The 51,801-nt window shown below is 71.0% G+C and carries 57 protein-coding genes; 29 read left to right on the forward strand and 28 right to left on the reverse strand.

Annotated elements, in window-relative coordinates:
- The first annotated feature begins 45 nt into the window (after window positions 1–45).
- Together ACFW16_RS27700 and ACFW16_RS27705 are read left to right on the forward strand one after the other, a co-directional pair.
- Entirely contained in the window at window positions 46–1,566 is a 1,521-nt protein-coding gene (locus tag ACFW16_RS27700) for a glycine cleavage T C-terminal barrel domain-containing protein (protein WP_380311215.1), read from the forward strand.
- The gene (locus tag ACFW16_RS27705) at window positions 1,559–2,170 is read left to right on the forward strand and encodes a sarcosine oxidase subunit gamma family protein (protein ID WP_380311217.1); all 612 of its coding nucleotides are present in this window, start codon (window positions 1,559–1,561) and stop codon (window positions 2,168–2,170) included. Before ACFW16_RS27700 ends, ACFW16_RS27705 begins: the two co-directional genes overlap by 8 nt.
- Window positions 2,171–2,280: 110 nt before the next feature.
- On the opposite strand, the gene ACFW16_RS27710 is transcribed toward ACFW16_RS27705, so the two are convergent.
- Together ACFW16_RS27710 and ACFW16_RS27715 are read right to left on the reverse strand one after the other, a co-directional pair.
- A complete protein-coding gene (locus tag ACFW16_RS27710) occupies window positions 2,281–2,616 on the reverse strand; it encodes an STAS domain-containing protein (protein WP_380311219.1) in 336 nt (111 codons plus the stop codon).
- 18 nt (window positions 2,617–2,634) lie between these two features.
- Window positions 2,635–3,129: an ATP-binding protein gene (locus ACFW16_RS27715; RefSeq protein WP_380311221.1), complete on the reverse strand. Its 495-nt coding sequence runs from the start codon at window positions 3,127–3,129 to the stop codon at window positions 2,635–2,637.
- Window positions 3,130–3,416: 287 nt separating this feature from the next.
- Between ACFW16_RS27715 and ACFW16_RS27720 the strand changes: the two genes are divergently transcribed.
- The 3 genes from ACFW16_RS27720 to ACFW16_RS27730 all read left to right on the forward strand — a co-directional run bounded on the left by ACFW16_RS27720 (window position 3,417) and on the right by ACFW16_RS27730 (window position 5,628).
- On the forward strand, window positions 3,417–3,908 hold the full coding sequence (locus tag ACFW16_RS27720; RefSeq protein ID WP_380311223.1) for a hypothetical protein: 492 nt from the start codon (window positions 3,417–3,419) through the stop codon (window positions 3,906–3,908).
- A gap of 73 nt (window positions 3,909–3,981) precedes the next feature.
- The gene (locus tag ACFW16_RS27725; protein ID WP_380311224.1) at window positions 3,982–4,371 is read left to right on the forward strand and encodes a YybH family protein; all 390 of its coding nucleotides are present in this window, start codon (window positions 3,982–3,984) and stop codon (window positions 4,369–4,371) included.
- 180 nt (window positions 4,372–4,551) lie between these two features.
- Window positions 4,552–5,628, forward strand: a complete 1,077-nt coding sequence (locus ACFW16_RS27730; RefSeq protein WP_380311226.1) for an alpha/beta fold hydrolase — start codon at window positions 4,552–4,554, stop codon at window positions 5,626–5,628.
- Here the strand turns inward: ACFW16_RS27730 and ACFW16_RS27735 are convergent.
- Together ACFW16_RS27735 and ACFW16_RS27740 are read right to left on the reverse strand one after the other, a co-directional pair.
- Window positions 5,622–6,260, reverse strand: a complete 639-nt coding sequence (locus ACFW16_RS27735) for a glutathione S-transferase family protein (protein WP_380311228.1) — start codon at window positions 6,258–6,260, stop codon at window positions 5,622–5,624. The two genes, ACFW16_RS27730 and ACFW16_RS27735, sit on opposite strands and share 7 nt — an antisense overlap.
- Window positions 6,254–6,874 carry a TetR/AcrR family transcriptional regulator gene (locus ACFW16_RS27740; RefSeq protein ID WP_380311230.1) on the reverse strand — a complete coding sequence of 207 codons (621 nt, stop codon included), beginning with the start codon at window positions 6,872–6,874 and terminating at the stop codon, window positions 6,254–6,256. Before ACFW16_RS27740 ends, ACFW16_RS27735 begins: the two co-directional genes overlap by 7 nt.
- A 126-nt stretch (window positions 6,875–7,000) precedes the next feature.
- On the opposite strand from ACFW16_RS27740, the gene ACFW16_RS27745 reads away from it, so the two are divergent.
- The 3 genes from ACFW16_RS27745 to ACFW16_RS27755 all read left to right on the forward strand — a co-directional run bounded on the left by ACFW16_RS27745 (window position 7,001) and on the right by ACFW16_RS27755 (window position 10,226).
- Window positions 7,001–8,608 carry an FAD-dependent oxidoreductase gene (locus ACFW16_RS27745; RefSeq protein WP_380311232.1) on the forward strand — a complete coding sequence of 536 codons (1,608 nt, stop codon included), beginning with the start codon at window positions 7,001–7,003 and terminating at the stop codon, window positions 8,606–8,608.
- A gap of 15 nt (window positions 8,609–8,623) precedes the next feature.
- Window positions 8,624–9,778, forward strand: coding sequence for an NAD(P)/FAD-dependent oxidoreductase (locus ACFW16_RS27750; protein ID WP_380311234.1), 1,155 nt, complete (start codon window positions 8,624–8,626; stop codon window positions 9,776–9,778).
- Window positions 9,779–9,845: 67 nt separating this feature from the next.
- Complete coding sequence (locus ACFW16_RS27755) at window positions 9,846–10,226, forward strand: DUF427 domain-containing protein (RefSeq protein WP_380311236.1); 381 nt, start codon at window positions 9,846–9,848, stop codon at window positions 10,224–10,226.
- A 155-nt stretch (window positions 10,227–10,381) separates the two neighbouring features.
- On the opposite strand, the gene ACFW16_RS27760 is transcribed toward ACFW16_RS27755, so the two are convergent.
- Window positions 10,382–10,792 carry a VOC family protein gene (locus tag ACFW16_RS27760; RefSeq protein ID WP_380311238.1) on the reverse strand — a complete coding sequence of 137 codons (411 nt, stop codon included), beginning with the start codon at window positions 10,790–10,792 and terminating at the stop codon, window positions 10,382–10,384.
- A gap of 243 nt (window positions 10,793–11,035) precedes the next feature.
- Between ACFW16_RS27760 and ACFW16_RS27765 the strand changes: the two genes are divergently transcribed.
- Window positions 11,036–11,320, forward strand: a complete 285-nt coding sequence (locus ACFW16_RS27765) for a hypothetical protein (protein ID WP_380311240.1) — start codon at window positions 11,036–11,038, stop codon at window positions 11,318–11,320.
- A 10-nt stretch (window positions 11,321–11,330) separates the two neighbouring features.
- Here ACFW16_RS27765 and ACFW16_RS27770 read toward each other — a convergent pair whose 3' ends face one another.
- From ACFW16_RS27770 to ACFW16_RS27780, 3 genes are read right to left on the reverse strand one after another with little or no spacing between them, the layout of a single operon-like run.
- Entirely contained in the window at window positions 11,331–12,116 is a 786-nt protein-coding gene (locus ACFW16_RS27770) for an ABC transporter ATP-binding protein (protein WP_380311242.1), read from the reverse strand.
- Window positions 12,113–12,916 carry an ABC transporter permease gene (locus ACFW16_RS27775; RefSeq protein WP_380311244.1) on the reverse strand — a complete coding sequence of 268 codons (804 nt, stop codon included), beginning with the start codon at window positions 12,914–12,916 and terminating at the stop codon, window positions 12,113–12,115. The genes ACFW16_RS27770 and ACFW16_RS27775 overlap by 4 nt, the downstream gene beginning before the upstream one ends.
- 4 nt (window positions 12,917–12,920) lie before the next feature.
- Window positions 12,921–13,880: an ABC transporter substrate-binding protein gene (locus tag ACFW16_RS27780; protein ID WP_380311246.1), complete on the reverse strand. Its 960-nt coding sequence runs from the start codon at window positions 13,878–13,880 to the stop codon at window positions 12,921–12,923.
- A gap of 191 nt (window positions 13,881–14,071) precedes the next feature.
- On the opposite strand from ACFW16_RS27780, the gene hisD reads away from it, so the two are divergent.
- Both hisD and ACFW16_RS27790 read left to right on the forward strand, forming a co-directional pair.
- Window positions 14,072–15,400: a histidinol dehydrogenase gene (gene hisD / locus ACFW16_RS27785; RefSeq protein ID WP_380311247.1), complete on the forward strand. Its 1,329-nt coding sequence runs from the start codon at window positions 14,072–14,074 to the stop codon at window positions 15,398–15,400.
- A 2-nt stretch (window positions 15,401–15,402) separates the two neighbouring features.
- Window positions 15,403–15,747 (forward strand): hypothetical protein, encoded by a 345-nt coding sequence (locus ACFW16_RS27790; protein WP_380311249.1) that lies wholly within the window; start codon window positions 15,403–15,405, stop codon window positions 15,745–15,747.
- Here the strand turns inward: ACFW16_RS27790 and ACFW16_RS27795 are convergent.
- From ACFW16_RS27795 to ACFW16_RS27805, 3 genes are read right to left on the reverse strand one after another with little or no spacing between them, the layout of a single operon-like run.
- Window positions 15,740–16,306 carry a DUF6368 family protein gene (locus ACFW16_RS27795; RefSeq protein WP_380311251.1) on the reverse strand — a complete coding sequence of 189 codons (567 nt, stop codon included), beginning with the start codon at window positions 16,304–16,306 and terminating at the stop codon, window positions 15,740–15,742. The two genes, ACFW16_RS27790 and ACFW16_RS27795, sit on opposite strands and share 8 nt — an antisense overlap.
- Window positions 16,307–16,354: 48 nt before the next feature.
- Window positions 16,355–16,720: a type II toxin-antitoxin system VapB family antitoxin gene (gene vapB / locus ACFW16_RS27800; RefSeq protein WP_380311253.1), complete on the reverse strand. Its 366-nt coding sequence runs from the start codon at window positions 16,718–16,720 to the stop codon at window positions 16,355–16,357.
- A gap of 27 nt (window positions 16,721–16,747) precedes the next feature.
- On the reverse strand, window positions 16,748–17,518 hold the full coding sequence (locus tag ACFW16_RS27805; RefSeq protein ID WP_380311255.1) for an SDR family NAD(P)-dependent oxidoreductase: 771 nt from the start codon (window positions 17,516–17,518) through the stop codon (window positions 16,748–16,750).
- 210 nt (window positions 17,519–17,728) lie between these two features.
- Here ACFW16_RS27805 and ACFW16_RS27810 point away from each other — a divergent pair, with 210 nt between their 5' ends.
- From ACFW16_RS27810 to ACFW16_RS27820, 3 genes are all read left to right on the forward strand, one after another.
- Window positions 17,729–18,004: a hypothetical protein gene (locus ACFW16_RS27810; protein ID WP_380311257.1), complete on the forward strand. Its 276-nt coding sequence runs from the start codon at window positions 17,729–17,731 to the stop codon at window positions 18,002–18,004.
- A gap of 103 nt (window positions 18,005–18,107) precedes the next feature.
- On the forward strand, window positions 18,108–19,511 hold the full coding sequence (locus ACFW16_RS27815) for an MFS transporter (protein ID WP_380311259.1): 1,404 nt from the start codon (window positions 18,108–18,110) through the stop codon (window positions 19,509–19,511).
- A 106-nt stretch (window positions 19,512–19,617) separates the two neighbouring features.
- Window positions 19,618–20,370, forward strand: a complete 753-nt coding sequence (locus tag ACFW16_RS27820) for an SDR family oxidoreductase (protein WP_380311261.1) — start codon at window positions 19,618–19,620, stop codon at window positions 20,368–20,370.
- Between the two features lie 17 nt (window positions 20,371–20,387).
- Here the strand turns inward: ACFW16_RS27820 and ACFW16_RS27825 are convergent, their stop codons facing one another.
- Entirely contained in the window at window positions 20,388–21,170 is a 783-nt protein-coding gene (locus tag ACFW16_RS27825) for a GNAT family N-acetyltransferase (RefSeq protein WP_380311263.1), read from the reverse strand.
- On the reverse strand, window positions 21,149–21,907 hold the full coding sequence (locus tag ACFW16_RS27830; RefSeq protein ID WP_380311265.1) for a DedA family protein: 759 nt from the start codon (window positions 21,905–21,907) through the stop codon (window positions 21,149–21,151). Before ACFW16_RS27830 ends, ACFW16_RS27825 begins: the two co-directional genes overlap by 22 nt.
- A gap of 118 nt (window positions 21,908–22,025) precedes the next feature.
- Between ACFW16_RS27830 and ACFW16_RS27835 the strand changes: the two genes are divergently transcribed.
- A complete protein-coding gene (locus ACFW16_RS27835) occupies window positions 22,026–22,664 on the forward strand; it encodes a LysE family translocator (protein WP_380311267.1) in 639 nt (212 codons plus the stop codon).
- 1 nt (window position 22,665) lies between these two features.
- Window positions 22,666–23,385 (forward strand): HAD family hydrolase, encoded by a 720-nt coding sequence (locus ACFW16_RS27840; RefSeq protein WP_380311269.1) that lies wholly within the window; start codon window positions 22,666–22,668, stop codon window positions 23,383–23,385.
- Window positions 23,386–23,491: 106 nt separating this feature from the next.
- Here ACFW16_RS27840 and ACFW16_RS27845 read toward each other — a convergent pair whose 3' ends face one another.
- Window positions 23,492–24,016, reverse strand: a complete 525-nt coding sequence (locus ACFW16_RS27845; protein ID WP_380311270.1) for a MaoC family dehydratase — start codon at window positions 24,014–24,016, stop codon at window positions 23,492–23,494.
- Between the two features lie 38 nt (window positions 24,017–24,054).
- On the opposite strand from ACFW16_RS27845, the gene ACFW16_RS27850 reads away from it, so the two are divergent.
- The 9 genes from ACFW16_RS27850 to purH all read left to right on the forward strand — a co-directional run bounded on the left by ACFW16_RS27850 (window position 24,055) and on the right by purH (window position 33,750).
- Window positions 24,055–25,392, forward strand: a complete 1,338-nt coding sequence (locus tag ACFW16_RS27850; protein WP_380311272.1) for an RsmB/NOP family class I SAM-dependent RNA methyltransferase — start codon at window positions 24,055–24,057, stop codon at window positions 25,390–25,392.
- Window positions 25,393–25,509: 117 nt separating this feature from the next.
- On the forward strand, window positions 25,510–26,250 hold the full coding sequence (locus ACFW16_RS27855; RefSeq protein WP_380311274.1) for an ATP-binding cassette domain-containing protein: 741 nt from the start codon (window positions 25,510–25,512) through the stop codon (window positions 26,248–26,250).
- Window positions 26,250–27,278, forward strand: coding sequence for an ABC transporter permease (locus ACFW16_RS27860; RefSeq protein WP_380311276.1), 1,029 nt, complete (start codon window positions 26,250–26,252; stop codon window positions 27,276–27,278). Before ACFW16_RS27855 ends, ACFW16_RS27860 begins: the two co-directional genes overlap by 1 nt.
- Window positions 27,279–27,312: 34 nt before the next feature.
- Entirely contained in the window at window positions 27,313–28,260 is a 948-nt protein-coding gene (locus ACFW16_RS27865) for a sugar-binding protein (RefSeq protein ID WP_380311278.1), read from the forward strand.
- A gap of 109 nt (window positions 28,261–28,369) precedes the next feature.
- On the forward strand, window positions 28,370–29,035 hold the full coding sequence (gene rpe, locus ACFW16_RS27870; protein ID WP_380311279.1) for a ribulose-phosphate 3-epimerase: 666 nt from the start codon (window positions 28,370–28,372) through the stop codon (window positions 29,033–29,035).
- A 3-nt stretch (window positions 29,036–29,038) separates the two neighbouring features.
- On the forward strand, window positions 29,039–30,703 hold the full coding sequence (locus tag ACFW16_RS27875; RefSeq protein ID WP_380311281.1) for a heparinase II/III family protein: 1,665 nt from the start codon (window positions 29,039–29,041) through the stop codon (window positions 30,701–30,703).
- A complete protein-coding gene (aac(3), locus tag ACFW16_RS27880; RefSeq protein ID WP_380311282.1) occupies window positions 30,703–31,530 on the forward strand; it encodes an aminoglycoside 3-N-acetyltransferase in 828 nt (275 codons plus the stop codon). Before ACFW16_RS27875 ends, aac(3) begins: the two co-directional genes overlap by 1 nt.
- Before the next feature lie 139 nt (window positions 31,531–31,669).
- The gene (locus ACFW16_RS27885; RefSeq protein ID WP_380311284.1) at window positions 31,670–32,041 is read left to right on the forward strand and encodes a hypothetical protein; all 372 of its coding nucleotides are present in this window, start codon (window positions 31,670–31,672) and stop codon (window positions 32,039–32,041) included.
- A 128-nt stretch (window positions 32,042–32,169) separates the two neighbouring features.
- Window positions 32,170–33,750, forward strand: a complete 1,581-nt coding sequence (gene purH / locus ACFW16_RS27890) for a bifunctional phosphoribosylaminoimidazolecarboxamide formyltransferase/IMP cyclohydrolase (protein WP_380311317.1) — start codon at window positions 32,170–32,172, stop codon at window positions 33,748–33,750.
- Between the two features lie 138 nt (window positions 33,751–33,888).
- On the opposite strand, the gene ACFW16_RS27895 is transcribed toward purH, so the two are convergent.
- The 4 genes from ACFW16_RS27895 to htpX form a co-directional block, all read right to left on the reverse strand.
- On the reverse strand, window positions 33,889–34,947 hold the full coding sequence (locus ACFW16_RS27895; protein WP_380311285.1) for a M48 family metallopeptidase: 1,059 nt from the start codon (window positions 34,945–34,947) through the stop codon (window positions 33,889–33,891).
- Window positions 34,944–35,993 carry a DUF898 family protein gene (locus ACFW16_RS27900; RefSeq protein WP_380311287.1) on the reverse strand — a complete coding sequence of 350 codons (1,050 nt, stop codon included), beginning with the start codon at window positions 35,991–35,993 and terminating at the stop codon, window positions 34,944–34,946. Before ACFW16_RS27900 ends, ACFW16_RS27895 begins: the two co-directional genes overlap by 4 nt.
- Before the next feature lie 105 nt (window positions 35,994–36,098).
- A complete protein-coding gene (locus ACFW16_RS27905) occupies window positions 36,099–37,388 on the reverse strand; it encodes an MFS transporter (protein WP_380311289.1) in 1,290 nt (429 codons plus the stop codon).
- A gap of 135 nt (window positions 37,389–37,523) precedes the next feature.
- Window positions 37,524–38,396: a zinc metalloprotease HtpX gene (gene htpX / locus ACFW16_RS27910; protein ID WP_380311291.1), complete on the reverse strand. Its 873-nt coding sequence runs from the start codon at window positions 38,394–38,396 to the stop codon at window positions 37,524–37,526.
- A gap of 93 nt (window positions 38,397–38,489) precedes the next feature.
- On the opposite strand from htpX, the gene ACFW16_RS27915 reads away from it, so the two are divergent.
- Window positions 38,490–38,678, forward strand: coding sequence for a DUF1674 domain-containing protein (locus ACFW16_RS27915; RefSeq protein WP_380311293.1), 189 nt, complete (start codon window positions 38,490–38,492; stop codon window positions 38,676–38,678).
- 149 nt (window positions 38,679–38,827) lie between these two features.
- Here ACFW16_RS27915 and ACFW16_RS27920 read toward each other — a convergent pair whose 3' ends face one another.
- Window positions 38,828–39,811, reverse strand: a complete 984-nt coding sequence (locus tag ACFW16_RS27920) for an isopenicillin N synthase family dioxygenase (protein WP_380311295.1) — start codon at window positions 39,809–39,811, stop codon at window positions 38,828–38,830.
- Window positions 39,812–39,956: 145 nt separating this feature from the next.
- Between ACFW16_RS27920 and ACFW16_RS27925 the strand changes: the two genes are divergently transcribed.
- Entirely contained in the window at window positions 39,957–41,558 is a 1,602-nt protein-coding gene (locus ACFW16_RS27925) for a glucan biosynthesis protein (RefSeq protein ID WP_380311296.1), read from the forward strand.
- A 16-nt stretch (window positions 41,559–41,574) separates the two neighbouring features.
- Here the strand turns inward: ACFW16_RS27925 and ACFW16_RS27930 are convergent, their stop codons facing one another.
- Complete coding sequence (locus tag ACFW16_RS27930) at window positions 41,575–42,492, reverse strand: LysR family transcriptional regulator (RefSeq protein WP_380311297.1); 918 nt, start codon at window positions 42,490–42,492, stop codon at window positions 41,575–41,577.
- Between the two features lie 96 nt (window positions 42,493–42,588).
- On the opposite strand from ACFW16_RS27930, the gene ACFW16_RS27935 reads away from it, so the two are divergent.
- Window positions 42,589–43,467: an NmrA family NAD(P)-binding protein gene (locus ACFW16_RS27935; RefSeq protein ID WP_380311299.1), complete on the forward strand. Its 879-nt coding sequence runs from the start codon at window positions 42,589–42,591 to the stop codon at window positions 43,465–43,467.
- A 37-nt stretch (window positions 43,468–43,504) separates the two neighbouring features.
- Here the strand turns inward: ACFW16_RS27935 and ACFW16_RS27940 are convergent, their stop codons facing one another.
- Window positions 43,505–43,648: a hypothetical protein gene (locus tag ACFW16_RS27940; protein WP_380311301.1), complete on the reverse strand. Its 144-nt coding sequence runs from the start codon at window positions 43,646–43,648 to the stop codon at window positions 43,505–43,507.
- A gap of 237 nt (window positions 43,649–43,885) precedes the next feature.
- Between ACFW16_RS27940 and ACFW16_RS27945 the strand changes: the two genes are divergently transcribed.
- Window positions 43,886–45,730, forward strand: coding sequence for an ABC transporter ATP-binding protein (locus ACFW16_RS27945; RefSeq protein ID WP_380311303.1), 1,845 nt, complete (start codon window positions 43,886–43,888; stop codon window positions 45,728–45,730).
- 12 nt (window positions 45,731–45,742) lie between these two features.
- Here ACFW16_RS27945 and ACFW16_RS27950 read toward each other — a convergent pair whose 3' ends face one another.
- The 7 genes from ACFW16_RS27950 to ACFW16_RS27980 all read right to left on the reverse strand — a co-directional run bounded on the left by ACFW16_RS27950 (window position 45,743) and on the right by ACFW16_RS27980 (window position 51,650).
- On the reverse strand, window positions 45,743–46,024 hold the full coding sequence (locus ACFW16_RS27950) for a helix-turn-helix domain-containing protein (RefSeq protein ID WP_088152402.1): 282 nt from the start codon (window positions 46,022–46,024) through the stop codon (window positions 45,743–45,745).
- 148 nt (window positions 46,025–46,172) lie between these two features.
- The gene (locus ACFW16_RS27955; protein ID WP_380311305.1) at window positions 46,173–47,063 is read right to left on the reverse strand and encodes an efflux RND transporter periplasmic adaptor subunit; all 891 of its coding nucleotides are present in this window, start codon (window positions 47,061–47,063) and stop codon (window positions 46,173–46,175) included.
- A gap of 13 nt (window positions 47,064–47,076) precedes the next feature.
- Window positions 47,077–47,274, reverse strand: coding sequence for a DUF1656 domain-containing protein (locus tag ACFW16_RS27960; RefSeq protein WP_380311307.1), 198 nt, complete (start codon window positions 47,272–47,274; stop codon window positions 47,077–47,079).
- Window positions 47,271–49,340, reverse strand: a complete 2,070-nt coding sequence (locus ACFW16_RS27965; RefSeq protein ID WP_380311309.1) for an FUSC family protein — start codon at window positions 49,338–49,340, stop codon at window positions 47,271–47,273. The genes ACFW16_RS27960 and ACFW16_RS27965 overlap by 4 nt, the downstream gene beginning before the upstream one ends.
- A 16-nt stretch (window positions 49,341–49,356) precedes the next feature.
- Entirely contained in the window at window positions 49,357–49,824 is a 468-nt protein-coding gene (locus tag ACFW16_RS27970; RefSeq protein WP_380311311.1) for a MarR family winged helix-turn-helix transcriptional regulator, read from the reverse strand.
- Window positions 49,825–49,898: 74 nt separating this feature from the next.
- A complete protein-coding gene (locus tag ACFW16_RS27975; protein ID WP_380311313.1) occupies window positions 49,899–51,263 on the reverse strand; it encodes an NAD(P)H-dependent oxidoreductase in 1,365 nt (454 codons plus the stop codon).
- A 27-nt stretch (window positions 51,264–51,290) separates the two neighbouring features.
- A complete protein-coding gene (locus ACFW16_RS27980) occupies window positions 51,291–51,650 on the reverse strand; it encodes a GFA family protein (protein ID WP_380311315.1) in 360 nt (119 codons plus the stop codon).
- Between the last annotated feature and the right edge of the window lie 151 nt (window positions 51,651–51,801).

Below are 51,801 nucleotides of genomic sequence, written 5' to 3' on the forward strand. Positions count from 1 at the left end.
ATCCCCTCCCCCTACCCCCCTCCCGCAAGGGGAGGGGGGACTCCTGTGGAGAACCCGCAACGCCCCGCCCCTGCCCCGGGCACTGCGCCCCAGGTCGCCGACCCGCGGGTCGGCGGCAAGGCCTTCGTCGATTTCCAGAACGACGTCACCGCCGCCGACATCCGGCTGGCCGCGCGCGAGGGCTACACCTCGCCCGAGCACATGAAGCGCTACACCACCCAGGGCATGGCGACGGACCAGGGCAAGACGTCGAACGGCCCGGCGATGGACATCCTGGCCGATGCCCGCGGGCTGCGGCGGGGCGATGTGGCGGCGCCGACCTTCCGCCCGCCCTACACCCCGGTCGCGTTCGGCGCCATCGCCGGCCGGTCGGTCGGCTGGCACGCCTATCCGACCCGGCGGCCGCCCTTCCACGAGATCCAACGGGCCGACGGCGCGGTCTTCATCCGCTCCGGCGGCTGGCTGCGGCCGCATTACTACCCCCGGCCGGGCGAGAGCCTGGGCGATGCGTCTCTGCGCGAGGCCCGATACGTCCGCTCGCATGTCGGGGTGTTCGACGTCTCGACCCTGGGCAAGGTCGACGTCAGCGGCCCCGACGCCGCAGCCTTTCTGGAGCGGCTCTACGTCAACCGGATCGAGACCCTGCCGGTCGGCCGCTCGCGCTACGGCATCATGCTGCGCGACGACGGCATCGTGCTGGACGACGGCACCGTCACCCGGCTGGCCGAGGACCGCTTCTACGTCACCACCACCAGCGCCAAGGCGCATGACGTGGTGCGGATGATGGAGCGGCTGACCGAGGTCGATTGGCCGGAGCTGCGGGTGGCGGTGACCGAGCTGACCGAGGCCCGCGCCGCCCTGGCGCTGACCGGGTCGGACGCCCGCGCGGTGCTGGCCCGGCTGGTCGGCGATGCCGCCGACGTCTCGAACGAGGCCCTGCCCTTCATGGCGGTCCGTGACGTCGTGGTGAACAGGCTGCCGGTCCGCATCCTGCGCGTCAGCTTCACCGGCGAGCTGGGCTACGAGCTGCATGTCGAGGCGCAGCACGCCCATGCCCTGTGGCACCGGCTGATCGCGGCCGGAGAGCCGGTCGGGCTGCAGCGCTTCGGGCTGGAGGCGCTGGAGCTGCTGCGGATCGAGAAAGGCTTCCTGACCGGCGCCGAGATCAACGGCCAGGTCACCCTGGCCGACCTGGCGCATGAGCGCTTCGCCAAGCGCGAGGGCAACTACATCGGCAAGCCGCTGGCGCAGCGGGAAGGCTTGGCTGACCCGGACCGGCCGCGGCTGGTCGGGCTGGTGTCGGAGGATGGCGAGCCGCTGGTCGCCGGGGCCCATCTGGTCGAGGGCGGCATGTATCGCCCGAACGAGCCGACCCAGGGGCATGTCACCTCCAGCTGCATCGGCCCGGTCAGCGGGCTGCCGATCGGCCTGGGCTTCCTGGCCCGCAGCCGGGAGCGGATGGGCGGCACCATCTTCGCCACCGATCCGCTGCGCGGCAGCCACGTCAAGGTGCGGGTGGTCGAGCCCTGCATGTATGACCCGAAGGGGGAGCGCGTCCGTGGCTGAGACCCTGCTGAATCCCATCGAGGCGCTGTCGACCCTGGACGCCGACGGCCTGAGCTTCCGCCCCTGGCGCCCCGCCGCGATCCTGCAGCTCGCCGCCTGGAGCGAGGACTCCGCCGCCGCTTTGGCGGCCTGGGAGCGCGGCGTGTTCGGCGCCGCCGTCGCCGGGGCGGGCGCGACGCTGACGGCGGGCGGGCTGCGGCTGTGGCCGGTCGCGCCCTGGCGCCGGCTGCTGATCGCCGAGACCGATGCCCTGCCCGACCTGCCGGCGGAGGTCGCCGCCATGTCCTGCACCGGCGGCTTCACCGGGCTGCGGCTGGACGGGCCGCGCTCGCGCGACCTCTTGGCCAAGCTGGCGGCGGTCGACCTGCATCCGGACATGCTGGCCGAGGGCGACTTCGCCACCGCCCGGGTGGAGCATGTGCGGGTGCATCTGCAGCGCGCCGGCGCCGACGCCTTCGACCTGCTGCTGCCGGTCTCCACTGCCGAGTTCACCCTCGGTGCCCTGGCCGACGCCGCGCTGGAGTTCGGCGCCCGGATCGACCCGGCGCTTCTGCACCGCCCGACCCCGCCGCAGGAGTCACCGCGGGCGTTCAGTTTGAAGTAGGCGTGCCTTCCCGCCGCCGTAGGTTGGGTTCGCTGCAGGCGAACCCAAAGGCATGGCCCCGGCGGCGGAATGTTGGGTTCGCGATCGCGAACCCAACCTACGCGACGGCCTCAGGCGAACGATTTGATCGCTTCGTCCTCGGTATCGTAGGTGTAGAACACGTGGAGGAGCCTGCTGATCACCAGGATGTCATAGGCCTTGGAGGAAATCGCGGCCAGCTTGAGCCTTCCGCCAAGCTTCTCCGTATTTTCGAGGGCGCCGACCAGCGCGCCCAGCCCCGGCGAATCGAGGCGGGTGACCCCGCTGAGGTTCAGCACGATCTTCCTCGCACCGGATTCCAGAATTAGTTCCATCTTGCTGCGCATTTGAAAGGTGATGTCGACGTTGGAATCGCCTTTGAGCTCCAGGATGGTGACCCCGTCCTTTTCCCGTTTGGTGATGTCCATCTGATCTCTCCTCTGGTTTCAGGGTTCCCGTTCCGGGTGGGTCATGTCCCCGCCCGGGCGCCATCGCAGGATGGCGACGGTGCCTCCATTCGGGCCGGGCGCGTGGCCGGCCTCGTCCGCCATCGCCCGCATCAGCAGCAGGCCGCGCCCGCCCGGAAGCAGCCGGTTCTCCGGCCGCAGCGGGTCGGCGACGGCCGCGGGATCGAAGCCCGCGCCCAGGTCGGCGACGTGGACCACGAGGTCGGCGCCGTCGCGCAGCACGCGCAGCCCGACCGGCAGGCCGGGGTCGCGGCCGTTGCCGTGGACCATGGCGTTGATCACCGCCTCATGCGTCGCCAGGGCGATCCGGTACCGCGCCGCCTCGCCGAGACCGAGCGGCCCGAGCACCGCGTCCAGCCGGTCGCGGACGTCCTCCAGCGCTTCCGGCCGGTTGGGGATGGCGAAGTCGAGCAGCAGATCCTGAGGGCTTTGCTCGGCCCGCGCCGGCAGCAATGGTAGCGAATTCGGCCGCATCGACGCCTTCACCAACATCTTATCAGAAATGCCTAATACTAATAGCACGACAATTAGGAGCGAGGGATTCAATTTTCAGATTAATGATTCACAGCACAATAAATTTTACAAATCTTCTTTCAATTCCATTTATTTCTTAAGATAGAACAAATATTTCCAACAGCGATACTTCCCGAAGTTGTTGCAGCGGCTTGGCAAGGGCAGGTCCGGAACCGCAATTTTCTCCAAGCCGCGACCGCCCGGCACGGCCTAATCCAGGACTCCCCGATACCGCCGGAGTCCTCGCCATGCCCACCTACCCCTCCCTGCAGACCGCCCTGTTCGCCGACGGCCCGGCGCCGGACCGGGCCGGGAAGATGGCCCTCTACGGCTGGCTGATCGGCGACTGGGAGATGGACACCCGCCTGTTCGCCGAGGACGGCACCGCCACGCCCGGCCACGGCGAGATCCATTTCGGCTGGGCGCTGCAGGGCCGCGCCATCCAGGATGTCTGGATCCTGCCCGGCGCCTTCTTCGGCACCACGCTCAGAATCTACGATCCCGGCTTCGACGCCTGGCACATCCTGTGGCACGACCCGCTGAAGCAGTACTACACGCGGCAGATCGGCCGAGCCGAGGGGCGCGACATCGTCCAGCTTGGCCAGGACGAGAGCGGCGCCACCATCCGCTGGAGCTTCCGCGAGATCACCCCGGACAGCTTCGTCTGGCGGGCCGATCGCTCGGCCGACGGCGAGCGCGACTGGCGCCTGCTGGCCGAGTTCCGGGCCCGGCGGGTCTGAGAGGTCTCCGAGGGCTGGCCGCAGGGCCGGTTCCGGCTAGATTGCTTCCGTCCCCGCAACCGAGAGGCCTGCGATGACGGATGACGAGCGCGCGATCCGCGACCTGGTCGAGACCTGGATGGAGGCCAGCAAGGCCGGCGACACGGCGACCGTCCTCAGCCTGATGTCGGACGACGTCGTCTTCATGGTCCCCGGCCACGAGCCCTTCGGCAAGGAGACCTTCGCCGCCGCCGCCGCCGGGCAGTCGGAGTTCCGCATCGACGGCCGCGGCGAGATCCGCGAGCTGCAGGTGCTGGGCGACTGGGCCTGGCTGCGCAGCCATCTCGACGTCACCATGATCCCGCCGGTCGGCCAGCCGGTGCGGCGCACGGGCTGGACCTTGACGATCCTGCACAAGCAGCCGGACGGACGCTGGCTGCTGACCCGCGACGCCAACCTGCTGACCGTGCAGCCGGCTTCGTAGGTTGGGTTCGCATGGCGAACCCAACATTTCGCCACCGATCCCGGCCGATGTTGGGTTCGCGTCCCGCGAACCCAACCTACGCCTGATATCCACAGGGTATCAAAGCGAGCAGAAGCGATATTTGATTGATCAGCCGCGGAGCCCGAAATACGTCCGGAGCCCACCAGCCCGGAGGAAACCGTGTCCGTCCTGCGCGCTTCCAAAGCCGCCGTCCTGGCCGCCGCCCTCGCCGCCGGTCCCGCCGATGCGGCCTCCGAACTCGTCCGCGAGGAGCTGCGGGCCACGACCGCGGACGGGGTCGGCATCCGTGTCCGCGAGGTCCAGCCCCGCGCCGGTGCCGCCGGGGAGCCGATCATCCTGGTCCATGGCGCCCGCGTGCCGGGGATCGCGTCCTTCGACCTCGACGTGCCCGGCGGCTCGCTGGCCGCGGACCTGGCGGAGCGGCTGGGCCGCGCCGTCTTCGTCCTGGATGCGCGCGGCTATGGCGGCTCCGACCGGCCGGCGGCGATGGATCGCCCGGCAACGGAGAGCCGGCCGCTGGCCCGCGGCCATGAGGTGGTGCGCGACATCGACGCCGTGGCCCGCATCGCGGCGGAGCGCACCGGTTCGGACACGGTCGCCCTGGTCGGCTGGGCTACCGGCGGGATGTGGTCGGCCTGGTATGCCGCGCTGTGGCCCGAGCGGGTCGGCCGTCTGGTGGTGCTGAACGCGCTCTATGGCGGCGCCGACCGGCACCCGACGCTGGGCCCCGGCTCGCCCGTGGCTGATCCCGACCATCCGGACCGGCTGAGCCCCAAGGTCGGCGGCTACACGCTGAACACCGAAGCGGCGCTGTTCCCGTCCTGGGACCGCACCATCCCGGCCGAGGACAAGGCCAGCTGGCGCGACCCGGCCGTCGCCGAGGCCTATGCCCGGACGGCGCTGGCCAGCGATGCGGCCTCGGAGACGCGCGAGCCCCCGGCCTTCCGCGCCCCGGCCGGGGCCACCGAGGACAGCTTTCTGCAGGCCGGCGGCCGCCGGTTGTTCGACGCCGGCTCGATCACCGCACCGGTGCTGCTGGTCCGGTCCGAGCACGATTTCTGGAGCCGGCCGGAGGACATGGCCGCCTTCGTCCATGACGCGGTGCGGTCCCAAGGCGTGCGCAGCGTCACCCTGCCCGGCGCCACCCATTACGCGCATCTCGACCGCCCGGAGCGCGGCCGGGACGCGCTGATCGCGGAGATCGTCGCCTTCCTGGGGCCGGAGACCGATCAGTAGGCCAGCCGGCCGTACATGTCGTCGAAGGGCATCATCACATGCTCGCGATAGGCCGGGCGTTCGGCCAGGCGGGCGTACCAGGCGCGGACATGCGGCACCGCAGGCGTCTCCAGCCCCATGCCGAAATAGCGGTACAGCACGGTGCCGGCCGGGATGTCGCCGAGGCCGAAGTCGTCGCCCGCCAGGAAGGGCCGGCCGGACAGATGCTCGTCGAGCAGCCGGACATGGCCGGCGCAGGCCTCCTGCTTGCGGGCGATCAGATCCCGGTTGCGCTCGGCCTCCGGCGTCCGCCAATGGCCCCAGAACAGGTCCATGAAGTCGCGCTGCAGCGTCGCCAGCGACCAGTCCATCCAGCGGTCGGACAGCGACCGCTCGGCCGGGTCTGCGGCCCAGAACCGGCCGTGGCGGGCGGCGAGATAGCGCAGGATGCTGTGCGATTCCCACACCACCGTGCCGCCATCGTCGATCACCGGCACACGGCCATGCGGGTTCCTGGCGCGGAAGGCCGGGTCGTCCAGCCCGCCGAAATCGCCGCCGGCCGGGATGTGCTGATGCGGCAGGCCCAGCTCGCCCACCAGCCACAGCACCTTCTGCACGTTGAAGGCATTGCGCCGGCCCCAGATCGTCAGCATGGCTCCGATTCCCTGAATGGTCGTCCGGTCAATACGTCGTCATAGATCGTCAGGTAGCGCAGCCGCTCCGGCCGCGGCTCGCGGAAGGCCATGGCGTAATAGCCGATCTGGTGGAAATAGCTGACCCGGGTGCGGATCAGCGCCTCGTCGCCGGCATAGCCCATCTGGTCGAAGGCGCGGCGCAGCAGGCCCATGCGGTGGTCGTCGGCGGCCTGCACCGCCCGCGCCACCTCCTTCGAGGCGCGGCCCCAGTCGCGCACCGCCATGTCCAGCGCCGGGCTGAACGGGTCCTCGTCGACCCAGACGTTGCGGAACGCCCGGAACAAGGCCGTCCCCACGAGGTCGGTACGACCCTCAAGGGCTTCGAAAGGCGCGCAGTTGCGGCGGCGCCATTCCACCAGGAGGGCCGCCAGCAGGTCCTTCAGGCCCTTGAAGTGGAAGTAGAAGCTGCCGCGCGTCACCTTCAGCGACCGGGCCAGCCGGTCGACCTTGACGCTGGCGACGCCGCCCTTCTCCAGCACCTTCAGCGCGGCGCGGATCCAGTCCTCGCGGCGCAGCGTCCGGCGCCCGTTTCCCGTGTCCGCCGTCGCTTTGCTGTTCTTCGCTGTCGCCAATGCGTCCGTCCTCGATCGGTGCCGGCGGTAGCCTTGCGTCACCAGCCAGATGCCGACCCCACCCTGTATGCCCGAACCGGGCAAGGCAAGAGGGGAGCCGGACGCCGCGTCGGAGACCAGCCCACCATGTCCCATCCCCCCATCGACCCGAAATCGGTCGCCGGGAAGACCCCGGAGGTCGAACGCCATGTCCAGCTTCTCGTCATCGGCGCCGGCCCGGCCGGCATCGCCGCGGCGGCCGAGGCGGCGGAGCGCGGGCTGGAGGTGCTGCTGGTCGACGAGAACCCGGTCGACGGCGCGCTGATCGGCATGGACGTGCCGCTGCATTTCGGCGGCCGCGCCACCGCCGCGGTGAACACGCCCGGCCGCCTGCTGGAAACGTTCCTCGAAGCCCAGCCGGAGCTGGTCGAACTGTTCGACAAGGGCGTCGAGGTGCTGCTGCAGACCACGGTCTGGGGCCTGTTCGCCAACGCCCCCGGCGTGCAGTGGATGCCGGGGCCCATCGCCGGCCTGGCCGACACCGACCGGTCTTGGCTGGTCGGCTTCGACCGGGTGGTGGTGGCCGCCGGGCGGCGCGACCTGGGCATGTCCTTCCCGGGCTGGGACCTGCCCGGGGTGATGGGCGTGACCGCGGCGCACCGGCTGATCGCCGGCTATGACGCCTTCGCCGGCCGGCGCATCCTGATCCTGGGCACCGGCGCCGAGGCGCTGGACCTGGCCCTGACCGCGCTGGGCCGCGGGCTGGAAGTGGCCGGGCTGGTCGAGGTGGCGGACCAGCCGGTCGGCCCCGCGGCGCTGGTCGAGGCGGTGCAGGCGCATGGCGTGCCGGTGCTGACCGGCCATGTGATCAAGGCGGCCTCCGGCAATGTCGAGGGCGTCACCATTGCGACGCTGGTGCGGGTCGATGGCGGGCTGTCACCGGTGCCGGGGACCGAGCGCGACATCGCCTGCGACACGGTCGCGCTGGGCATCGGCACGGTGCCGAACATCGAGCTGCTGGCGGCGCTGGACGCCAGGCTGGTGCACGATCCGAACCGCGGCGGCCATGTGCCGGTGATCGAGGCGGACGGCCGCACCGCCCTGCCCTTCGCCTATGCCGTCGGCGACTGCGCCGGCATCCATGCCGCCAAGTCGGTCGACGCCGCGGTGGCGCGGCAGGAGGGCCGGGTGGCGGCGGTCGCCGCGGCCGCGTCGCTGGGCCGGGCGGCCGAGGGCGACGTCGTGGCCGCCCGCGCCGGGCTGGCGCAGCCGGTCACGGGCCAGGGCGACCACCGCATGACCTGGCTGAAGGCGCTGCTGAACACCGGCGGGCTCGACGTCCTGGTCTGCCAGTGCGAGGAGGTCAGCCGCGGCGAGCTCTTGGACATCAGCCCGCCGCGCTATCTCGAGCGCCGGTCGAACAAGATGGGCACGCGGTCGCTGACCACGCTGCTGGAGGACGGCCCGGTCAACCAGGACCAGGTCAAGCGCCTGACCCGCGCCGGCATGGGGCTGTGCCAGGGCCGCCGCTGCCGCGAGCAGGTGGCGATGCTGCTGGCCCTGTCCTCCCGCATCGATGTCGGCCAGGTGCCGCTGGCCAGCTACCGCCCGCCGGTGCGGCCGCTGCCGCTGAAGGTGCTGTGGCCGCAGGACGAGGCCGAGGTGGTGCGGCAGGAATGGGATTCCTGGTTCGGCATCGAGAGCCAGTGGGTGCCGTGGTGGGACATCCCCGCCGGCACGACGAAGCAGGGCTGAGGCGGAGGGCGGATTATGGCAGAGACGAAGAACGGCGCCTCGGTCGTCATCATCGGCGGCGGCGTCACGGGCTTGAGCACCGCATGGTGGCTGGCGCGCGGCGGGGTCGACGTGCTGGTGCTGGAGAAGGGCATCGTCGGCTGGGAGGCCTCGGGCCGCAACGGCGGCGGCTGCACCCATCCGCAGAGCCCGCTGTTCCCGGAGGAGCAGCGGCTGTGGCCGCAGATGGACGAGCTGTTGGGCTATCCGACCGAGCACCAGCCGCGCCGGCTGAAGGTGGTCCTGCATGAGTCGGACGTCGAGTTCATGCTGGGCTGGGTGCGGATGGGCGAGCGGCAGGGCTTCCATTACGACACGCTGGACGGCCCGCAGATCCGCGAGCTGGCGCCGCTGGTGGGCGACACCGTCGAGCGCGGCTATCTGCTGAACTATGGCGGCCACGCCAACCCGCAGCGCACCAGCCAAGCCTATGCCTGGGCGCTGCAGGACCAGGGCGGCCGCATCCTGCAGCACTGCACGGTGACCGGCTTCGACACCGGGGGCGGCAAGGTGACGGCGGTCCGCACCGACCGCGGCGATTTCGGCTGCGACCATGTGGTGATCGCCGCAGGCCCCCAGACCGGCCTCTTGGCCGAGATGCTGGGCGTCGACCTGCCCGTGGCGTCCGGCCGGGCCGAGATGATCGTCACCGAGCCGCTGCCGCCGATGCCGATGAGCGGGGTCGACGGCAACGGCCTGTACGGGCGGCAGACGCTGCGCGGCAACCTGGTCTATGGCGGCGGCCCTCATGAATGGCTGCCCCCGGTCGGGCTGGCGACGCCGCCGAAGCCGTCCAGCCCGCTCCTGCGCAACATCGGCCGGCGGCTGATGGAGCTGTTCCCGAAGGCCGCCCATGTGCGGATGATCCGCAGCTGGTCGGGCGTGATCGAGAACACGCCGGACGGGCGCGCCGTGATCGACCGGATGCCGGGCTTCGACAACGCCATCGTCGCCACCATGTCGAGCGTCGGCTTCGGCCTGTCGCCGGCCAGCGGCCACGCCATCCGCGACCTGATCGTCGACGGCGCCTGCAGCTTCGCCGACCTGTCGACGATGCGCCTGGACCGCTTCGCCGGCCTGCCGAAGGACTGGCGCGAGGCCCAGGGCTGGCTGCCGCCGGTCGCGGCGTGACCGCCCCTTTCCCTGCCGCGGCCCGGACCCCACATCGAAGATCCAGCACACAGCAGGGGCGAACGCCATGAGCGAGAAGCCGAGGAAGATCCCCGGGCCCGACCATCCGATCACGGTCGCGCCGAATCCGGCCCGGGTGGTGGTCAAGGTCGCCGGAAAGGTGGTCGCAGACAGCCGCGACGCGCTGACGCTGCGCGAGGCTAGCTACCCGCCGGTGCAGTACATCCCGCGCAAGGATGTGGACATGGCGGCGCTGCAGCGCACCAACCACGCCACTTACTGCCCCTACAAGGGCGACGCCGCCTATTACAGCATCCCGGCCGGCGGCGGGCGGGCGGCGAACGCGGTCTGGACCTACGAGGCGCCCTACGACGCCGTCGCCGGAATCAAGGACCATGTCGCCTTCTATCCGGACCGCGTCGATTCGATCACCGAGCAGCCGGGCTGATTGAACGCCGGCTTTGAGGCCGTTTGAGAATGCGCTGGCATGAGTCGGCTGGCGGTGGTTTCGAGAACCGGAGCGCAGCGCACGTTTGGTGCGTGAGCACCGGAAGCTTCGAGCCCGCCGTCAGACGGCCATGCCAGTAGCATTATCGAACGGCCTCACGGGAACAGCCCCGGCGCATCCGATCGGTGGCAGACGCAGCACAGCTTGTTGCCGTCCGGATCGCGGACATAGGCGCCGTAATAGTTCGGATGGTAGTGCGGCCGGGTGCCGGGCGCCCCCTCGTCGGCGCCGCCCGCGGCCAGCGCCGCCTTGTGGAAGGCGTCCACCTGCCCGCGCTCGCGCACGTTGAAGCCGATGGTAACGCCGTTGCCGAAGGTCGCCTTGCCGCCGTCGATCGGGCGGCAGATCAGGAACTCCGGGCCGCTGTCGCCCTCCGGCACATAGCACAACCAGCCGGCGACGCGGTCGTCGAGCTGGCAGCGCAGGCCGATCGCCGCCAGCACCTGGTCGTAGAACTGCTTGGCCCGGTCGATGTCGTTGGTGCCCACCGTGATGTGGCTGAACATGGCCCTCCCCGCGGCGCATGGCCTTCTGTGTTCCGCGCATCGGGCTCGCCGGCCGATACTGCGGAGATGGCCCAGCATAGCGTCCGCCCCGGCCTGAAACAAAGCGGCAACATTCCAGAATTCTTCTGCGGAACCCGGCCCGGATGCCGCAGCCCGGACCGGAACCGCCATCGCCCGGTCGCTATTGATGCCATAGTCGACACCGGCCGGCCCCTGCCCCGGAACGCCGCCGAGGAGGAAGAGATGGACACGATCGGCCCCCTGACCCAGCAGATCCACAACGATCTTCTCGCGCTGATCGGCGCGCGGTCCGAGGACTATGCCGCCGAGGCCGGCGGCGATCCGCAGGCGGTCAGCGGCGCGCTGATCGGCGCCCTGGCCTTCCTGACCGGACAGATGATCGCCGCATCGGTCGAGGCCGAGGGCGTCACGCCGCTGCTCGAACGGGCCAGCGCCAACATGCGCGTCGGCGCCGAGGTCGGCGTCGCCCCGGTGCAGACCATCGACACCGGCGTCACGGTACATTGACCCGCGGTCGCTACCCGTCCGCCTCCGCCATCCGCCGCACCTCCTCGCGGATCGAGCCGAGGATGCGGTGCCGCAGGCGGATGAACGCGTCGGTCTCCGCGATCTCCGGCGCCCGCGGGCGCGGCAGCGGCACCGGCACGATCTCCTTGATCCGGCCCGGCCGGCTGGACATCACCGCCACCCGGTCGGACAGGTAGACCGCCTCGTCGACGTCGTGGGTGACGAACAGCACGGCCAGGCGGTGCGCCTCCCAGATGTCGGTCAGCAGCTCCTGCATCTGCTGCCGGGTCAGGGCGTCGAGCGCGCCGAAGGGCTCGTCCATCAGCAGAATCTTCGGCCGGTAGCACAGCGCCCGGGCGATGGCGACGCGCTGCTTCATGCCGCCGGACAGCTGGCTGGGCCAGGCATCGGCGAAACGCGCCAGCCCGACCAGCGCCAGATGCTCGCGCGCCGTCTGCTTCACCTGCATCGCCGGCAGGCCGAGGCCGCGCAGCGCGAATTCGACATTCCCCAGTGCGGTCAGCCACGGCATCAGCGTGTAGCTCTGGAACACCACGCCGCGGTCGCGCCCCGGCCCGGCGATCGGCCGGCCGTCGACCAGCACCGCGCCTTCGTCGAACGCCTGCAGCCCGGCGACGATCGACAGCAGGGTCGACTTGCCGCAGCCCGAGGCGCCGACCAGCGACACGAACTCGTTCTCGCCCAGCGTCAGGTCGATGCCCTGCAGCACCTGCAGCCGGTCCTGCTTCTGCACGAAGGTCTTCGAGACGGACCGCACTTCGAGCCGCGCCGTCATCGCCGCGCCCGCTCATAGGGGAACAGGCGCTGCGCCAGCGCCTTCATGCCCTGGTCGGTGACCAGGCCGAGCACGCCCAGCACCAGGATGTAGCCGATGATCGTGTCGGTCTGGAAGAACCGCTGCGCCGTGGTGATGCGATAGCCGAGGCCGGAGGTGGCGGCCACCAGCTCGGCCAGCACCAGCCAGGTCCAGGCCCAGCCGAGGCTGATCCGCATCGAATCCCAGATCCCGGGCAGCGCCGCCGGGACCACGATCGACATCAGGATCCGGCGCGGCTTCATCTCCAGCGTGCGGCCGACATCGATGAAGTCCCAGGGCACGCGCTTGACGTTGTCCATGATCAGCAGCACCTGCTGGAAGAAGGTGCCGATCCAGATGATCAGGAACTTCTGCAGGTCGCCGGTGCCGGTCCACAGGATGGTCAGCGGCACGAAGGCGACCACCGGCATGTAGCGGACGAAATCCACCACCGGCTCGATCAGCGCCTCCCACACATGATAGCGGCCGATCAGCACGCCGACCGGCACCGCGACCACCGTCGCCAGCAGGAAGCCGACCAGGATGCGGTAGATGCTGATCGCCGCATCGTCCCACAGCTGGCCGGACTGCGCCAACGACCACAGCCGGACCGCCACCTGCACCGGCGAGGGCAGGAACAGCGGCCGCACCAGCCCGGTCAGCGTCACCGCCGCCCACAGCAGCAGGAGGCCGAGGAAGACCAGGGCGGCGATGCCGGCGAAGCGCGCCGGCGTCAGCCTGGTGTCGAGGTGGAAGAGGCGCGGCCGGCCGGCGGTCATGCCGTCACGGGGCGACGGCGGCGACGAAGCGCGGGTCGATCAGCCCGCCGGCGTCGACCTCGCCCTGCAGCAGCCCCGCGGCCTCGGCCGCCTTCTTGACGTCGAGGATGACGTGCTGGGCGAAGGCGCCGGTCAGCTGGGTCTTGTTGTCCGCCAGGGTGTAGAAGGTGACGCCGTCGAAGGCGGTCGACAGCTCTTCCGGCGACGCGCCCACCGCCTTGGCGATGATGGCGCGGCCGCCGGCCGTGTCCTTGGCGTAGTCGTCATGGGCGGCCTGCCAGGCCCGCAGCAGCGCCGCGATCTGGCCCGGCTTCTCCTTCAGCACCTCCTCGCGCACCACGAAGACGTCGGAGACCAGCCCCGGATCCTCCGCCGCCGTGTACAGCAGCCTGACCGCCGGGTCCTGCGCCCGCGCCAGGGTCAGGTAGGGCTCGTAGGTCACCGCCACCGGCACCCGCTTGGCGATCAGCGCCGCGCCGGCGTCGGAGGCCGGCATCGGCACCGACTTGACGTCGGCCAGCGTCAGGCCGTTGGCCGCCAGGGCGTAGTTCAGCAGGATGTGGCTGGTGGTGCCCTCCTCGTAGGCGACTTCCTTGCCCTTGAGGTCGGCGATGCCCTTGACGTCCGCCCCGGCCAGGATGGCGTCGGCGGTCATGCTGACGTCGAGCACGGCGACGATCCTGATCGGCAGCCCGGCCGCCGCCATCACCAGCGCGGTGTGGGTGGCGATGTTGGCGCCGTCCAGCTGGCCGCTGGCCAGGGCGGCGTTGACGTCCTTGTCCTGGGTGAAGTTGACGATCTCGACATCCGGCAGGCCCTGGGCCTGGAACAGCTTCTTCTCGGCCGCGACATGCCACAGGCCGTAGCCGAGCCAGGGCTCGATGCCCATCTTGAAGCCGCCGGCCTCCGGCTTCGCCGGCACCGATTGCGCCGCCGCCGGGCCGGCCCAGGCCAGACCGATCATAATCGAGGTCGCCAGAACGGCACCCCGCGCGCCACCATGATGTCCCATAGCCATTCCCCTGCTGAAGGCACGGCCGTTGCAGCCGGCCGCGCTGTTTTTGCGGAGCGACAATTCATAAAGTGGCGGCTCGCAGAGTCAATCGACGCTCCGTATAAAGTCAGACGTATTTTCGCCATCGCGGGACCAAGGCCATGAGCGACGCCATCCGAATCCACGACCTGTCGACGTTGTCCGCGGCTGAGCGCCATGCCCTGCTGGCCCGGACCGAGGCCGATCTCGGCCCGTTCCTCGATGCCGTCCGGCCGATCGTGGCAGCGGTCAAGGCCGAGGGCGACGAGGCCGTGGCCCGCTTCACCCGCGACTTCGACAAGGCCACGGTTTCGGCCGATAGCCTGCGGGTGAGCCAGGACGCGCTGGACGCCGCGCCGGGCCTGCTGGAGCCCGAGGTGATGGCAGCGATCGACTTCGCCGCCGACAGCATCCGCCGCTTCCACGAGGCGCAGCTGCCGGAGGAGATGTGGTGGAAGGAGGTGCGCCCCGGCGTCTTCGCCGGCGACCGCATCCGGCCGATCCCGTCGGTCGCCTGCTATGTGCCGCGCGGCAAGGGCGCCTTCCCCTCGGTGGCGATGATGACCACGATCCCGGCGCTGGCCGCGAAGGTGCCGAACGTCGTGATCATCACCCCGCCCGGCCCGAGCGGGCAGGTCGACACCGCGACGCTGGCGGTGGCCAGACGGGTCGGGGTCACCCAGGTCTTCGCCGCCGGCGGCGCCCAGGGCGTCGCGGCGGTCGCTTACGGCACCGCGACGATCCCGAGATGCGACAAGATCGTCGGCCCCGGCAGCCCCTATGTCGTCGCCGCCAAGCGCCTGCTGGCCGACGTCATCGACACCGGCACCCCGGCCGGCCCGAGCGAATCCATCATCCTGGCCGATGACAGCGTCGACGGCGCTCTGGCGGCACTGGACCTGATCATCGAATCCGAGCACGGGCCGGACAGCTCGGCCTGGCTGGTCACCGACAGCCGCCGGGTGACGGAGCAGGCCGCGGCCGCCCTGCCGGGGCATTGGGCCGAGATGAGCGCCGGCCGCGCCGGATTCTCCCGCACCGTGCTGACCGGGCCGCGCGGCGGCATCGTGCTGGCACCGGACTGGGATTCGGCGATCGGCTTCGTCAACGACTATGCGCCGGAGCATCTGCAGATCCTGTCGCGCGACCCCTTCGCCGACGCGGCCCGGATCGACCATGCCGGCGAGATCCTGCTGGGGCCCTACACCCCGGTGACGATCGGCAATTTCGTGCTGGGCCCGAACGCGGTGCTGCCGACCGGCGGCCATGCCCGTACCGCCTCGCCGCTCTCGGTGTTCGACTTCCTGAAGCGGACCTCGATCGGCTATGTCAGCGCCGCCGGCTATCCCGCCCTGGCCGAACAGGCTCGCAGGCTGGCGACCTACGAAGGCTTCGACGGCCACGCCCGTGCGGTGTCGGAGGCGCGCGACCGGCTGCTGAAGCGCGGGTGAGCATGACCGAGACCGTCACGCTGTGGCGCCCGGTCGGGCCGGAGGAGCTGCGCCTGATCCGGGAGACCGGGATGCGCGCCTTCCCGCCCCGCCTGCCAGAGCAGCCGATCTTCTACCCGGTGCTGTCGGAGGACTATGCGATCAAGATCGCTCGCGACTGGAACGTGCCGGCCAGCGGCTCGGGCTATGTCACCCGCTTTCGGGTGCAGCGCGATTTCCTCGACCGCTACCAGGTTCAGGAAGCCGGCGGCCGCAGCCACCTCGAATACTGGATCCCGGCGGAGGATCTGCCGGCCTTCAACAACGCCATCGTCGGCGAGATCGAGGTGACGGCGGAGTTCACTTGATCAGGTGGAAATCGGGGTGGCCGAGCCAAGCCCGCAGGAAGATCACATCCCCGACATGCACGCCCCAGATCTCCCCGCCCGCCATTTCATAGGGGATCACGGCCACAGTGCCAGGCAGTCCGGCGAGGTATTCGGCGGCGGCCACCTGGATTTCGTCCCATGTTCGGGAATCATACAGCCCTTGGAACGGAAGCAGCAGTCCGCAGAAGGCGATGATTCCGTCCAGCCGCTCGGCGATCGCAAGCCCGAGCTCGGCAAGAATTCGATGGCTGCTGCTCCCACCAACCTCGGCGGACAGGAAGACGGAGTCGCGAGGGATACGGCCAAAGGCCGCCTCGACACCGGCTGGATCGGTGGATTCGTTGTCGAGGCTATTGGGGTCGATGAGGAAAGGAAGCGAAGGCCCCTCATACGAGCCGCCGAGCGGCCGGGTGGTGAAGACTTGCAGGGGATCTGCATCGGCAGAAAGGGCCACCGACGCGATGAGATCCCGGAGCACGCGGGCGCGGTCTCCCGAAACGGGTTCCCACAACAGGATCTCCAAGGTCGGTCCGGCCATAGGCTGCTCTTTTCCCCAACGCTGGCTTCCCGAGGATCGGATGGGTGTTCAATCGACATCGTCAGAAGGGCCGCGCTCCTCCGCCTTCGGCTGCACTCGCACCTCGAAGAAGTCCTCCGAGGCGCGCGGCCCTTGCAGGAAGAAGCAGTCCCAGCGCCGACCGACCGGCGTAATCAGGCGACTGTCGCCGATCTTGAGGATCTCGACCTGATCCGTGCCCTCCGGGAAGGCGACGGCCTTTGGCAAGCACACCACTTGGCCGCGCCTGCTTGTGAAGAGCCTCGTGCGGATCACGCCAAGCCCCCAGAGAAAGTCTCGACCTTCGCTTCCAACAGTACCGTCATCGCGAGCCGAAGGCGAAATGATCCAGCGGCGCCGCCCACTGGACGGCCACGCCTCGTCGGGGCTCGCCATGACGCCAATAGCGGAAGGCGGCCCCACTCAAATCGACGCCAGATATCCCCCATCGACATACAGCACCTGCCCGGTGACATAGGCGGCGGCGTCGGAGCAGAGGAAGATGGCGGGGCCGACCAGGTCCTCCATCCGGCCGAAGCGGCCGGCCGGGATGGCGGCGAGCATGCGCTGCTGCCAGGCCTCGTCGCGGTAGAACACCTCGGTCAGGGTGGTGCGGAAATAGCCGGGGCCGATGCCGTTGACCCGGATGCCGTCCTTCGCCCATTCCGTCGCCAGCGCCCTTGTCATGCCGACCAGGCCGGTCTTCGAGGCGCCGTAGGGCACGGCGCCGGGCACCCCGACCTCCGAGGTCAGCGAACACAGGTTGAGGATGGCGCCGCCGCCGCGCGGCTTCATCAGCAGCGCCGCGGCGCGGGCGCAGAAGAAGGCGCCCTTCAGGTTGGTGTCGACGATCCGGTCCCACAGCGCCTCGTCGACCGCCAGCGACGGCCGCACCTCCTCCACCCCGGCGTTGTTGACCAGGATGTCGAGCCCGCCCAGCGCCGTGGCCGCGGCGGCGAAGGCGCGGTCGATGCCACCGGTGTCGGCGACGTCGAGCACGACCGGCACGGCCTGCCGCCCCCGCTCGCGCACCGCCTCGGCCACCCGGTCCAGCGCCGCGCGATCGCGGCCGGCCACGGCGATGTCGGCGCCGGCCGTCGCCAAGCCGAGGGCCAGGGCCTCGCCGATGCCGCGGCTGGCCCCCGTCACCAGCGCCCGCCGCCCCGCGAGCGGCCCCGAAGCCGGATCGACCATCCCCTGCCCTCCTGCCGAATGCAGCGCAGGCTTGCGCGGCGCCCGCAGCAGGTCAAGATCCCGGCGGTTGCCAATCCGGCCCCGAGCGGTTAACCATGGGGCATGGTCAACACGCGCTCCCTGCGAATTAGCCACTAGGCCCCGGGCCGGCCGCGCCGGCTCCCCCGGGGTCTTCGTCCGTGTGCTGTTCGCGTTTCCCGGGAGAAGACGATGACCATGACCCGCGACGATGCGCAGGTCGTCTTTCACGTGGTCGGCCTGGCCGACACCAACCTGCTGCCCCGCCTGCTCGAGCCGTTCTGCCTGCGCGATATCGTGCCCGAGCATGTCTCGGCCGAGCGCCAGGGCGACGAGATGCGGGTGACCATCGCCGTCCGCCGCGACGCCTGCCCAGAATGGGAGGCCGTGGCCCGCAAGCTGGGCCAGCTTTTCGTGGTCAAGAGCGTACTGGCCTCGGTCGCCGACGAGCTGCAGGCCACGGGCTGAGCCCTTCCATGACGTCTGCGCATGCGTGCGCATGACGGGGCCATGCTATCCGGGAACGAGGCCGCCCCATCGCGCGGCCCTTCCCTCACGACCCGGCCGGCCCATGACTTCGTCCCCGCGCCAACCCGTGCTGATCGCGCTGCTGGTCGCCGGCGCCTTCTTCATGGAGAACCTGGACGCCACCGTGATCGTCACGGCGCTGCCGGACATGGCGGCGTCCTTCGGCGTCCGGGCGGTGGACCTGAATGTCGGCCTGTCGGCCTATCTGCTGACGCTGGCCGTGTTCATCCCGGCCAGCGGCTGGGTCGCCGACCGGTTCGGCGCCCGCTCGGTCTTCGCCGCCGCGATCGTCGTCTTCACCCTGGCCTCGGCCCTGTGCGCCGCCAGCGACAGCCTGTGGAGCTTCACCGCCGCGCGCATCCTGCAGGGCGTCGGCGGCGCCATGATGGTGCCGGTCGGCCGGCTGGTGGTGTTGCGCAACACCGCCAAGCAGGACCTGATGCGGGCGATCGCGTATATCACCTGGCCGGCCCTGGCGGCGCCGGTGCTGGGCCCGCCGGTGGGCGGGCTGATCACCAGCATCGCGTCCTGGCGCTGGATCTTCCTGCTCAACCTGCCGCTCGGCGCCATCGCCCTGGTGCTGGCGCTGCGGCTGATCCCGAACGACCGCAGCGAGGATCGCCGGCCCTTCGACGGGCTAGGCTTCATCCTGTCCGGCATCGCCTGCCTGGCGCTGATGCTGGGGCTGGACCTGATCGGGCACCAGCAGATCCCCTGGGCCACCGTCGGCCTGCTGCTGGCCGCCGCCCTGCTGCTGGGCGCCTGGGCGGTGCGCCACGCCCGGCGCCACCCGCACCCGCTGGTCGGGCTGGCGGCGCTGGCGATCCACACTTTTCGCGTCACCGTCCGCGGCGGGTCGCTGTTCCGGGCCGTGGTCAGCGCCGTGCCCTTCCTGCTGCCGCTGATGTTCCAGCTCGGCTTCGGGCTGGACCCGGTCAGCTCCGGCCTCCTGGTGCTGGCGCTGTTCGCCGGCAATCTCGGCATGAAGCCGATGACCAGCTGGGTGCTGCGCAGCTTCGGCTTCCGCACCGCGCTCCTGGCCAACGGCGCGGTGCTGGCGGCGACGCTGTTCGCCTGCGCCCTGCTGACGCCGTCGACGCCCGTCGCCCTGACCGCGGCGCTGCTGGTGGTCAGCGGCGCCGCCCGGTCGATGCAGTTCACCAGCCTGAACACCCTGGCCTTCGTCGACGTGCCGAAGCCGGAGATGAGCGCCGCCAACACCCTGTTCAGCGTGATCCAGCAGATCTCGGTCGGGCTGGGCGTAGCGCTGGGGGCGATCGCGCTGCGGGCGGCGGAGGCATCGGGGCTGGCCGGCGGCTCGACCGTCGCCGAATATCAGATCGCCTTCGCCCTGCTCGGCGTGGTGGCGCTGCTGTCGCTGCTGGACTACCTGCCGCTGCGCCGCGACGCCGGGATCGAGGTCAGCGGCCACCGCCGCCAAGCGTAAGCGATGATTTGGCAGCATTCCGGCTGACTACGTCGGACATAACCGCTAGGGTCCGTCCGGAGACGGGGCGGAGCCGACCCCGAGGACCGATACGGGAGAGACGCAGATGACGAGCAAGGTGGCGCTGGTGACGGGGGCCGGGTCGGGCGTCGGCCGGGCGGTGACCCTGGCCTTCCTGAAGGATGGCTACAAGGTGGTGCTGGCCGGCCGCCGGCAGGATGCGCTGGAGGAGACCATCCAGCTGTCGGGCGTCCCCGCCGACCAGGCCCTGGTGGTGCCGACCGACGTCACCGATCCCAAGAGCGTCCGCGCCCTGTTCGACGCCGCCAAGGCCCACTTCGGCCGCCTGGACGTGCTGTTCAACAATGCCGGCGTCAACGCCCCCGGCGTGCCGCTGGAGGAGCTGACCTTCGAGCATTGGAAGGCGGTGGTCGACACCAACCTGACCGGCCCGTTCCTGTGCACGCAAGAGGCCTTCCGGATCATGAAGGACCAGGCCCCGCAGGGCGGCCGGATCATCAACAACGGCTCGATCTCGGCCCATGTGCCGCGGCCGAACTCCGCCCCCTACACCGCCACCAAGCACGCCATCACCGGCCTGACCCGGTCGACCTCGCTGGACGGGCGGAAGTACGGCATCGCCTGCGGCCAGGTCGACATCGGCAATGCCGCCACCGACATGGCCTCGAAGATGGCCAAGGGCGTGCCCCAGGCCGACGGGTCGATCAAGCCGGAGCCGCTGATGGACGCGGCCCATGTCGCCAGCACCGTGCTGATGATGGCGGCCCTGCCGCTCGACGCCAACATCCAGTTCGTCACCGTGATGGCGACCAACATGCCCTTCATCGGCCGCGGCTGAGGCCTTAGGCGTCCGGCCTACGCCTCCCGGATGTACGGCGTGGTCGTCGTCAGGACCCGGAAGCCGAGCCGCTGCAGGATCGGCCGGCTTTCGGAGGAGGCGTCGACGGTGAGGAAGCGGAAGCCCCGCGCCTTCGCCTCGGCGGCGCGCTTCGCCACCAAAGCGCGGTAGATGCCGCGGCCGCGCCAGTGCGGCCGGGTGGCGCCGCCCCACAGATCGGCGAAGCCGGTGCCGGGGTGGAACCGGATCCAGCCGGCCGAGACGCAATGGCCGTCGGCCATGGCGAGATAGACCGACAGCCGGTCCGGCGCCGCCGCAATCTCGGCCCCCAGCACCTCCGACCGCCAGTCGTCGTCCGAACCGTAGACCGCGGCCATCAGGTCGTCGATGGCGCCGAACCGCACCGGGTCGACCACCCGCTCGACGGTCACGCCCTCCGGATCGACCGGCGGCGGCAGCGGGCCGTCGAGGTCGAGCGCCACCAGCGTCTCCAGCTCCTCCGGCACGAAGCCGGCGGCCTCCAGGCGTCGGTCGAGATCGGCCGGCGCATCGTGGCCGTACAGCTTCCACTCGACCGACCGGCCCTGGCCGGTGAAGAACGCGGCCTCGCGCGCGATCGCCGCATCGGCCGAGGCGGCGTCGAGCCGGCTCCACTGCACGAAATTGTCATGCGCCCCCGGCCCGGGGCCGACGATGCGGGTGACGTCGGGCAGCGTCTCGACCCGGTAGGCCGGATCGGCCTGCACCGGGGCCCGCCGCAGCTCGGCGTCGAAGCGCCTCAGGATCTCGGTGGGGTCCATTCGGCCCTCCCCTGTTCCGCGGCCGGCCGCCGCCGGCGGATCCAGGCGTAGGCCACCGCAGCCGCAAGGGCAAGGCCGAGCACCGCCAGCCCGATGACCATCGGCGACGGCCTGTACTCCATCGCCAGCCGGCCGGCGAAGGCGACCGGTGCGATATGGGCCGGCGCCCAGATGAAGGCGGACACCACATTGGCGGCGTAGAACCGGCCGCGCGGCATGTGCAGCATCCCGGCCACGACCGGGACGAAGGCCCGGATGCCCGGCGTGAAGCGGGCGATCACGATGGCCCAGATGCCCCAGCGCTCGAAGAAGATCTCGCTCCGCCGCAGCAGGGGCGCGGACGACGCGAGCAGCCGGTGGCCGCGGATATAGGGGCCGAAGCGGCGGCCGATCCAATAGGAGACGCCGTCGCCGAACACGGCGCCGAGGCTCGTCCACAGCGCGAGCGACCAGAAGTCGACGGCGCCGGCGGCGACCAGCCCCCCCATGGCGAGCAGGATGGCGATCCCCGGGACGAAGGCGCCGACGATGACGATCGACTCGCCGGCGGCGACCAGGAAGCCGAGGGCCAGCGCCCAGGCCGGATGCGCGGCCGCGAGGTCGATGATCGGCTGCACCAGCCCGGGAAGCGCCTCGCCGATGGTGGTCGAGGTGGTCTCGATCGCGTCGATCGCGCCTTCCGTCAGATCCGCGGTCGACGTCTCGATCCGATCCAAAGCTGCCGGAGCATCCGCCATCGTCCCGTCCGCTCCCGCTATCGTCTTCGAGGAATGCTTGCTCTATCGATCTGTTGTGACGAATTCTGGGCCGCGCTGCCAGTGCGGCGAATTCCCGCCCCACCGCCCCGGAGGACTCGTGAACGGCACCCTGCTTCTGGCCTGCGGTCTCGCCGGCTTCGCCTACGGCATCTCGCCGGGGCCGGCGGTGCTGGCCCTGTTCGGCATCGCCGCCGGCCAGGGGCGGCGGGCCGGCGCCACCTTCCTGTGCGGCCACCTGGTCGGCGACGCGCTGTGGTCGGCGCTGGCGCTGACCGCGATCATCGGCGCCCAGGTGATCGGCCCGGCGGTGTTCGACACGCTCGGGCTGATCTGCGGCGCCTATCTGCTGTGGCTCGGCTGGTCGGCGCTGACCGTGCGCCGCGGCTCCGACGGCACGATCGACACGTCGGTGCGGCGGCCGCTGCTGCGCGGCCTGCTGTTCGGCGTGACCAACCCGAAGGGCTATCCGGTGGCGGTCGCGACCTTCACCGCCCTTCTCACCAGCTATGCCGCCAGCCTGACCTGGTCGGAACTGCCGGCGCTGGTCGCCGCCGCCTGCCTCGGCGCCGTCGGCGCCTATGTCATCCTGGTCGGCGTCGCCGGCGCCGCTACGGTGCGCGGCTTCTACCGCCGGCACGAGATCTGGTTCGTCCGCGCCTCCGGCCTCCTGTTCCTCGGCTTCGCCCTGCACGCGCTGGCCGAATCGATCACCGGCCTCGCCGCCCGCCGGAGCTGAGATGCCCGTTCCCCTGACCGTCGCTTTCGACGCCGACGACACCCTGTGGCACAGCGAATCCGTGTTCGAGGAGACGCATGGCCGGCTGGTCGCCCTGCTGTCCCCCTGGGTCGACGCCGGGACGCTGGAGCGCACCCTGCTCGACACCGAGGCGCGCAACCTGAAGATCTTCGGCTACGGCGTGAAGGGCTTCACCCTGTCGATGATCGAGACCGCGATCGAGATCACCGGTGGCCGCATCGGCGCCGCCGAGATCCGCACGATCCTCGAGCTCGGCAAGGCGATGATGGACCACCCGGTCGAGCTGATCGACGGTGTGGTCGAGACGCTGGACGCGCTGGCGCCGGACGCCGGGGCGGGGCGGATCCGGTTGATCGTGATCACCAAGGGCGACCTGTTCCACCAGGAGAGCAAGGTCGCCCGCTCCGGCCTCGCCGAACGCTTCGACGGCGTCGAGATCGTGGCCGAGAAGGACGAGGCGACCTATCGCCGGATCCTGCAGCGCACCGGCGCGACGCCGGACCGGTTCCTGATGATCGGCAACTCGATGCGGTCCGACATCCTGCCGGTGCTCGACCTCGGCGGCCAGGCGGTGCACATCCCCTACCGCATCACCTGGGCGCTCGAGGCGGTGAGCCGGCCGGAGGTGGCGCCGCCCGGCTTCCACACACTCGATTCGATCCGCGAAGTGCCGGCGCTGGTGGCGCGGCTGCTGGGATAGGCGCCCGCTCGAGACCGCGCTGGTGTGAGTCGGCTGGCGGTGGCTTCGAGAACCGGCGCGCAGCGGACGTTCAAGTCCGTGAGCACCGGAAGCGCAGAAGCCGCCGTCAGACGGCCGCACCAGTAGCGGTATCGGATGGGCGCCTCGGCACCACCATGTTCGCGATCATGATCTGCACCGGCTCGCCCGCCTGGTTCAGCGTGGTGATCCGGGTCTTGACCATGCCGCGGTCGGGGCGCGACCGGGACGGCCGGATCTCCAGCACCTCGCTCTCCACCCGCAGCACGTCGCCCGGGCGGACCGGCCGCGGCCAGCGCATCTCGTCGGTGCCGCCGCCGATCAGCCCGCCGGCCGGCAGGAACTCGCCACCGACCAGGAGCTTCATGGTCAGGGCCGCGGTGTGCCAGCCGCTGGCGGCCAGGCCGCCGAAGAAGGTCGTCTTCGCCGCCGCCTCGTCGAGATGGAAGGGCTGCGGGTCGAACTGGGCGGCGAAGGCCTTGATCGCCTCGGGCGTGACCGCGACGGTCCCCGAGCCGAAGCGCTGCCCGACCTGCAGATCCTCGAGATAGAGGCGGCGGGTGGCGGTGTGGTCCGGCGGCATCGGCGTGTCCTCCATGATTGCGCCCAGCATGGCGCGGCGGAGCCGATCGCGGAAGTGACCGGCGGCACATGGCACTGGCCCGCCCGGCGCCGATGGTCTACATCCCGCGCATGACCGACACCGGATTGGCCACGCGCAAGGCCGCCGTCGAACTGCTGCGGGCCGTTCTGGCGCAGCGGCGCCCGATCGACGAGGCCCTCGATTCCCATCTCGCCCTGCAGGGCATGGAACCGCGCGACCGCGCCTTCACCCGATTGCTCGTGAGCACCACGCTGCGCCGCCTCGGCCAGATCGACGCGCTGATCGACGGCGCGCTGAACACGCCGCTGCCGCGCGGCGCCGCCACCGTGCGCGACGTGCTGCGGCTGGGCCTGGCCCAGCGCCTGTTCCTGGCGACGCCGTCCCATGCCGCGGTCGACACCTCGGTCGAGCTGGCCGGCCTGACCGGCTTCGCCGGCATGAAGGGGCTGGTCAACGCCGTGCTGCGCCGGCTGGCCGAGGACGGCCCGGCCCTGCTGGCCGGCCAGGACGCGCCCCGGCTGAACACGCCGGACTGGCTGTGGTCGCGCCTGGCCGAGGCCTATGGCGCCGCCACCGCCGCCGCGATCGCCGAGGCCCATCTGCACGAGGCGCCGCTGGACCTCTCGATCAAGGCCGACCCCGATCTCTGGGCCGCGCAGCTCGACGCCCGGCACCTGCCGACCGGGACGCTGCGGCGCGAGGCCGGCGGCATGGTGCCGGAGCTGCCGGGCTTCGCCGAGGGCGCCTGGTGGGTGCAGGACGCCGCCGCCGCCCTGCCGGCCCGCCTGTTCGGCCCGATCCCGGGCCGCCGCATCCTCGACCTCTGCTCGGCACCCGGCGGCAAGACGGCGCAGCTGGCCGCCGCCGGCGCCGCGGTGACGGCGCTCGACCGCTCGACCCGGCGGCTCAAGCGGGTGGCGGAGAATCTCGAACGGCTCGGACTCGCCGCCGAGCTGCACACCGGCGACGCCGAGACCTTCACCGGCGGCGCCCCCTATGACGGCGTGCTGCTGGACGCGCCCTGCAGCGCCACCGGCACCATCCGCCGGCACCCCGACGTGCCCCGGCTGAAGGGGCCGGAGGACGTGGCCAAGCTGGCGGCGGCGCAGGCGCGGATGCTGCGCCGCGCGGTCGAGCTGGTGCGGCCCGGCGGCATCCTGATCTGGTGCACCTGCTCGCTGCTGCCCGAGGAGGGCGAGGCGCAGATCGACCGGCTGCTGGCCGAGGACGACCGCCTGATCCGCGTGCCGGTGGCGGCGTCGGAGGTCGGCGGGTCGGCCGAGCTGCTGACCGCGGCCGGCGACGTCCGCACCCTGCCCTCGCATTGGCCGGATCTCGGCGGCCTGGACGGGTTCCACATCGCCCGGCTGAAGCGGCGATCCTGATCCTCCGGCTCTTTCGCTAATAATCAGACAAAAACAATTGCGCTCCGCCGCGCTCTCTTTCACAGTTCCGCCCGAAACGAGGCCGGGATCACCGGGGCCAGGGAGGAACGGAGCGGGATGGCGCTTCTGGAGCTGCGTGACATTGCCAAGCATTTCGGGGCGATCCACGCCCTGAACGGCGTCAGCTGGTCGATCGAGCCCGGCGAGGTGGTCGGGCTGATGGGGGACAACGGCGCCGGCAAGTCCACCCTGGTCAAGGTCATGGCCGGCAACTTCCCGCCGACCTCCGGCGAGATGCTGCTGGAGGGCAAGCCGGTGCATTTCCACAAGCCGGTCGACGCCCGCGAGGCCGGGATCGAGGTGGTCTATCAGGACCTCGCCTTGGCCGACAACCTGACCGCCGCCGCCAATGTCTTCCTGGGCCGCGAGCTGAAGACCGGGGTCTGGCCGCTGCGGCGCCTGGACCACAGCGCCATGAACCGCAAAGCGCAGTCCCTGTTCGCCGAGCTGAAGTCGGAGACCCGCGCCGGCGACCTGGTGCGGCTGATGTCGGGCGGCCAGCGCCAGGCCGTGGCCATCGCCCGCACCCGCCTGGCCAACGCCAAGCTGATCCTGATGGACGAGCCGACCGCGGCGATTAGCGTGCGCCAGGTGCACGAGGTGCTGGAGCTGATCCGCCGCCTGCGCGACGGCGGCATCGCCGTGATCCTGATCAGCCACCGCATGCCCGACGTGTTCGAGGTCTGCGACCGGGTGATCGTGATGCGCCGCGGCCGCAAGGTCGCCGACAAGCGCATCGCCCAGAGCTCGCCCGAAGAGGTGACGGGCCTGATCACCGGCGCGCTGGAGGCGGCGTGATGGCGACGGCCACGATGAATTTCGACAACGTCCGCAGGCAGGGGCCGCTGCATCGGATCCTGTCGTCCCAGATCACCTATGTGCTGGCGGCGCTGGTGATCCTGATGGTGGTCATGGCCTTCGCGTCGGACAAGTTCCTGACCGGGCGCAACCTGCAGAACGTCGCCCAGAACTTCTCCTACATCGCCATCGCGGCCTTGGGGCAGACGCTGGTGATCATCCTGGCCGGCATCGACCTGTCGGTCGGCTCGGTGATGGCGCTCGGCGCCGTCGCCACCAGCCTGGCGATGACCTGGACCGCCGACTGGGCCCTGTTCGTCGACTGGCCGGGCCTGGCGCTGGCCTTCGGCGTACTGGCCGGCGTCGCGGCCGGCGGCGTGGTCGGGCTGGTCAACGGCCTCTTGATCGCCCGGCTGGGCCTGTCGCCCTTCGTCACCACGCTCGGCATGCTCAGCGTCTGCCGCAGCTTGGTCTACGTCGTCACCCAGGGCCGCGGCTCGCCCACCGCCGGGCCAGCCAAGGACCTGTTCCGGACCCTGGGCAACGAGCCGCTCTTCGGCCTGCTGCCGCCGTCGCTGATCTACATGGCGGTGCTGGCGGTGATGATCTGGTACCTGCTGCGCCACATGCAGTGGGGCCGGCACGTCTTCGCCATCGGCGGCAACGAGAAGGCGGCGGCGCTGACCGGCGTGCCGGTCGAGCGGGTCAAGATCTCGGTCTATGTCTTCTGCAGCGCGCTGGCCGGCTTCACCGGCGTGCTGCTCCTGGCCTGGCTCGGCTCCGCCCCCGCCAACACCGCGGTCGGCTACGAGCTGCGGGTGATCGCCGCCTCGGTGATCGGCGGCGCCAACCTGACCGGCGGCCTCGGCGGCCCGCTGGGCGCCATCACCGGCGCGGCGCTGATCGAGGTCATCCGCAACGGTCTGATCCTGGGCGGGGTGCAGCCCTACTGGCAGGATTTCTTCGTCGGCGTGTTCATCATCCTGGCGGTGCTGCTGGACCGCATCCGGTCCAAGCGCGCGGCCTGAGACGGCAAACGAGTTCAACAAGGGGAGGACCATTATGAAGAAGCTACTTTTGGCCGCGGTGGCGCTGGGTGCCGTCATGGCCATGGCCGGCGGGGCGAACGCGCAGGACAAGCTGCGCTTCGCCCTGGTGCCGAAGGCCATGAACAATCCCTATTTCGACCTGTCGCGCGACGGCTGCATGGACGCGGCCCAGAAGCTGGGCGTCGAATGCGTCTATATCGGCCCGGTCGAGCATGAGCCGGCCAGCGAGGCGCAGATCGTGCAGGACCTGATCACCCAGGGCATTGACGGGCTGGCGATCTCGGTGGCCGATGTCGACGCCATGACCAACGTCATCAACCAGGCGGTCGAGGCCGGCATCCCGACCATCACCTTCGACGCCGACGCGCCGGGGTCGAAGCGCCAGGCCTTCGTCGGCACCGACAACTACGCCATGGGCAAGGCGATCGGCGAGATGGCGGCCAAGCTGAAGCCCAGCGGCGGCACCTTTGCCCTGGTCTCGGGCGGCCCGGCCGCGGCCAATCTGAACGACCGCGTGCGCGGCGTGATCGACGGGCTGGGCGCCGGCTGGACCCAGGTCGAGGGCTCGCCGCTGTACTGCAACGACGACGCCGCGCTGGCGGTGCAGCAGTTGCAGGACACGCTGACCGCGCATCCGGACATCGACGCCCTGCTGCCGGTCGGCGGCTGGCCGCTGTTCGTGCCGGACGCCTTCCGCAACTTCGCCGAGCCGATCAAGGCCAAGCTGGCCTCGAAGGAGGTCGTGCTGGTCTCGGCCGACACGCTGAAGTCGGAGCTGGAGCTGCTGCGCGACGGCTACGCCAACGGCCTGATCGGCCAGCAGCCCTACCAGATGGGCGCGCTGGCGATGGAGATGCTGCAGAAGCTGAAGAAGGGCGAGAAGGTCGAGGAGATCACCACCGTCGGCCTCGACACGGTGACCCCGGACAACGTCCAGGAGTTCCTGGCCAAGGCGAAGTGAGCCCTTCATGATGGGACAGGCCGGGGTGGCGCGCCGCCCCGGCCATTCCTTTGACGCCACGGCTTCGTCACGGTTGTGACGCGGTCGGCCAATTGTTATGAGGACGATCATGGTCAAGCCGGTCGTGATCGCCCCCTCCATCCTCTCCGCCGACTTCGCCCGTCTGGGCGAGGAGGCGCGCGCCATGACTGAGGCCGGGGCCGACTGGCTCCATCTCGACATCATGGACGGGCATTTCGTGCCCAACATCACCTTCGGCCCGACCGTGGTGAAGGCGCTGCGGCCCTGGTCCGCCCTCCCCTTCGACACGCATCTGATGATCGGCCCGGCCGATCCCTACATCCCCGCCTTCGCCGAGGCGGGGGCCGACCGCATCAGCTTCCACCCCGAGGCCGGGCCGCACCCGCACCGCACCGTCCAGCTGATCCGCTCGCTGGGCAAGGCGCCGGGCGTGGTGCTGAGCCCCGGCACGCCGGTCGCCATGGTCGAGGAGCTCTTGGGCGACATCGACCTGGTGCTGGTGATGACCGTGAACCCCGGCTTCGGCGGGCAGAGCTTCATCGAGAGCCAGATCGACAAGATCGCCCGGCTGCGCGCGATGATCGACAAGTCCGGCCGCGACGTGCGGCTGGAGGTCGATGGCGGCGTCACGCCGGAGACGGCGCCGTGGGTGATCGCCGCCGGCGCCGACACGCTGGTCGCCGGCACGGCCGCCTTCCGCGGCGGCCCGGGCGCCTACGCCGCCAACATCGCCGCCATCCGCGGCAAAAGCTGAGCGATGAGGACTCCGCGCACCCTCACCCGCAGCGTCCACGACCAGCTGACGCGGTTCGCCTATTCGAACCCGCTCTACTCCGTGGCGCTGGGGCGAAAAGGGCCGCGCGACCTGCTGATGGTGCCGCCCGACCCCTGGCCGGGCGACGCCGAGCGCGGCGTCGCGCTGATCGCCGGACTGTACAAGCTGGGCGGCCAGACCTACGAGGCGGCGGCGGCCGCGCCGTGGGAGCCGTTCGGCGCCGCCCCCGAGTTCATCGCGGCGCTGCACGGCTTCGAATGGCTGCGCGACCTGCGCGCGGCCGGCGGCGACCAGGCCCGGCGGCAGGCGCGGCGGCTGATCGACCATTGGATCGAGCGCTACGACCGCTGGCACCCGCTGATGTGGCGGCCGGACATCCTGGGCCAGCGCGTCGCCAGCTGGCTCGGCGCCCACGACTTCTTCTGCGCCAGCGCCGATGACGACTTCCGCATGCGCGTCTTCGCCAGCCTGTCGCGGCAGCTGCGCCACCTGGCCCGCGTCGCCGACGGCGACCCGCTGGACCCGCGCCAGATCCAGACCGTGCGCGGCCTGGTCTACGGCGCCGTCGCCCTGCCCCAGGGCCGGCCGCGGCTGGACCAGGCCCAGCGCATCCTCGGCAAGTGCCTGCCGCGCCAGATCCTGCCGGACGGCGGCCACATCCAGCGCAACCCGGCGGTGCACCTGACGGTGCTGCGCCAGCTGATCGACATCCGCGCCGCCTTCCGCGCCGCCCAGGCGCATGTGCCGGACGCGCTGCACCTGGCAATCGACCGGATGGCCCCGGCGCTGCGCCTGCTGCGCCACGGCGACGGCGGCTTCGCCCTGTTCAACGACGCGCAGGAGGGCGAGCCGGTGCTGATCGACGCCGTGCTGTCCCAGGCCGATTCCAAGGCCCGGGCGCCGAAGAGCGCGCGGCACAGCGGCTTCGAGCGGGCGATGGCCGGCCGCACCCTGCTGCTGCTCGACGTCGGCGCGCCGCCGCCGGCCGGCATCGACGAGGGCGCCCATGCCGGGCTGCTGTCCTTCGAGCTGTCGGTCGGGCGCGAGCGCATGATCGTCAACTGCGGCGCCTGGCCCGGCCGCGGCAGCGCCGAGGACAGTGCCTGGCACACCGCCCTGCGCGGCACCCCGGCCCATTCCACGCTCAGCGTCGCCGGCCGCGATTCGGCCGAGGTGCTGCGCGACGCCGGCATCGGCAAGCGGCCGCGCCAGATCGAGATCGACCGGCAGGAGACGCCGCAATCGGTGCTGATCGACGCCTGGCACGACGGCTACCGCGAGGCGCTGGGGCTGATCCACCGCCGCCGGCTGGAGCTGTCGGCCAATGGCGACGAGCTGCGCGGCGAGGACATCCTGTTCGCCGAGACCGACGCCGCCCGCGGCCTGCCCTTCGCCATCCGCTTCCACCTGCATCCGGCGCTGCAGCTGTCGCCGGTGCAGGGCGGCAGCTCGGTGATCATCCGCCTGCCCGGCGGCGACGGCTGGCGCCTGCGCGGCTATGGCGGCGAGGTGGCGCTGGAGGAAGGCATCTATGCCGGCCGCGGCACAGAGCGCCGCAAGACCACGCAAGTCGTGATCTGGGGCGAGGTCGGCGCCGAGAGCACCGGCGTGCAGTGGATCCTGCGCCGCGAGCGCCGGCTGGCCTGATGCCTGCCGACATCCACACCCGGCGGACGCTGGCCGTGCAGCTTCGCCGGATCGGCCTCTCGGCTGACGATTCGGTGATGGTGCATGCCGCGCTGCGCTCGGCCGGCCGCATCCTCGGCGGGCCCGATGCGTTGATCGACGCCCTGCACGACGTGATCGGCCCGGGCGGCACGATCCTGGTCTACACCGACTGGAGCGACGACTATCACGACCTGCTGGACGACGACGGGACCGTGCCGGCCGAGCTGCGCGACGACATCCCGCCCTTCGACCCGGCCGCGTCCCGCGCCCGCCGCTTCAACGGCGCCATCGCCGAGCTGGTCCGCACCCGGCCGGGCGCGCGGCGCAGCGCCAATCCCGGCGCCTCCTTCGCCGCGGTCGGCGGCCGGGCCGAGTGGTTCACCGCCGACCACGCGCTCGACTACGGCTATGGCGAGCTATCGCCTTTCGGCAAGCTGGTCCAGGCCCGCGGCAAGGTGCTGATGCTCGGCGCCCCGCTCGACGCCATGAGCCTGCTGCACCATGCCGAGCACCTGGCCCGGATCCCCGGCAAGCGCATCGCCCGCTACGAAGCGCCTATCCTGGTCGAGGGCCGGACGGTGTGGCGCCACTTCGAGGAGTTCGACACCTCCGACCCGGTCGTCGACGGGCTGCCGGAGGGCTATTTCGCGACCGTGGTCGAGGACTTCCTGGCCACCGGCCGCGGCGTGCGCGGGACCGTCGGCGCCGCCGCCTCGGTCCTGGTCCCGGCGGTCGAGATGACGGATTTCGCGGTGCGCTGGCTGGAGAGCCGGTGCGATTTCGGGTCTGCTTCAAGCCAGCCCTGATTGTCGGCTGTCAACCCGTGCGGAGATGGGCGGCGGGACGGACCGATCGCGGCGGTTCCCCCGCCATGCTATCCTCGCACCCGTCGCACACTCGTTGACCCGGCCCCAAGGGACCGGGCAGGAGAAGGCCTCTTCGGTCATGGATCTGGATTGGTGGCGTATCGTCCTGAGAGAGTTGGCATCGTCGCAACGCGTCCTCGTAGGGCTCGTCTTCCTGGGTTGGCTGATCGGCGCCGGCGGGATCGTGGGGGCTGGCGCCATCGACAACATGGCGCGCCACGCCCCTTCAGTTGCCGACGCCGTCTATCGTTACCCCTACCAGTTCAAGGGCCAGCTTCGATTTCTGAACGATTGGCAGCAGCAGGTCGAGGCGATCTCCAGGATCATGATGCCCGCAGGCCTCGCCATTTTCGTTGCGGCAGGCGCCGCCGAGTTTCGGCGTCGCCACCGAGAGTCCGACGAGCGCTCGCAGCGGGTGCTCCGTGGCAGCGGCCGAACGGAATTGGGATAGGGTCGCGACGCAGATCGGACCTCCGTATCCGGCGCCGACCGGCCCGGTTTCCGGGCGATCCAATGATCGACATCCTTCCCCGTCGGGTCTAAAGACGGGCGCATTGCCGTCCTGGAGCCGTTCCGATGATGACCGAAGCCGCCCTGCCGATCCGCCGCGCGCTGATCTCCGTCTCCGACAAGACCGGCATCGTCGAGTTCGCCCGGTTCCTGGCCGAGCGCGGGGTCGAGATCCTGTCGACCGGCGGCTCCTTCAAGGCCCTGGCCGAGGCCGGCATCCCGGTCAAGGAAGTGTCGGCCCATACCGGCTTCCCCGAGATCATGGACGGCCGGGTCAAGACCCTGCATCCGAAGATCCACGGCGGCCTCTTGGCCCGGCGCGACAGCGACGAGCATGTCGAGGCGATGACCGATTACGGCATCGCGCCGATCGACCTGCTGGTCTCGAACCTGTACCCGTTCGAGGCCACGGTGGCGCGCGGCGCCAGCTTCGAGGACGGCATCGAGAACATCGACATCGGCGGCCCGGCGATGACCCGCGCCGCGGCCAAGAACCATGCCTTCGTCGCCGTCGTCACCTCGCCGGTCGATTACGAGCCGCTGCGGCTGGAGATCGCCGCCAATGGCGGCACGCTGGGCCCGACCCGCCGCCGTTTGGCCGCCGCCGCCTTCGCCCGCACCGCCGCCTATGACGCCGCCATCGCCGGCTGGTTCGCCGAGGTCGAGGGCGAGACCTTCCCGCCGCGCCTGTCGCTGTCCGGCAAGCTGGCCGAGACGCTGCGCTATGGCGAGAACCCGCACCAGGACGCCGCGCTCTACCTGAGCGGGCCGGCCGTGCCCGGCCCGGCCACGGCCGAGCAGGTCCAGGGCAAGGAGCTGAGCTACAACAACATCCTCGACGCCGACGCGGCCTTCGAGGCGGTGTCGGAGTTCGCCGAGCCCGCGGTCGTCATCGTCAAGCACGCCAACCCCTGCGGCGTCGCCGTCGCCGCTTCGCTCGGCGAGGCCTATGCCAGGGCGCTGGCCTGCGACCCGATCAGCGCCTTCGGCGGCATCATCGCCGCCAACCGGCCGATCGACGGCGCCACTGCGCAGGCGATCACGGCGCTGTTCGCCGAGGTGGTGATCGCACCGGACGTCGAGCCGGAGGCCGCCGCCGTCTTCGCCGCCAAGACCAATCTGCGGGTGCTGAAGACCGGCGGGGTGCAGGACCCGACGCAGCGCCGCCGCGTGCTGCGCAGCGTGGCCGGCGGCTTCCTGACTCAGACCCGCGACGACGCGGCGCCGGAGGCGTCGGAATTGAAACTGGTGACCCGCAAGGCGCCGACCCCGGCGCAGATCGAGGACCTGCTGTTCGCCACCCAGGTGGCGAAGCATGTCCGCTCCAACGCCATCGTCTTCGCCAAGGGCCGGGCCACGGTCGGCATCGGCGCCGGGCAGATGAGCCGGGTGGACAGCGTCAAGATCGCCGTGTCGAAGTCGGCGGAGGCGGCCCAGGCCGCCGGCGAGGCCGGCTCGCGCATCGCCGGTTCGGTGGCGGCGTCGGAGGCGTTCTTCCCCTTCGCCGACGGCCTGCTGGCCCTGGTCGAGGCCGGCGCCACGGCGGTGATCCAGCCCGGCGGGTCGATGCGCGACCGCGAGGTGATCGAGGCCGCCGACCAGGCCGGCATCGCCATGGTGTTTACCGGGCGGCGACATTTCCGGCACTGAGCCGGCCGCATGAATTGAATTCCCTTTACTGTCATTGCCGGGCTTGACCCGGCAATCCAGAAGATGTCGACAGTCTCTGGATGCCCGGGTCAAGCCCGGGCATGACAGCAAGAGGGAAGATGGCGACCTATAGTTGCCTCACCCGCACATCGCCTTCACCGCCTGCCATTCGGCGTCGCTCATGGCCGGGGCGCCGGCGGTGTCCGGCGTGTCGGGCAGGGCGCGTTCCTCCAGCGGCGGATGGGTGGCCAGGAAGGCCGGCCCCTCTCCGGCCCGTCCGTCCTTCGCCAGGCGGTGGAACAGGGTGGACAGACCGTCGCGGCGCAGCCCGGCCCCGGCCAGGAGTTGCAGCCCGGTCTCGTCCGCCTCGCGCTCGAAGCCGCGGGAATAGGACAGGGCCACCAGCTCCGACCCCGCCTGGCCGAGCCGGCTGAGATCCGACCCGCCGGTCAGCAGCGCCAGGATCGACAGCCCCTGCTGGCGGATGATGCCCTGCAGCCCGTGCCGGTGCAGCACATGCCCCATCTCGTGCGCCAGCACGCCGGCGAACTCGTCCGACCCGTCCATCCGGTCGATCAGGCCGCGGAACATCAGGATCCGCCCGCCCGGCGCCGCCAGAGCGTTGGGCACCTCGCTGTCCAGCACCTCGACCCGGAAGCGGTAGGGCGATTCCCGGCCGGCCGCGAGACGCCGCACCAGGGCGTCCACCGCCGCGCGGCCGTCGGGCCCGGTACAGGCGGCCGGGTGGCGCAGCATCAGCCCGATGCTGTCCGCGACGGAATCGCCGAGCGAGACCTCATCCTCGACCGGCACCAGCGTGGCGATCGACGCCGACAGGCGCGGCAGCAGGAGCAGCACGGCGCCCATCACCGCGGCCAGACCGACGGTCCAGATCAGGATGGTCCGCCCGCTGCCGGCTTCGGGCGGCCGCAGCGGGGCGCCGGCCGCGCGCAGCCCCGCCAGGGCCGCCGGGTCGTCGAGGGTCAGCCGGGCATCGCCCTCCCCGGATCGCAGCCGCACCGGCGCCGCCGCCTTGCCCGCCAGCTGCAGCGAGGCGAGCGGCCATTCCGCGAGGATCGCGCCGTCCTCGCCCGCGATCACCAGCCGGTCCGCCATGACCATGGCGCGGACCGGCGTGACATGGGCCGTCCGGCCGTCCGAATACCGGCCGGACCAGGCGGCCGGCCCGGGGCTCACAACCCGCCGCCGTCGAGCAGGGCGAACAGCCCCTCGCCGGTGCGCGGGCCGGCGTCCGAGGACTGGGCCACCGCCTCCAGGTCCAGCGCGCCGCCGATCGCCATGGTCTCGCAGCTCGCCTTCAGCACCGGATGGCCGAGAATGACGAAGCCGATCGTCGGCGCCAGCGCCACATAGGCCCAGATGCCGAGGATCATGACCGTTGATGTGGCCGGCGGCGGCGCGTGCGTCCGGGCCGCCTCGACCGCGGCGACGATGGACGGCACGAGGAGGGCGGCGAAGATGGCGATGGTGATGACGGCGAGAAGGATCGCCGGCCCCAGCACCTGGCCGAGGCGGAGGCGGCCGTCGAGCCGCAGCCCGGCGATGCTGATGGTCGAGGACCAGTAGCGGAACTCGCGCACCCGGTACCACACCAGCATGATGCCGAGCGTCGGTCCCGCCAGCAGCATGGTCAGGATCCACGGCCAGATCAGCTTCGCCCCCCGCGCCTCCATGCGGAAAGGCACGGTGCCGTAGCGCGCGTTGTTGACGATCGTCCGGGCCTGCCAAGTCCGCAGCAGCGGCAGGCAGATCCCAAGCGTCGCCACCGTCAGCAGCGAGTAGCCGATGGTGCCGAGGACGAAACGGCCCGCCGTGCCGTCGAGGCCGAAGCGGATGCCGCGCCAGAGAGTGCGAGACAAGCGATAGCGCGTGGCGAGATAGACCGCTGCGACCGCGAGCGCCGCCACGATCAGGTAGAACGCCAGCGAAGCCAGCAGCAGACCGATCCTCGAGCGCGCCAACATCCCGCCGACCCAACCGATGACGAACAGCGCCAAGCCGATGCTGATCAGCAGAGCGATCGCCTTGAGGAAGCCGAAGAACAGCTCCTTGCCGGTGCCGGTGTACTCGAAGGGCTCGCCGTCGACGCTGACGGCACCCCAGATCGCCCGCCGGATCTGCGTCCGGCCCCAGAAATTGTAGATGCCCAGCGTCACCACGGACAGCAGCATCGTCTTCAGGAACAGGCCGCCGATCCCGAACCGGCTGCCGTCGTAAGCCACGCGCCCCGTCCGGGGCGCCACATCGTCAATCGCCATTTTGAAAATCACTCCCCACCAATGCAGACAATATTCCTGGAGGTGAGGAGATCTGTCAAATTGTATGTATCAGCCGCGCGCCGGTTCCCGCACCGTCGCCACGATCAGCCCGCCGAGCGCGAACAGGGCGATGACCGTGGCCATGCCGGCGCGCTGGGTGGCGAAGGCGGTGGTGGCCGCCGCGAACAGCCAGGGGCCGAGGAAGCCGGTGGCGCGGCCGGTGAAGCCGTAGAGGCCATAGGCCTCGCCCTCGCCGCCCGGCGGCGCCAGCCGTCCCATCAGGGTGCGGCTGGCCGCCTGGGCCGGCCCCAGGAACAGGCCCAGCACCAGGGCCAGGCCGATGAACCAATAGGGATCGGCGACCAGGATGATCGGGACGCCGAGGGCGACGAGCCCGACGATCGAGACCAGGATCGTCGGCTTCGACCCGATCGCGTCGTCGACCCAGGCGAACAGGATGGCGCCGATGCCGGAGGTGACGTTGAGCCCGATCGCGAACAGCACCAGCTGGCCGAAATCGAGGCCCAGCGCGCCCGCGGCGTAGATGCCGCCGAAGGCGAACAGCATGTTGAAGCCTTCGCGGTAGACCGCGCTGCCGACCAGGAACCGCACCAGGTTCCCCTGCCCCGGCAGCGATTTCAGCGTGCGCCGGAGATCGGCCAGGCCGCGGCGGATGGCGGCCCCGATCGGCGCGCCGCCCGGCCGCTCGCGCACCAGCAGCAGGAGCGGCAGGGCGAACACGACCCACCACAGCGCCACCAGCGGCCCGGTGGCGCGCGGTCCCGCGGCCTCCACCGCCGGCAGCGGCAGCAGCGGCGCCGCGCCGCCGAAGCCGATCAGCCCGAACAGGGCGATCACCAGGCACACCAGCCCGCCGAAATAGCCGAGCCCCCAGCCCCAGCCGGAGACGCGGCCGAGCATGCCCGGCGGCGCCACGTCGACCAGCAGGGCGTTGTAGAAGACGTAGGACAGCTCGAAGGCAACGGAGGCGAGGCCGACCAGCAGCATCGCCGGTACGATCCAGGACGGGTCCGGCGCCGCGAACCAGAGCAGCGCCGTCGGCACCACGGCCGCGGCGACGCAGGCGGCGAGCCAGGCCTTGCGCCGCCCGCCATGGTCGGCGACGGCGCCGAGCACCGGGCTGAGCAGCGCCACCGCAACGCCGCCGGCGCCGACGGCGACGCCCCACAGCGCGGCCCCATGGTCGGCGTCGCCGACGATGCCCTTGGCGAAATAGACCGAGAAGACGAAGGTGCCGATGACCGTGTTGAAGGCGCTCATCGCCCAGTCGTAGAGGCACCAGCCGAAGATCGCGGCCCGCGAGTTTGCGCGCGGGATGGAGGCGGCTTCGGCGGTCATGGGCGGAGGCCTTGATGGCCGCCGGATTGCGCTGGACGCCCGCAACCAGACTGAGTCCCCCCTCCCCTTGCGGAAGGGGGATAGGGGGAGGGGGGACTCGATGGGGTCGGCGGAGACGTCAGCAGCGCGAGGAGATCATCCCCACGGCCCGCGGTCCTGGGCCGGGGCGCCCGCCAGCCGCCGCAGCGCGGCGACGCGGTTCGCGGTCGCGGGGTGTGTCGAGAACAGGCTGTCGACCGCATGGGCGTGGAGCGGATTGATGATGAACATGTGGGCGGTGGCGGGGTTCCGCTCCGCCGCACCGTAATCGATCCGCTTGGCGAAGGCTTCGATCTTTTCCAGGGCGGAGGCCAGCCACAGCGGCCGGCCGCAGATCTCGGCCCCGACCCGGTCGGCCTCGTATTCGCGCGAGCGGCTGATCGCCATCTGCACCAGCATGGCGGCGAGCGGCGCCAGGATCACCGTCAGGATCACGCCGATGAAGCCGAGCGGGTTGTTGCGGTTGTCGCCGCCGCCGAAGAACAGGCCGAAATTGGCCAGCATCGACAGGGCGCCGGCGATGGTCGCGGTGATCGTCATGATCAGCGTGTCGCGGTTGCGGACATGCGCCAGCTCATGCGCCATCACGCCCGCCACCTCCTCCGCCGACAGCCGGCTCAGCAGGCCGGTGGTGGCGGCAACCGCGGCGTTCTGCGGGTTGCGGCCGGTGGCGAAGGCGTTCGGCTGGTCGGTGTCGATGATGTAGACCCGCGGCATCGGCAGCTTCGCCTGCTCGGCCAGCTGGGCGATGAGATTGTAGAAATCGGGCGCGGTGCGGGCGTCGACCTCGCGCGCATTGTGCATGCGCAGCACCATCTTGTCCGCGTTCCAGTAGGCGAACAGGTTCATGCCCACCGCCACCAGCAGCGCGATCATCATTCCGCCCTGCCCGCCCAGCAGCCAGCCCGCCGCCATGAACAGCGCGGTGAGGGCTGCCAGCAGCATCGCCGTGCGGATGTAGCCCGACATCAGGTCCTCCGTCGTCTCGTCCCGGATGAGATGGCCCCGGCTTCGTCCCGATCAAGCCTGGACTCGGCGGCCATATCCCGCCATATCAAAGGGATGAGCGAGACCGAGCCCCCTGCCGGCAAGCTCCTGTCCCCGCAGGAGCTGGCCGAGCGTATCGACCCGCGCACCGGCGCCCCCGTCGAGGCAGTGCCGCAGAAACCCGGCGAGATCGGCGGCCCCAAGGGCCTGGAGCCGACCCGCTACGGCGACTGGGACGTGAACGGCCGCTGCTCGGACTTCTGAGAGATCGTCCGATAACGCTATTGGTGCGGCCGTCTGGCGGCGGTTTCTCCGCTTCCGGTGCTCACGGACTATAACGTCCGCTGCGCTCCGGTTCTCGAAACCGCCACCAGCCGATTCACAGCAGCGCGTTCTCGGACGATCTCCACGGCTCAGGAGCCAGCGGGCAGCGTCACGGTCGAGCGGAACTTCGACGCCAGATGCGGGCCGGACAGCACCGGAGCGTATCTCGGCGTTTCACCCGGCCCGAGGCAGGTCGGCAGGCAGGCAATCTCCGCATCCCAGTTCGGCTGGTGGAAGAAGGCGATCGACTGGCGCCGGGTCGATCCCGCCGAATCCGGCGGCGGGTTGACGACGCGGTGCAGGGTCGACCGCCAGCGGTCGTTGGTCCAGCGCGCCATCAGGTCGCCGAGATTGATCACGAAGCCGCCCGGCACCGCCGGCACCGCGTGCCAGGCCCCGTCCGCCCCCTGCACCTCGAGCCCGCCGGGCGCGTCCTGCGGCAGCAGGATGGTCAGCGAGCCGTAATCGGTGTGGGCGCCGGCGCGCAGCTGCCCCGGCTCCGGCGGCACCGGCTGGTCCGGATAGTTCAGCAGCCGCAGGGCACTGATCGCCCGGTCGATCCGGCTGTCGAAGAAGTCCTCCGGCAGGTCGAGGCCAAGGGCGAAGAGGCGCATCAGCCGCCCGGCGAGATCGGACAGGGCCCGGTAATAGGCCAGCATGGCGTCGCGGAATCCAGGCGGCTCGGCCGGCCACAGATTGGCGGCCCAGGCGAAGGCGACCGCGTCCGCCGACTCGGGCGGCGGCGTCAGATCGGCCGGGCCGATCGAGAAGCTCTCCTTCAGGTCGGGCGGCCGCCGGTCGCCGAGCGACCGGGCCAGGCTCTCCCCCGCCACCGGCGAATAGCCATAGGGATAGCCGGGCCGCGGCATCACCACGCTGCGCTTCGCCGCCTCGGGCAGGTCGAAGAAGGCGCGGGCCGCCGCCCAGCCCCGGTCGATCACCGCCGCCGGCACGCCGTGGCCGGTCACCACCAGGAAGCCGACACGCGCGCAGGCCTCGGTCACCGAGGCGGCCACCGGCCTCGTCTCCCCCGCCGCCGCGGGCGCCAGATCGATCACCGGCACCAGGCTCATCCGCACCTCCCTTGTCCGGCGCCATCTCACGACGCTGCGTCGCCGCGGTCAAAGCCTGTCATGCCTTGCCGCGGAGGGAGGCGGGTTTATCTGCTGGATCGACGGGCTTCGGCTCGTTGCCCGAGAATCCGGTTCCGGAGGCTGCATGACGACGATCCCGCTCCATCGCCGCGCCCTGCTCCGCGCTGCCGGATCGGCCGCGCTGCTGGCCGGGCTGCCGGCCCGCGCCCGCATCGCCGCGGCGCAGCAGCAGGGGCTGGCGTTCGGCCCGGCCGCGCCCTTCTCCTTCGAGGCGCTGGTCGCCCAGGCGCAGGCGACGGCGGCGCAGCCGTACCAGCCGCCCACTCGGCCCGCCCCCGAGGTCGTGCAGGCGATCGACTACGACGCCCACGGCAAGATCCGGTTCAGGACCGATCTCGCCCCCTTCGCCGACGGCAGCGGCGCCTATCCGGTCACCTTCTTTCATCTCGGCCGCTATTCCGGCGAATCGGTGCGGATGTACCTGGTCGGCGCCGACGGCGCCCGCGAGATCCTGTACCGGCCGGATTATTTCGACATGCCGGCGGACAGCCCGGCCCGGAAACTGCCGGCCGATTCGGGCTTCGCCGGCTTCCGCCTGCAGGAACGGCACGGGCGCGACGACTGGCGGACCCAGGATTGGGTCGCCTTCCTCGGCGCCTCCTATTTCCGGGCGATCGGCGCGCTCGGCCAGTACGGACTGTCGGCGCGCGGCGTCGCGGTCGACGTCTTCGCCCCGGGCAGGCCGGAAGAGTTCCCGATCTTCACCCAGTTCTTCATCGCCGAGGCGCCGGACCCGGCGCAGCCGGCGGTGGTCTGCGCCCTCTTGGACGGGCCCAGCATCAGCGGCGCCTACCGGTTCACCCTGCACCGCACCGAGGGCGTGGTGATGGAGGTCGAGGCATCGCTGGTCCTGCGCCGGGCGGTGGCCCGCCTCGGCCTGGCGCCGCTGACCTCGATGTTCTGGTACGGCGAATACGGCCGCGGCCGGATGCTGGACTGGCGGCCGGAGGTGCATGATTCGGACGGGCTGGCGATCTGGACCGCCGCCGGCGAGCGGATCTGGCGGCCGCTGAACAACCCGCGGGCGATCACGGTGTCGAGCTTCGGCGGCGACAGCCCGCGCGGCTTCGACCTGCTGCAGCGCGACCGCGCCTTCGACCACTACCGGGACGGCGTGCTCTACGACCGCCGCCCGAGCCTGTGGGTCGAGCCGCTGGCGCCCTTCGGCCGCGGCGCGATCCAGCTGGTGGAGATCCCGACCGACGACGAGATCCACGACAACATCGTCGCCTTCTGGGTGCCGGAGGGCGAGGCCGCGGCCGGCGACCGCCACGACCTGAGCTACCGGCTGCACTGGCTGGCGGACGAGCCCTATCCGGATGCGGGCATCGCCCGCACCGTCGCCACCCGCATGGGCCGCGGCGGCGAGCCGGGCAAGCCGCGGCCGCCCGGCGTCTTCAAGATCGTCGCCGAGTTCGACAACCCGGCGGTGATGCGCCGGATTCCCTTCGGCGTGTTCCCGGAGGTGGTGGCCACCGCCTCGCGCGGCACCGTCCAGCGGCCGTTCAGCGAGCCGGTGCCGGACGGCAATGTCTGGCGCGCCACCTTCGACCTCGCGGTCGACGGCAGCGACCCGGTCGAGCTGCGGATGTTCCTGCGCCTGGACGGCCGGCCGCTGACCGAGACCTGGCTGTACCAGTTCCACCCGGAGCCGCCGCCGGCTTGAGGCGGCCGCCCGGCGGTCAATCCCGGGTCGCCTCGCGCGCCGCCTCCGCCACCTGCCGCCGCAGCCAGGCGTGGGCGGGGTCGTCCTGCCGCCGCTCGTGCCAGATCATCGACACGGTCAGGGGCTCGGTCTCGAGCGGCAGCTCGAGCACCTCAATGGGCGCGGTGGCGGCGATGCGGCGCGCCAGCCGGCGCGGCAGCGACAGGATCATGTCGCTCTCGGCCACCAGCATCGGCGCGGCGATGAAATGCGGCAGCCGCATCGCCACCCGCCGGGTCAGCCCGTGCCGGGCCAGCGCCAGGTCGACCGGCGCCTCGCCGCGGCCGGTGATGATCACCAGCAGATGCGACAGGGCGGCGAAGCGCTCCAGCGTCAGCCCCGCCGCGATCACGGGATGGCCGCGGCGGACGGCGCAGACCAGGTCCTCCTGGTAGAGCGCCCGGTGGAAGAAGCCGGCCGGCAGGGTGTCGTAGACGCCGAGCGCCAGGTCTGCAGCATCGGCGGCGATCAGCCCGACATGGTCGCCGGCGGGGGGCGGGATCTCCAGGTCCAGCCCCGGCGCCAGGCGCGACAGCCGCGACACCAGCGCCGGCATCACCAGCAGGGTGGTGTAGTCGACGCCGGCGATGGTGACCCGGCCGTGCGCCGTCGCCGGGTCGAAGGCCGCCGGCGCCACGATCGCCCGGGCGCCCTCCATCAGCCGCGCCACCGGCTCGGCCAGGGCGGTGGCCCGCGGCGTCAGCTCCAGCCCTTGCGGCGTCCGCACCACGACCCGATCGGCCAGCAGCCGGCGCAGCCGGCCGAGCGCCCGGCTGGCCGCCGGCTGGCTGAGGCCGAGCCGCTGCCCGGCCCGGGTGACGCTGCGCTCGCGCAGCAGCGCGTCGAGCAGCTTCAGCAGGTTGAGGTCGACTCCGGCCAGATCCACTTCGCGCATGTGAAAGATCATATCCATGCATTTGAGATATGGCGACCGCCATCGCATCTCCTCGGCACCGACCCGGCTGCGGGCGGGTGAACGCAGGAGAAAGCCATGTATGTCGTTGCCGGCGTGAGCGGGAACACGGGGGCCGCCGCCGCCCGCACCCTGATCGAAGCGGGCGCGCGCGTCCGCGTCCTCGTCCGCGATGCCGCCAAGGCCGAGAGCTGGGTACGGCAGGGCGCCGAGGTCGCGGTCGCCGACCTCGCCGATGCCGCGGCGCTGACCGCCGCCCTGTCCGGGGCGCGCGGCGCCTATCTGCTGAACCCGCCCGGCTACACGGCGGAGGATCCCTTCGCCGATGCCGAGGTCGTGGCCGACGCCATCGCCCGGGCGGCGACCGCCGCCCGCCTGCCGAAGCTGGTGGTGCTGTCCTCGGTCGGCACGGACCGGCCGAGCGGCACCGGCATGATCGCCACCACCCGGACGCTGGAGCAGCGGCTGGCCGGGATCGGGCTGCCGGTGACCTTCCTCCGCGCCGCCTATTTCATGGAGAACTGGGCGGAAGTGACCGGCGTCGCCGCCGCGGAGGGCGTGCTGCCCAGCTTCCTGGCGCCGCTCGACCGGGCCATCCCGATGGTCGCCACCGCCGATATCGGCCGCGTGGCTGCCGAGGCGCTGCGTGAGGACTGGGTTGGACAGCGGGTGATCGCCCTGCAGGGACCGGCCGCCACTTCCCCGAACGACGTCGCCGCGGCCTTCGCCAGGGCGCTCGGCAGACCGGTGCAGGCCGTCGCCGTCCCGGAGGCGGGCTGGGCCGAGGCCCTGTCGCATGGCGGCTTCTCGGCCCGCAGCACCGCCGGCTTCATCGAGATGATGCGGGGCATCAACAGCGGCCATGTCGATTTCGGCAGCGATCCGGCGGCCGAGCCGCGCCGCGGCCGGAAGCCGATCGATACCGTCGTCGCGGAGCTGGCGCGGGCGGCGGCCTGAACACGAGGGCGAGGGGCCGGGGCCCCTCGCCCGCCGGTTACTTCAGCTTCGACAGGCCGCAATCGCCGCTGCCGTACGCCGAGTCGGCCTGGCCGAGCGCGTCGCGGATGCCGTCCGCCAGGGCCGGCCGGATGCCCCATCCGGCCAGTGCCACCAGAATCGGCACGATGATGTATTTCATGTCTTATCCCACTTCGGATGCCGCGGCCGGACGATCCGGCCGCGCCCCTGCATCCATGCCGGCGATTCTAGAGGCTGGCGCCGGGCCGCCAGTGACCGCGCGCACAGACGAAAATGTCGCGAGCCCTGCGCTGAACGAATTCCTGTGTCCAATTGTCCGGTCTTTTCGCCGCCGCATTGTCGGCGCAGGCTGCAAGCCTGCCGCCCAAAGAAGAACGCCCGCCGGAAGCCCCGACCCATGTTCCGCTTTTTCGAAGCCCGCGTGCTGCCGACCGCCACGGGCATGCCTGGCCAGCCGCCGGGCAATCTGCTGCGGTTCTACTGGTTCTTCCTGCGACAGGTCCGCTGGTACTACATCGCCCTGCTGGGCGCCGGGCTGACCGTCGCGCTGCTCGACGCGCTGATCCCGGTCTTCATCGGCCGGGTCGTCACCCTGCTCAGCACCGTCACGCCCGAGGCGCTGTTCGCCGACCACTGGCACCTGCTGGCCGGGATGGCGGCGGTGCTGCTGATCTGCCGGCCGGGCGCCCTGTTCCTGCAGGCGCTGATCACCAACCAGATCATCGCCTCGGGCTTCACCAACCTGGTCCGGTGGCAGAGCCACTGGCACGTCGTGCGGCAAAGCTGGACCTTCTTCCAGAACGACTTCGCCGGACGCATCGCCAACCGGGTGATGCAGACCGGCGTGGCCCTGCGCGACAGCACGGTGACGTCGATCGTCGCGGTCTGGTACCTGACGGTCTACGGCACCAGCGCCCTGGTGCTGCTGGCCAGCGCCGATCTGTGGCTGGCGCTGCCGACCATGGGCTGGTTCGCGGTCTATATCCTGCTCCTCACCTATTTCGTGCCGCGGCTGAAGCAGCGCTCGCTGGAGATGTCGGAGGCGCGATCGCTGCTGACCGGCCGGATCGTCGACAGCTACACCAACATCCTGACGGTGAAGCTGTTCGCCCGGGCGAAGGAGGAGGACGAGTACGTCCGCGAGGCGGTGGACGGCCACACCACGATCTTCCGCGGCCAGCTGCGGCTGATCACCTTGTTCAACCTGTGCCTGTCCACCACCAACGCGCTCTTGGTGGTGTCGACCGCCACCATCGCCATCCTGCTGTGGCGCCAGGGGATGGTGGCGCTGGGCGCCGTCGCCATGGTCCTGCCGCTGACCTGGCAGATCGTCAACATGGCCGGCTGGGTGGCGCAGCAGGTGACCACGATCTTCGAGAATATCGGCGTGGTGCAGGAGGGCATGATCTCGATCGCGAAGCCGCTGCGCCTGGTCGACAAGCCGGGCGCCAAGCGGCTGAAGGTGACCGAAGGCGGCATCCGCTTCGACAATGTCAGCTTCAACTACGGCCGGCCGGGCGGGGTGATCGAGAACCTGAACCTCGATATCCGTCCGGGCGAGAAGATCGGCCTGGTCGGCCGCTCCGGCGCCGGCAAGTCGACGCTGGTCAACCTGCTGCTGCGCTTCTTCGATGTCGAGCGCGGCCGCATCCTGATCGACGGCCAGGACATCGCCGGGGTGACGCAGGAGAGCCTGCGCGAGCAGATCTCGGTGGTGACCCAGGACACCTCGCTCTTGCACCGGTCGATCTTCGAGAACCTGAACTACGGCCGGCCGACCGCCACCAAGGCCGAGGTGATCGCTGCGGCCAAGCAGGCCCATGCCCACGACTTCATCCTGGATGTCGAGGACTGGCGCGGCCGGCGCGGCTACGAGGCCCATGTCGGCGAGCGCGGCGTAAAGCTGTCCGGCGGCCAGCGCCAGCGCGTCGCCATCGCCCGGGTGGTCTTGAAGAACGCGCCGATCCTGATTCTGGACGAGGCCACCTCCGCCCTCGATTCCGAGGTCGAGGCGGCGATCCAGGAGCAGCTCGAGGACCTGATGCAGGGCAAGACGGTGATCGCCATCGCCCACCGCCTGTCGACCATCGCCCGGATGGACCGGCTGGTGATCCTGGAGCGCGGCCGCATCGTCGAGGTCGGCAGCCATGACGAGCTGCTGAAGGCCAACGGCCACTACGCCTCGCTGTGGCGCCGCCAGTCCGGCGGCTTCCTGGGCGAGGAGGAGCAGGCGGCGGAGTAGGAACGCCGCGGATCAGGCCGCTTCGGTGATGTCGAGGCGGACCGTCAGCCCGGCCCGGCCCGCGAGATTGATCAGCGCATCCAGGCTGAAATTGCCGATCCGACCGCGCAGGAGGTCGTTCAGTCGTGGCTGCGTGATCTGGAGCCGCCGGGCGGCCTCGGCCTGGGTGACATCCCAGCCCTGCACCTGCTGGCGGAGCGCGATCAGCAGATCCGAGCGCATCGTCATGTTCGCGGCCTCGGCCGGCGTGTCCTCCAGCGCATCCCAGACATTGTCGAAGCTCTGGCGTTCCATGGCAGCCTCATCAAACCGGAAGGCGCGGTTCCCTTCTTGTCATTGCCGGGCTTGACCCGGCAATCCAGAAGATGTCGACGCTCTCTGGATGCCCGGGTCAAGCCCGGGCATGACAACAAAGGGACTGGCGGCAAAGGGGCTGCCGTCCCTACTTCGCCGGCGCGGCCTCCGCCCCCGGCAGCACCTCGACCGTGGCGGTCATGCCGGAGGCCAGCAGCACGCCGTCGGGCACCTTGTCGATGGCGATGCGGACCGGGATGCGCTGGGCCAGGCGGACCCAGCTGAAGGTCGGGTTCACGTCGACGATCTGGTAGAACGAGTTCAGCGTCACCTCGCGGTCGGAGATGGCTCGGTCGATGCTCTCGACATGGCCCTCCAGCGGCGTCGACACGCCCATCAGCCGGATCTCGACCTTGTCGTCCGGCCGGATGCGCGGGATCTTGGTCTCCTCGAAATAGCCCCGGACATGGAAGCTGTCGGCGTCGACGATCGCCATCACCTGCTTGCCCGCCGTGGCGTAGGCGCCCTGGCGCAGGATCAGGGTCGAGACGTAGCCGTTGACCGGCGACCGCACCGTCGTCCGCTCCAGGTCCAGCTTCGCCGTGTCCAGCGCCGCCTGGTCCTGGTCCACCGCCGCGCGGGCGGCCCGGGCCGCCGATTCCGCCTGCTGCTGGGCCTCGACCGAGATGGCGTTGAGGCCGAGCCTGGCCCGCCGCGCGGCATCCGCCTCCAGCTGCTCGGTCTGCGCCTGCTGGCTGTCGAGCGCGGCCTGGGCCCGCTGCACCGCCAGGGTGTAGCGGTCGGGGTCGATCACGAACAGCACGTCGCCCTTCTGCACCTGCTGGTTGTTGGCCACCCGCAGGTCGACGACGATGCCGGAGACATCGGGCGCCACCTGCACGATCTCGGCCGCCACCCGGGCGTCCCGGGTCCAGGGGCTGTCGACATAGTACTGCCACAGCAGCACGCCGGCGACGACGGCGCCCGCCGCCACGACCAGGGTGATGACGACGCGCAGGGCGAGGGTTGCGTATTTCATGGTCCTCTTCCCCTCACATCGTCAGCGCGACAAGGGCGGTCAGGATGATCAACAGCAGCGACAGGTCGAACAGCGCCGGATGCCAGATCCAGCGATAGGCGCCGATGCGGCCGAGCCCGAGGCGCAGCAGGCCGGTGAGGACGAGCGCGACCAGCAGGTACCCGAGCATCGGCGACAGGTAGATGCCGGCGAGGTCGATTTCCTTGATCATGTCGGGGCCAGCAGGTCTTGGATCAGCGGCGGACCGTCGGTCTGCGGCAGGGCGAAGAATTCGGATTGCCAGGTCAGCGTCACCCGGATCGCGGTGACCGAGACCAGGGCGGTGACGGCGTCGCGGTCGATGTCGAGCGCCTGCAGCGCCTCGCCGGCCCGGGCCAGGGCCGCCATCGCCTCGGGCCCGCTGGCGCCGCGCCGGCGCCAGGCCTGGTCCAGATGCGCGGCCAGGGCGGCCAGCCCCGCCTCCACTGCCCGGGAAGCGGGTGGCGGCAGCCGGGGAGACAGGCGGCGCAGGATCATGATGTTGTGGCCGACGCGCAGGCTGGCCAGGCTGCCGTGCAGGATCGGCCGGTCGCCGGGCGAGGCGTGGTCGAGCCGCGAGAACAGCCCGTTGATGCGGTCGAACATCCGGCTCTCGAACTCGGCCTGCGAAAGGCCGGTGCCGGCCGCCATGCGCGACAGGTCGGCCATGATGCCGGTGACGAAGCGCTGCGCCATCCAGCGCACGCCGAACGGCCGCGTCAGCCGGAACAACAGCACGGCGAGGGCGATGCCGGCCAGGGTGGCGAGGCCGTTGTTGACCGCGCCGGCGAAGTCGAGCGAGGGCTGGTCGGAGAGCGCCAGCAGGGTCAGGAAGTTGATGCAGAGCAGCAGCGCCGAGGTGCCGACCCGCGGCACCGCCATCAGCGTCCCAGCCGGCACCAGTACCAGGGCCAGCGCCGCAGCCAGCATGACGAAGCCGTCGAGCCGGGGCAGCACCAGGGCGAAATAGATCAGGTAGATGACGAAGGCGACCGCCGCCATCCGCAGGAATTCCTTGGCCGGCAGCGCCGGCTCGTCCGCGCCGGAGAAGAAGCCGAACACCACCACCAGGATGGTGGCGGCGGCGGCGCCGTTGGGCCAGGCGGTGAGGATCCAGAAGCTGCAGCTGACCACGAGCGCGACGAAGGCGGTGATCCCGGCCATGATCGCGGCGGCCTGGTCGCGATGCCGGCTGACCGACGGCGCCGACCGCATGGTGCGCGGCCGGGTGCCGGCGGCGACATGGTCGCGCAGCCGCCGGCACTCGTCGCGCAGGGTCAGCACGTCCAGCAGCCGGTCCAGCAGGATCCGGACGATCATCGCGGTCTGGCTCTGCCGCAGCTCCGCCAGCGGCGGCTGCAGCGTGTCGATCAGGCGCCGGGCGGCGCCGATGCTGGCGTCGTCATCCGGCTGGTCCGGGCCCAGCGACCGGTCGGTGATCCGCGCCACCGCCTCGAAGGCCGGGCGGATCGCCTGCCACCGCGCCGGGTCGCGCAGGCGCAGCAACCGGCCGCGCTCCTGCACCGAGACCAGCACGGCGAGGAAGGTGAACAGCCGCCCCTGCAGCTGGCGCACCACGTCGTTGGCCAGGCGGATCGCCCGGGTGTCGAACACGGCGTGGGCGCGCAGCGTCTCCAGCGCCACCGCGTCGGCGATCAGCCGGGCGCGGTCGGCCTGGGGCGCCTCCTCCGTGCCCTCGGTGCGCAGGATGCCGACCGCCCATGTCGCGGTGGCCGCCAGCAGCGCCTCGATCCGGCCCAGCAGCACCGGCCCGACCGGGCGCGGCAGCACGACGGCGCTGAGCACGCCGGCGCAGGAGATCGCCAGCAGGATCTCGACGCAGCGGTTGGTGGCGACGTCGAACACGGTGAGCGGCGCGGCGATCGACGGGAAGCCGATGATCGCCGCGGTGTAGCCTGCCAGCAGCGGCGCGTAGGCGCCGGGCGCGTCGCGCAGCATCACCGACACGTAGATGCAGCAGCCGAACCACAGCGCGCTGGCCAGCACGAACAGCTCGCGCGCCTGGGCGAACAGGGCGACGAAGGTGACGCTGGCCAGCACACCGGCGGCGGTGCCGAGCACGCGGTAGACGCTCTTCGACAGCATCATCCCGGTCAGCGGCTGCGACACGATATAGACGGTCAGCACCGCCGTGCCCGGCGAGGACAGGTTGAGGCGCAGAGAGATCCAGGCGGCAAGCATCGCGGCGCAGAAGGTGCGCAGCGAGAACACGCCGTCGCGCCAGGTCGGCCAGTCCATCCGTCCCTCCGACGGCCTAGCGGCCGCCCTCCGGCGCCGGCCGGCCGGCCGAGATGTTCCGCTCGATCCGGCCCAGCAGGCCGAGACAGAGCATCATATCCTCGTCGGAGATGCCAGCGAGCAGACGCTCGCGGATCTCCGCGACGACGCCCTGGATGCCCTCCACCAGCGTCCGGCCGTCCTCGGTCAGGTGAACCGCCTTGGCGCGGCGGTCGGCCTCGTCCTCGCACCGCTCGATCAGCCCCTGGCTCTCGAGCGAGTCGAGCAGGCGGACCAGCGACGCCCCCTCGATCCCGAGGGACTCCGCCAGGTCACGCTGCCGGATGCCCTCGCCCAGCCGGAAGATGTGCAGCATCGGCTGCCAAGTGGCCGCGCTGAGCCCGTAGCGGCCCAGCGCCTCGTCGACCTCGCGCCGCCACAGCCGGGCGACGAGGAACAGGCGGAAACCGAAATCGGCCCGCGCGGTGGAGGGGGTGGTTGGCATGCGGATTTAATTAGGACGCTAATTATTAGCCACGAAGCGCAATTGCCGCATGCCAGCCAACACCGAGAAATGCGTCACGCCGCGGCAGCGCTCTTCGCGTCCGCCTCCATCGCGCGCCGAACACGCACCGCCTCGGTCTCCTCGATCGCGACGTCGTCCCAGCGCACCACGGCCCCGGCCGCCACCGGCCGCACCAGCCGGACCTTGTGGGCGAGGCCGATCGGCAGGGCGCCCGCCGCCAGCGAATCCTCCGCCCGCATGATCCGCCCCCAGACCGTATAGCCGCCCTCGCCGTCCAGCATCTCGCCGGCGGCCAGCGGCTTCTTGGCCACGGCGACGGCATCCGCGCGGAAGCCCGTCGGGCTGCCGGTCGCCTCGTGCCGCAGCGCCGCCGAGGCGACGCTGACGCCGAGCTCGAGGCCGATGAAATGCACGGTCCGGTACAGCGCGCCGTAGCGGCCGGAGGGGTCGACGGTGATGTTGTATTCGCGGAAGCAACGGCGGGTATAGGCGGCGCGCGCATCGTCGTCGCCGGCCTCGAACACGACATAGACGCCCCAGCGCAGGTCGTTGACGACCGGCCGGCCGTCGCGCTCCAGGCTGGTCACCACCTCGACCATGCCGGCGCGTTCGAGCACGCCGCCGGCGTCGCGCGGCCGCAGCACACGGGCGAGGTCATGCGCGCCCGCCGGCGGGAACAGCAGGCCGTCGCGCGGCGCCGTCAGCCCCGTGGCGTTGGCGATCGCCGCCATCTCGATCGCCGATTTGGTGCCGTCGATGAAGGAGTTGAACATCTGCGGGTTCATGCCGCCGGCCCGCGCCTCCTCGTCCGAGATGCCGAAATGGCCCCAGACCGTGTCGGGCGTGGACCGGTGGTAGCTCGGCAGGTACTTGGTGCCCTTGCCGGCGGCCACCACCCGGAAGCCGCAGGTCTCGGCCCAGTCGACCATCTCGCAGACCAGCGCCGGCTGGTCGCCATAGGCAAGGCTGTAGACCAGGCCCGCTTGGCGGAACCGCTCGGCCAGATAGGCGCCGGCCAGGACGTCGGCCTCGACATTCACCATGACGATGTGGCGGCCGTTCTCGGCCGACAGCAGCGCGTGGCGGATGCCGGCGGCCGGGCTGCCGGTGGCGTCGACCACGACATCCAGCCCGCCGGCGCGGATCAGCGCCTCGGCATCCTCGGTGACATGGGTCCGCCCCGACGTGCGGGCGTCGTCGAAGGAGGAGGCCAGGGCCGCGCCGACATCCCAGCCGGTGTTGGCCATCGCCCGGCGCACCCGCTCCGCCGACAGGTCGGCCACGCCCAGCAGGTGCAGGCCGGTGGTGGTGCGCAGCTGCGCCAGGAACATCGAGCCGAACTTGCCGGCGCCGATCAGGCCGACGCGGACGGGACGGCCCTCGGCGGCGCGCTGCCTCAGCTTGGTCGCGAGATTCATGGGGCCTCCTCGGCGAAGGAAGAAGGTTCAGTGGCTGCGGCCGTCGATCGGAATCGGGGTCAGGGTGGTGAGGTCGATATCGTCCAGGCAACGGACATTGACGGCGATCATCTCGGTGCCGTCCGGCTTGCGTCCGCGGGCGAAGGATTCGATGCCGCAGGTCGGACAGAACAGGTGGTGGATCACCTTCTTGTTGAACTGGTAGTCGGCCAGCCCGTCGCCGTCCGACAGCAGGGTGAATCGGTCGGGCGTGACGAAGGTCAGCATCAGGCCGCGCTTCTGGCAATGCGAGCAGTTGCAGCTCAGCACCTGCGCCAGGTCGGTCTCGGTCCGGTAGCGCACGGCGCCGCAGTGGCAGCCGCCCTCATAGGTCTTGGTCTCGGGCATGGGGCGTTCCTCCGGCTCTTGGATCGCCGCGAGTCACGGCGGCGTTGGAGCGGGAGGGTCGCCCGGCCGCGCCGGCTTGTCCATGCCGCCAGCCGAGATCAGCAAAAAGAGTCCCCCCTCCCCTCGCGGGAGGGGGCAGGGGGAGGGGGTT

It is taken from the genome of Inquilinus sp. NPDC058860, from assembly GCF_042743185.1.
Lineage (GTDB): Bacteria > Pseudomonadota > Alphaproteobacteria > DSM-16000 > Inquilinaceae > Inquilinus.

Coding starts and splice junctions, on each gene's coding strand:
- ACFW16_RS27775 (WP_380311244.1), bottom strand. CDS start 12,916: ATGACCGCCGGCCGGCCGCGCCTCTTCCACCTCGACACCAGGCTGACG.
- ACFW16_RS27850 (WP_380311272.1), top strand. CDS start 24,055: ATGGCACTGGCCCGCCCGGCGCCGATGGTCTACATCCCGCGCATGACC.
- ACFW16_RS27760 (WP_380311238.1), bottom strand. CDS start 10,792: ATGTTCAGCCACATCACGGTGGGCACCAACGACATCGACCGGGCCAAG.
- ACFW16_RS27860 (WP_380311276.1), top strand. CDS start 26,250: ATGGCGACGGCCACGATGAATTTCGACAACGTCCGCAGGCAGGGGCCG.
- ACFW16_RS27960 (WP_380311307.1), bottom strand. CDS start 47,274: ATGATCAAGGAAATCGACCTCGCCGGCATCTACCTGTCGCCGATGCTC.
- ACFW16_RS27720 (WP_380311223.1), top strand. CDS start 3,417: ATGCCCACCTACCCCTCCCTGCAGACCGCCCTGTTCGCCGACGGCCCG.
- ACFW16_RS27980 (WP_380311315.1), bottom strand. CDS start 51,650: ATGCCCGAGACCAAGACCTATGAGGGCGGCTGCCACTGCGGCGCCGTG.
- ACFW16_RS27710 (WP_380311219.1), bottom strand. CDS start 2,616: ATGGACATCACCAAACGGGAAAAGGACGGGGTCACCATCCTGGAGCTC.
- ACFW16_RS27820 (WP_380311261.1), top strand. CDS start 19,618: ATGACGAGCAAGGTGGCGCTGGTGACGGGGGCCGGGTCGGGCGTCGGC.
- ACFW16_RS27715 (WP_380311221.1), bottom strand. CDS start 3,129: ATGCGGCCGAATTCGCTACCATTGCTGCCGGCGCGGGCCGAGCAAAGC.
- ACFW16_RS27925 (WP_380311296.1), top strand. CDS start 39,957: ATGACGACGATCCCGCTCCATCGCCGCGCCCTGCTCCGCGCTGCCGGA.
- ACFW16_RS27805 (WP_380311255.1), bottom strand. CDS start 17,518: ATGGTCGATCCGGCTTCGGGGCCGCTCGCGGGGCGGCGGGCGCTGGTG.
- ACFW16_RS27865 (WP_380311278.1), top strand. CDS start 27,313: ATGAAGAAGCTACTTTTGGCCGCGGTGGCGCTGGGTGCCGTCATGGCC.
- ACFW16_RS27795 (WP_380311251.1), bottom strand. CDS start 16,306: ATGGCCGGACCGACCTTGGAGATCCTGTTGTGGGAACCCGTTTCGGGA.
- ACFW16_RS27945 (WP_380311303.1), top strand. CDS start 43,886: ATGTTCCGCTTTTTCGAAGCCCGCGTGCTGCCGACCGCCACGGGCATG.
- ACFW16_RS27915 (WP_380311293.1), top strand. CDS start 38,490: ATGAGCGAGACCGAGCCCCCTGCCGGCAAGCTCCTGTCCCCGCAGGAG.
- ACFW16_RS27750 (WP_380311234.1), top strand. CDS start 8,624: ATGGCAGAGACGAAGAACGGCGCCTCGGTCGTCATCATCGGCGGCGGC.
- ACFW16_RS27735 (WP_380311228.1), bottom strand. CDS start 6,260: ATGCTGACGATCTGGGGCCGGCGCAATGCCTTCAACGTGCAGAAGGTG.
- ACFW16_RS27755 (WP_380311236.1), top strand. CDS start 9,846: ATGAGCGAGAAGCCGAGGAAGATCCCCGGGCCCGACCATCCGATCACG.
- ACFW16_RS27810 (WP_380311257.1), top strand. CDS start 17,729: ATGACCATGACCCGCGACGATGCGCAGGTCGTCTTTCACGTGGTCGGC.
- ACFW16_RS27905 (WP_380311289.1), bottom strand. CDS start 37,388: ATGACCGCCGAAGCCGCCTCCATCCCGCGCGCAAACTCGCGGGCCGCG.
- vapB (WP_380311253.1), bottom strand. CDS start 16,720: ATGGCGAGCCCCGACGAGGCGTGGCCGTCCAGTGGGCGGCGCCGCTGG.
- ACFW16_RS27965 (WP_380311309.1), bottom strand. CDS start 49,340: ATGGACTGGCCGACCTGGCGCGACGGCGTGTTCTCGCTGCGCACCTTC.
- ACFW16_RS27765 (WP_380311240.1), top strand. CDS start 11,036: ATGGACACGATCGGCCCCCTGACCCAGCAGATCCACAACGATCTTCTC.
- ACFW16_RS27745 (WP_380311232.1), top strand. CDS start 7,001: ATGTCCCATCCCCCCATCGACCCGAAATCGGTCGCCGGGAAGACCCCG.
- ACFW16_RS27930 (WP_380311297.1), bottom strand. CDS start 42,492: ATGCGCGAAGTGGATCTGGCCGGAGTCGACCTCAACCTGCTGAAGCTG.
- ACFW16_RS27885 (WP_380311284.1), top strand. CDS start 31,670: ATGGATCTGGATTGGTGGCGTATCGTCCTGAGAGAGTTGGCATCGTCG.
- rpe (WP_380311279.1), top strand. CDS start 28,370: ATGGTCAAGCCGGTCGTGATCGCCCCCTCCATCCTCTCCGCCGACTTC.
- ACFW16_RS27975 (WP_380311313.1), bottom strand. CDS start 51,263: ATGAATCTCGCGACCAAGCTGAGGCAGCGCGCCGCCGAGGGCCGTCCC.
- ACFW16_RS27770 (WP_380311242.1), bottom strand. CDS start 12,116: ATGACGGCGCGGCTCGAAGTGCGGTCCGTCTCGAAGACCTTCGTGCAG.
- hisD (WP_380311247.1), top strand. CDS start 14,072: ATGAGCGACGCCATCCGAATCCACGACCTGTCGACGTTGTCCGCGGCT.
- ACFW16_RS27875 (WP_380311281.1), top strand. CDS start 29,039: ATGAGGACTCCGCGCACCCTCACCCGCAGCGTCCACGACCAGCTGACG.
- ACFW16_RS27950 (WP_088152402.1), bottom strand. CDS start 46,024: ATGGAACGCCAGAGCTTCGACAATGTCTGGGATGCGCTGGAGGACACG.
- ACFW16_RS27970 (WP_380311311.1), bottom strand. CDS start 49,824: ATGCCAACCACCCCCTCCACCGCGCGGGCCGATTTCGGTTTCCGCCTG.
- ACFW16_RS27790 (WP_380311249.1), top strand. CDS start 15,403: ATGACCGAGACCGTCACGCTGTGGCGCCCGGTCGGGCCGGAGGAGCTG.
- ACFW16_RS27840 (WP_380311269.1), top strand. CDS start 22,666: ATGCCCGTTCCCCTGACCGTCGCTTTCGACGCCGACGACACCCTGTGG.
- ACFW16_RS27855 (WP_380311274.1), top strand. CDS start 25,510: ATGGCGCTTCTGGAGCTGCGTGACATTGCCAAGCATTTCGGGGCGATC.
- ACFW16_RS27845 (WP_380311270.1), bottom strand. CDS start 24,016: ATGCTGGGCGCAATCATGGAGGACACGCCGATGCCGCCGGACCACACC.
- ACFW16_RS27935 (WP_380311299.1), top strand. CDS start 42,589: ATGTATGTCGTTGCCGGCGTGAGCGGGAACACGGGGGCCGCCGCCGCC.
- htpX (WP_380311291.1), bottom strand. CDS start 38,396: ATGTCGGGCTACATCCGCACGGCGATGCTGCTGGCAGCCCTCACCGCG.
- purH (WP_380311317.1), top strand. CDS start 32,170: ATGACCGAAGCCGCCCTGCCGATCCGCCGCGCGCTGATCTCCGTCTCC.
- ACFW16_RS27955 (WP_380311305.1), bottom strand. CDS start 47,063: ATGAAATACGCAACCCTCGCCCTGCGCGTCGTCATCACCCTGGTCGTG.
- ACFW16_RS27825 (WP_380311263.1), bottom strand. CDS start 21,170: ATGGACCCCACCGAGATCCTGAGGCGCTTCGACGCCGAGCTGCGGCGG.
- ACFW16_RS27940 (WP_380311301.1), bottom strand. CDS start 43,648: ATGAAATACATCATCGTGCCGATTCTGGTGGCACTGGCCGGATGGGGC.
- ACFW16_RS27920 (WP_380311295.1), bottom strand. CDS start 39,811: ATGAGCCTGGTGCCGGTGATCGATCTGGCGCCCGCGGCGGCGGGGGAG.
- ACFW16_RS27830 (WP_380311265.1), bottom strand. CDS start 21,907: ATGGCGGATGCTCCGGCAGCTTTGGATCGGATCGAGACGTCGACCGCG.
- ACFW16_RS27780 (WP_380311246.1), bottom strand. CDS start 13,880: ATGATCGGTCTGGCCTGGGCCGGCCCGGCGGCGGCGCAATCGGTGCCG.
- ACFW16_RS27725 (WP_380311224.1), top strand. CDS start 3,982: ATGACGGATGACGAGCGCGCGATCCGCGACCTGGTCGAGACCTGGATG.
- ACFW16_RS27815 (WP_380311259.1), top strand. CDS start 18,108: ATGACTTCGTCCCCGCGCCAACCCGTGCTGATCGCGCTGCTGGTCGCC.